58 protein-coding genes and 1 tRNA gene (1 of these 59 only partly in view) are annotated in these 50930 nt (G+C 38.9%); 13 read left to right on the forward strand and 46 right to left on the reverse strand.

What is annotated here, in order from left to right; translation table 11 throughout:
* Positions 1-433 carry the 3' portion of a gamma carbonic anhydrase family protein gene (locus tag ABES52_RS01630; RefSeq protein ID WP_429648265.1) on the forward strand. Its footprint begins 86 nt before the window's first position, so only the last 433 of its 519 coding nucleotides appear in the window; its start codon lies off the left edge, out of view; the stop codon is at positions 431-433.
* A gap of 54 nt (positions 434-487) precedes the next feature.
* Here ABES52_RS01630 and paaX read toward each other — a convergent pair whose 3' ends face one another.
* The 13 genes from paaX to ABES52_RS01695 form a co-directional block, all read right to left on the reverse strand.
* Positions 488-1363, reverse strand: a complete 876-nt coding sequence (gene paaX, locus ABES52_RS01635) for a phenylacetic acid degradation operon negative regulatory protein PaaX (protein WP_429648376.1) — start codon at positions 1361-1363, stop codon at positions 488-490.
* A 235-nt stretch (positions 1364-1598) separates the two neighbouring features.
* Entirely contained in the window at positions 1599-2807 is a 1209-nt protein-coding gene (locus ABES52_RS01640; protein ID WP_429648268.1) for a thiolase family protein, read from the reverse strand.
* Positions 2808-2848: 41 nt separating this feature from the next.
* Positions 2849-3709, reverse strand: a complete 861-nt coding sequence (locus ABES52_RS01645; protein ID WP_429648270.1) for a 3-hydroxyacyl-CoA dehydrogenase — start codon at positions 3707-3709, stop codon at positions 2849-2851.
* Between the two features lie 122 nt (positions 3710-3831).
* Positions 3832-5349 (reverse strand): aldehyde dehydrogenase family protein, encoded by a 1518-nt coding sequence (locus ABES52_RS01650; RefSeq protein WP_429648272.1) that lies wholly within the window; start codon positions 5347-5349, stop codon positions 3832-3834.
* A 20-nt stretch (positions 5350-5369) separates the two neighbouring features.
* On the reverse strand, positions 5370-6143 hold the full coding sequence (locus ABES52_RS01655; RefSeq protein WP_429648274.1) for an enoyl-CoA hydratase-related protein: 774 nt from the start codon (positions 6141-6143) through the stop codon (positions 5370-5372).
* A gap of 16 nt (positions 6144-6159) precedes the next feature.
* Positions 6160-6936: an enoyl-CoA hydratase/isomerase family protein gene (locus ABES52_RS01660; RefSeq protein WP_429648276.1), complete on the reverse strand. Its 777-nt coding sequence runs from the start codon at positions 6934-6936 to the stop codon at positions 6160-6162.
* Positions 6929-7240, reverse strand: a complete 312-nt coding sequence (locus tag ABES52_RS01665) for an EthD family reductase (RefSeq protein WP_429648278.1) — start codon at positions 7238-7240, stop codon at positions 6929-6931. The genes ABES52_RS01660 and ABES52_RS01665 overlap by 8 nt, the downstream gene beginning before the upstream one ends.
* A gap of 253 nt (positions 7241-7493) precedes the next feature.
* Positions 7494-7982 carry a 1,2-phenylacetyl-CoA epoxidase subunit PaaD gene (gene paaD / locus ABES52_RS01670; RefSeq protein ID WP_429648280.1) on the reverse strand — a complete coding sequence of 163 codons (489 nt, stop codon included), beginning with the start codon at positions 7980-7982 and terminating at the stop codon, positions 7494-7496.
* 32 nt (positions 7983-8014) lie between these two features.
* Positions 8015-8836 carry a 1,2-phenylacetyl-CoA epoxidase subunit PaaC gene (paaC, locus tag ABES52_RS01675; RefSeq protein ID WP_429648282.1) on the reverse strand — a complete coding sequence of 274 codons (822 nt, stop codon included), beginning with the start codon at positions 8834-8836 and terminating at the stop codon, positions 8015-8017.
* Entirely contained in the window at positions 8833-9183 is a 351-nt protein-coding gene (gene paaB, locus ABES52_RS01680) for a 1,2-phenylacetyl-CoA epoxidase subunit PaaB (RefSeq protein ID WP_429648284.1), read from the reverse strand. The genes paaC and paaB overlap by 4 nt, the downstream gene beginning before the upstream one ends.
* A 20-nt stretch (positions 9184-9203) precedes the next feature.
* Entirely contained in the window at positions 9204-10115 is a 912-nt protein-coding gene (gene paaA, locus ABES52_RS01685) for a 1,2-phenylacetyl-CoA epoxidase subunit PaaA (protein WP_429648378.1), read from the reverse strand.
* Between the two features lie 151 nt (positions 10116-10266).
* Positions 10267-11595, reverse strand: a complete 1329-nt coding sequence (gene paaK / locus ABES52_RS01690) for a phenylacetate--CoA ligase PaaK (protein ID WP_429648286.1) — start codon at positions 11593-11595, stop codon at positions 10267-10269.
* 246 nt (positions 11596-11841) lie between these two features.
* Positions 11842-13101, reverse strand: a complete 1260-nt coding sequence (locus tag ABES52_RS01695; RefSeq protein ID WP_429648288.1) for a sensor histidine kinase — start codon at positions 13099-13101, stop codon at positions 11842-11844.
* Positions 13102-13614: 513 nt separating this feature from the next.
* Here ABES52_RS01695 and ABES52_RS01700 point away from each other — a divergent pair.
* Entirely contained in the window at positions 13615-14799 is a 1185-nt protein-coding gene (locus tag ABES52_RS01700) for an ISL3 family transposase (RefSeq protein ID WP_429648290.1), read from the forward strand.
* A gap of 263 nt (positions 14800-15062) precedes the next feature.
* On the opposite strand, the gene ABES52_RS01705 is transcribed toward ABES52_RS01700, so the two are convergent.
* From ABES52_RS01705 to ABES52_RS01730, 6 genes are all read right to left on the reverse strand, one after another.
* A tRNA-Val gene (locus ABES52_RS01705) sits at positions 15063-15135 on the reverse strand.
* 108 nt (positions 15136-15243) lie between these two features.
* Entirely contained in the window at positions 15244-15879 is a 636-nt protein-coding gene (locus ABES52_RS01710; RefSeq protein WP_429648292.1) for a DsbA family oxidoreductase, read from the reverse strand.
* Between the two features lie 93 nt (positions 15880-15972).
* Complete coding sequence (locus ABES52_RS01715) at positions 15973-17931, reverse strand: TRAP transporter permease (RefSeq protein WP_429648295.1); 1959 nt, start codon at positions 17929-17931, stop codon at positions 15973-15975.
* The gene (locus ABES52_RS01720; RefSeq protein ID WP_429648297.1) at positions 17921-18442 is read right to left on the reverse strand and encodes a DUF1850 domain-containing protein; all 522 of its coding nucleotides are present in this window, start codon (positions 18440-18442) and stop codon (positions 17921-17923) included. Before ABES52_RS01720 ends, ABES52_RS01715 begins: the two co-directional genes overlap by 11 nt.
* A gap of 108 nt (positions 18443-18550) precedes the next feature.
* Complete coding sequence (locus ABES52_RS01725) at positions 18551-19528, reverse strand: TAXI family TRAP transporter solute-binding subunit (protein WP_429648299.1); 978 nt, start codon at positions 19526-19528, stop codon at positions 18551-18553.
* A gap of 241 nt (positions 19529-19769) precedes the next feature.
* The gene (locus ABES52_RS01730) at positions 19770-20315 is read right to left on the reverse strand and encodes a phosphatidylglycerophosphatase A family protein (RefSeq protein ID WP_429648301.1); all 546 of its coding nucleotides are present in this window, start codon (positions 20313-20315) and stop codon (positions 19770-19772) included.
* A gap of 128 nt (positions 20316-20443) precedes the next feature.
* Between ABES52_RS01730 and ABES52_RS01735 the strand changes: the two genes are divergently transcribed.
* The 4 genes from ABES52_RS01735 to ABES52_RS01750 all read left to right on the forward strand — a co-directional run bounded on the left by ABES52_RS01735 (position 20444) and on the right by ABES52_RS01750 (position 23066).
* The gene (locus tag ABES52_RS01735; protein ID WP_429648303.1) at positions 20444-21169 is read left to right on the forward strand and encodes an alpha/beta hydrolase; all 726 of its coding nucleotides are present in this window, start codon (positions 20444-20446) and stop codon (positions 21167-21169) included.
* A 161-nt stretch (positions 21170-21330) separates the two neighbouring features.
* Complete coding sequence (locus ABES52_RS01740) at positions 21331-21843, forward strand: YjcG family protein (RefSeq protein ID WP_429648305.1); 513 nt, start codon at positions 21331-21333, stop codon at positions 21841-21843.
* 6 nt (positions 21844-21849) lie between these two features.
* On the forward strand, positions 21850-22272 hold the full coding sequence (locus ABES52_RS01745) for a GNAT family N-acetyltransferase (RefSeq protein WP_429648307.1): 423 nt from the start codon (positions 21850-21852) through the stop codon (positions 22270-22272).
* A gap of 113 nt (positions 22273-22385) precedes the next feature.
* Entirely contained in the window at positions 22386-23066 is a 681-nt protein-coding gene (locus tag ABES52_RS01750; protein ID WP_429648309.1) for a DUF421 domain-containing protein, read from the forward strand.
* 11 nt (positions 23067-23077) lie between these two features.
* Here the strand turns inward: ABES52_RS01750 and ABES52_RS01755 are convergent, their stop codons facing one another.
* From ABES52_RS01755 to ABES52_RS01810, 12 genes are all read right to left on the reverse strand, one after another.
* Positions 23078-23350 (reverse strand): hypothetical protein, encoded by a 273-nt coding sequence (locus ABES52_RS01755; protein ID WP_429648311.1) that lies wholly within the window; start codon positions 23348-23350, stop codon positions 23078-23080.
* Positions 23351-23444: 94 nt separating this feature from the next.
* Positions 23445-23705 (reverse strand): sporulation-specific transcription regulator SpoVIF, encoded by a 261-nt coding sequence (spoVIF, locus tag ABES52_RS01760; RefSeq protein WP_429648313.1) that lies wholly within the window; start codon positions 23703-23705, stop codon positions 23445-23447.
* A gap of 122 nt (positions 23706-23827) precedes the next feature.
* Complete coding sequence (locus ABES52_RS01765; RefSeq protein ID WP_429648315.1) at positions 23828-23968, reverse strand: YjcZ family sporulation protein; 141 nt, start codon at positions 23966-23968, stop codon at positions 23828-23830.
* Between the two features lie 154 nt (positions 23969-24122).
* The gene (gene spoVAE, locus ABES52_RS01770; RefSeq protein WP_429648317.1) at positions 24123-24479 is read right to left on the reverse strand and encodes a stage V sporulation protein AE; all 357 of its coding nucleotides are present in this window, start codon (positions 24477-24479) and stop codon (positions 24123-24125) included.
* Positions 24480-24497: 18 nt separating this feature from the next.
* A complete protein-coding gene (gene spoVAD, locus ABES52_RS01775; RefSeq protein WP_429648319.1) occupies positions 24498-25514 on the reverse strand; it encodes a stage V sporulation protein AD in 1017 nt (338 codons plus the stop codon).
* Complete coding sequence (gene spoVAC / locus ABES52_RS01780; protein WP_429648321.1) at positions 25514-25978, reverse strand: stage V sporulation protein AC; 465 nt, start codon at positions 25976-25978, stop codon at positions 25514-25516. Before spoVAC ends, spoVAD begins: the two co-directional genes overlap by 1 nt.
* Positions 25979-25990: 12 nt before the next feature.
* A complete protein-coding gene (locus tag ABES52_RS01785; RefSeq protein ID WP_429648323.1) occupies positions 25991-26458 on the reverse strand; it encodes a YhcN/YlaJ family sporulation lipoprotein in 468 nt (155 codons plus the stop codon).
* Positions 26459-26553: 95 nt separating this feature from the next.
* A complete protein-coding gene (locus ABES52_RS01790) occupies positions 26554-26676 on the reverse strand; it encodes a hypothetical protein (RefSeq protein WP_429648325.1) in 123 nt (40 codons plus the stop codon).
* Between the two features lie 82 nt (positions 26677-26758).
* Entirely contained in the window at positions 26759-27112 is a 354-nt protein-coding gene (locus tag ABES52_RS01795) for a DUF1360 domain-containing protein (protein WP_429648327.1), read from the reverse strand.
* 254 nt (positions 27113-27366) lie between these two features.
* Positions 27367-27873: a CotO family spore coat protein gene (locus ABES52_RS01800; RefSeq protein ID WP_429648329.1), complete on the reverse strand. Its 507-nt coding sequence runs from the start codon at positions 27871-27873 to the stop codon at positions 27367-27369.
* A 214-nt stretch (positions 27874-28087) separates the two neighbouring features.
* The gene (gene fabI / locus ABES52_RS01805; RefSeq protein ID WP_429648330.1) at positions 28088-28864 is read right to left on the reverse strand and encodes an enoyl-ACP reductase FabI; all 777 of its coding nucleotides are present in this window, start codon (positions 28862-28864) and stop codon (positions 28088-28090) included.
* A gap of 174 nt (positions 28865-29038) precedes the next feature.
* Entirely contained in the window at positions 29039-30898 is a 1860-nt protein-coding gene (locus ABES52_RS01810; protein WP_429648332.1) for a monovalent cation:proton antiporter family protein, read from the reverse strand.
* A gap of 346 nt (positions 30899-31244) precedes the next feature.
* On the opposite strand from ABES52_RS01810, the gene prpE reads away from it, so the two are divergent.
* On the forward strand, positions 31245-31982 hold the full coding sequence (gene prpE / locus ABES52_RS01815; RefSeq protein ID WP_429648334.1) for a bis(5'-nucleosyl)-tetraphosphatase PrpE: 738 nt from the start codon (positions 31245-31247) through the stop codon (positions 31980-31982).
* Between the two features lie 33 nt (positions 31983-32015).
* Here prpE and ABES52_RS01820 read toward each other — a convergent pair whose 3' ends face one another.
* Genes ABES52_RS01820 through ABES52_RS01835 form a run of 4 tightly spaced genes read right to left on the reverse strand, consistent with a single transcriptional unit; the run spans position 32016 to position 34808 of the window.
* Positions 32016-32906, reverse strand: a complete 891-nt coding sequence (locus ABES52_RS01820) for an RluA family pseudouridine synthase (protein WP_429648335.1) — start codon at positions 32904-32906, stop codon at positions 32016-32018.
* Positions 32907-32927: 21 nt separating this feature from the next.
* Positions 32928-33725 (reverse strand): NAD kinase, encoded by a 798-nt coding sequence (locus tag ABES52_RS01825; protein WP_429648337.1) that lies wholly within the window; start codon positions 33723-33725, stop codon positions 32928-32930.
* A 34-nt stretch (positions 33726-33759) separates the two neighbouring features.
* On the reverse strand, positions 33760-34410 hold the full coding sequence (yjbM, locus tag ABES52_RS01830; protein WP_429648339.1) for a GTP diphosphokinase: 651 nt from the start codon (positions 34408-34410) through the stop codon (positions 33760-33762).
* Positions 34411-34433: 23 nt separating this feature from the next.
* Positions 34434-34808, reverse strand: coding sequence for a UPF0738 family protein (locus tag ABES52_RS01835; RefSeq protein ID WP_429648341.1), 375 nt, complete (start codon positions 34806-34808; stop codon positions 34434-34436).
* 129 nt (positions 34809-34937) lie between these two features.
* Between ABES52_RS01835 and ABES52_RS01840 the strand changes: the two genes are divergently transcribed.
* The 5 genes from ABES52_RS01840 to ABES52_RS01860 all read left to right on the forward strand — a co-directional run bounded on the left by ABES52_RS01840 (position 34938) and on the right by ABES52_RS01860 (position 37999).
* Positions 34938-35546, forward strand: coding sequence for a CYTH domain-containing protein (locus tag ABES52_RS01840; RefSeq protein ID WP_429648342.1), 609 nt, complete (start codon positions 34938-34940; stop codon positions 35544-35546).
* A 3-nt stretch (positions 35547-35549) separates the two neighbouring features.
* Complete coding sequence (locus ABES52_RS01845; protein WP_429648344.1) at positions 35550-36131, forward strand: lytic transglycosylase domain-containing protein; 582 nt, start codon at positions 35550-35552, stop codon at positions 36129-36131.
* Positions 36132-36291: 160 nt separating this feature from the next.
* The gene (locus ABES52_RS01850) at positions 36292-36690 is read left to right on the forward strand and encodes a globin domain-containing protein (RefSeq protein WP_429648346.1); all 399 of its coding nucleotides are present in this window, start codon (positions 36292-36294) and stop codon (positions 36688-36690) included.
* On the forward strand, positions 36687-37553 hold the full coding sequence (locus ABES52_RS01855; protein ID WP_429648348.1) for a ClpXP adapter SpxH family protein: 867 nt from the start codon (positions 36687-36689) through the stop codon (positions 37551-37553). The genes ABES52_RS01850 and ABES52_RS01855 overlap by 4 nt, the downstream gene beginning before the upstream one ends.
* A 269-nt stretch (positions 37554-37822) precedes the next feature.
* Entirely contained in the window at positions 37823-37999 is a 177-nt protein-coding gene (locus ABES52_RS01860; RefSeq protein ID WP_429648349.1) for a hypothetical protein, read from the forward strand.
* A gap of 56 nt (positions 38000-38055) precedes the next feature.
* Here the strand turns inward: ABES52_RS01860 and pepF are convergent, their stop codons facing one another.
* The 6 genes from pepF to ABES52_RS01890 form a co-directional block, all read right to left on the reverse strand.
* Positions 38056-39870: an oligoendopeptidase F gene (gene pepF / locus ABES52_RS01865; RefSeq protein WP_429648351.1), complete on the reverse strand. Its 1815-nt coding sequence runs from the start codon at positions 39868-39870 to the stop codon at positions 38056-38058.
* 101 nt (positions 39871-39971) lie between these two features.
* A complete protein-coding gene (locus ABES52_RS01870; RefSeq protein ID WP_429648353.1) occupies positions 39972-41165 on the reverse strand; it encodes a competence protein CoiA in 1194 nt (397 codons plus the stop codon).
* A gap of 43 nt (positions 41166-41208) precedes the next feature.
* Complete coding sequence (gene cls, locus ABES52_RS01875; protein ID WP_429648355.1) at positions 41209-42720, reverse strand: cardiolipin synthase; 1512 nt, start codon at positions 42718-42720, stop codon at positions 41209-41211.
* Between the two features lie 129 nt (positions 42721-42849).
* Entirely contained in the window at positions 42850-43506 is a 657-nt protein-coding gene (gene mecA, locus ABES52_RS01880) for an adaptor protein MecA (protein ID WP_429648357.1), read from the reverse strand.
* A 321-nt stretch (positions 43507-43827) separates the two neighbouring features.
* On the reverse strand, positions 43828-44223 hold the full coding sequence (gene spxA, locus ABES52_RS01885) for a transcriptional regulator SpxA (RefSeq protein ID WP_429648380.1): 396 nt from the start codon (positions 44221-44223) through the stop codon (positions 43828-43830).
* Between the two features lie 247 nt (positions 44224-44470).
* On the reverse strand, positions 44471-45043 hold the full coding sequence (locus ABES52_RS01890) for a GNAT family N-acetyltransferase (protein WP_429648358.1): 573 nt from the start codon (positions 45041-45043) through the stop codon (positions 44471-44473).
* 111 nt (positions 45044-45154) lie between these two features.
* Here ABES52_RS01890 and ABES52_RS01895 point away from each other — a divergent pair, with 111 nt between their 5' ends.
* Positions 45155-45337 (forward strand): hypothetical protein, encoded by a 183-nt coding sequence (locus ABES52_RS01895; RefSeq protein ID WP_429648360.1) that lies wholly within the window; start codon positions 45155-45157, stop codon positions 45335-45337.
* 69 nt (positions 45338-45406) lie between these two features.
* Here ABES52_RS01895 and ABES52_RS01900 read toward each other — a convergent pair whose 3' ends face one another.
* From ABES52_RS01900 to opp3b, 5 genes are all read right to left on the reverse strand, one after another.
* Positions 45407-46588, reverse strand: coding sequence for a putative glycoside hydrolase (locus ABES52_RS01900; RefSeq protein ID WP_429648382.1), 1182 nt, complete (start codon positions 46586-46588; stop codon positions 45407-45409).
* 263 nt (positions 46589-46851) lie between these two features.
* Complete coding sequence (locus ABES52_RS01905) at positions 46852-47793, reverse strand: ABC transporter ATP-binding protein (RefSeq protein WP_429648362.1); 942 nt, start codon at positions 47791-47793, stop codon at positions 46852-46854.
* A 3-nt stretch (positions 47794-47796) separates the two neighbouring features.
* Positions 47797-48855, reverse strand: coding sequence for an ABC transporter ATP-binding protein (locus ABES52_RS01910; protein ID WP_429648364.1), 1059 nt, complete (start codon positions 48853-48855; stop codon positions 47797-47799).
* 17 nt (positions 48856-48872) lie between these two features.
* Positions 48873-49892: an oligopeptide ABC transporter permease gene (gene opp3C / locus ABES52_RS01915; protein WP_429648366.1), complete on the reverse strand. Its 1020-nt coding sequence runs from the start codon at positions 49890-49892 to the stop codon at positions 48873-48875.
* Positions 49892-50821 (reverse strand): oligopeptide ABC transporter permease, encoded by a 930-nt coding sequence (gene opp3b / locus ABES52_RS01920; protein WP_429648368.1) that lies wholly within the window; start codon positions 50819-50821, stop codon positions 49892-49894. Before opp3b ends, opp3C begins: the two co-directional genes overlap by 1 nt.
* Positions 50822-50930 lie beyond the last annotated feature (109 nt).

Raw genomic sequence — 50930 nt, forward strand, 5'->3', positions numbered from 1 at the left:
GATCGGAAAGGAATCTACGATTTGGTTTAACGCGGTCATCCGTGGAGATGAAGCTCCGATCGTCATTGGGGATCGATGCAGCATCCAAGACAATTCAACTTGCCATTTGTATGAAGGATATCCTTTATTGATTGAAGACGAGGTAACCGTAGGACATAACGTCATTTTACATGGATGTACCATTCGGAAACGAACGATCATTGGTATGGGTTCAACCATTTTAGATGGGGCCGAAATCGGTGAAGAATGTATCATTGGGGCCAATACGCTAATACCACCAGGCAAAAAGATCCCTCCACGCTCACTCGTCGTAGGGTCTCCAGGACAAGTTGTCCGTGAAATGACGGAAAAAGATTTAGCGTTAATCCAGCTTTCAATAGATTCGTATGTCCAAAAAGGAAAAGAATATCTGCAACAGTTAGGAAAGAAATAAACGGTTCGAATTCGTTTGAAGCAAAAGAGCACTGCCTATTTTAGACAGTGCTCTCTATTCAATAATAAGTGGATGATCGAAAACGTTATAATCTTCATCCTTTTTTTCCAGCTCGTTTCCGTCCGTAAATACCTCTTCAAAAAAACGGCTTGCCGGTTTAGCTAATTCTTTGTAATATTCACTAAACAGTGATGCGGCATGGCTACCCATCCATTTGTTTGGAAGTAGTTCTTCAGGAAGTCCAGGATCAACAAATAAAAACTTTCGATATTCATGAACGAGCTTTGTCCGTTCGACAAAGCACTCAGCATCTGACATTTCGCCCCGTTGAATTTTATTTTTATCAATAATAAATTTTTGACTGTAAATGGAAATAAATTCTTCATACTTCTCGTTGATCGCCTCTAAGTCCCAGCATTTTTCCACCAGCTGAGTATTTTGATGCGGACCATCATATTGTGCAATAAAAAAATCAACATATGGTTCAATATCGTATTTTTCAATTAAATCATACACTTGCTTTTCCAAATTATTTGGTGAAATCCAACAGCTATTGGAGATTGTCCCAAAACCACTCCAAACTAATTCTTTACGCAATTCGTCACGCAAATTACGCTTTTCTTCCGGTATGGTATAGATAAGAATTCGCCATTTTCCATCCCATTTTTCAGGGTGTAATTTATAAATCCGTTTGGCTGCTTCCTCTATACGTTTTACCCCACGTTCAGTCAGGGAATAGTAACTCTTATTTCCTCTTTTTTCTGCCTGTACCCATCCTTGTTTGCTCATTCGAGAGATAGCTGCGCGCACCGCTTGGTCGTTATGTCCAAATTCTTTAAGGAGGCGTATTAAACTTCCTATCCATATTTGATTACCATAATGTCGAATGTAATCTCCATATATTGTAAAAACCATAGATCTTGTGTTCATACTCATGTTTGACACCCTTTTACCGACTAAAATAAATTTTCAGATTATTATAGTAGCAAATTTTTATAACAGATACAAGACGAACACTTGAAAAAATGTCAAATAATGTCGAATTTTTACATCACAGAAAACTATTATGATGTTATACGGTGAACAATAGAAAAGACTGACTCATATACAATCATCTCTTGAGCCAGTCCATTACTGCCTGAGATCAAATGTCCGCTTAACGTTCTTACTGGTGTTCCCAATTTTCAACGATTGTTGCAATTCCTTGTCCGACGCCAATACACATCGTTGCGAGCCCATATTGGACGTTTCGTTTTTTCATTTCATAAATTAGGGTTGTTAAAATGCGGGCACCGCTAGCTCCTAAAGGATGACCAAAGGCAATGGCTCCACCGTTTACGTTTACAATTTCTGGATTCAACTCCAGCTGCTTTATACAGGCAATGCATTGTGATGCAAAAGCTTCATTGAGTTCCACTAAACCGATTTCAGTAATCGATAAATCGGCACGTTTTAACGCTTTTTGAGTCGCATAGATCGGACCAAGGCCCATTACCGCTGGCTCTAACCCAGCGACCGCCGACGTTTTATATTTCACTAACGGTATCATCCTAAGTTCTTTTGCTTTTTCGACGCTCATGAGAAGCAAAGCGGATGCCCCGTCGTTAATACCAGACGCGTTTCCTGCTGTTACTGTACCGTTTTCAAACAATGGGGGCAGTTTAGAGAGTTTTTCCATCGTAGTATTCGGGCGAGGATGTTCGTCTTTATCAACGACGATAAGGTTTCCTTTGCGGTCGTGAAAACTAACAGCAACTAATTCTTCAGAAAAACGATTTTGTTCCAGCGCCCGTTTGGCCTTCATTTGGCTTTCATATGCAAATTGATCTTGCTCTTCCCTTGAAATACCATATCTTTTCGCCACATTTTCCGCCGTTTCCGGCATGCTATCGGTTCCATACATTTCTTTTAGCTTAGGATTAATGAAACGCCAACCGATTGTTGTATCATACATTTCCATGTTTCCACGAGGAAAATCATCGCTCGGTTTTGCCATGACATATGGTGCTCGTGTCATGCTTTCCGTTCCCCCGGCGATGACGATGTCGGCCTCATCTGACATAATCAAACGTGCGGCATAGTTCACTGCATCGAGACCAGACCCGCATAAGCGGTTAATCGTCGTGCCCGCCACTTCTACCGGTAATCCTGCTAAAAGCGCTGACATTCTGGCCACATTACGATTGTCTTCTCCGGCTTGATTGGCGTTCCCGAGAACCACTTCCTCAATTTGCTTTACAGGAACGTTTGGATTACGTTCGATTAACTTTTGTATGACAACTGCCCCTAAATCATCCGGACGAACATCTTTCAGTGCCCCTTTATATCTTCCAATCGGTGTTCGTACCGCATCAACAATCACTACTTCCCTCATCTTATTCTCCCATCCCTTTCTGTACTCAATGTCCTATTTACTTAATCGTTTTTGTTCGTATAATCGTACACACCTCTTCCGGTTTTGCGACCGAGGCGTCCGGCTTTTACATATTGCTCTAATAGTGGAGCTGGCCGATACTTTTCCCCTAATTTTTCATGTAAATATTTTAAGTTGTTCAAACGAGTATCCAGTCCAACCAGGTCTGCTAGTTCAAATGGACCCATCGGATAGTTTAAGCCAAGCTTGATCGCTTTATCGATTTCTTCCGGTGTTCCAATGCCTTCTTGTAACATATAAAACGCCTCATTTCCGACTAATGCGCTAATTCGACTTGTGACAAACCCTGGAAATTCATTTACAACGACTGTTTCTTTTCCCATTTGTTCAGCCACTTGTTGAATGACTTCCGCTGTTTCATCACTTGTCTCTAAACCACGAATAATTTCCACAAGCTTCATTTTATGAGCGGGGTTAAAAAAGTGCATCGCAATTACTTTCTCCGGACGGTTCGTAAAAGAAGCAATTTCAGTTGGACTCATCGTGGATGTATTCGTCGCAAAATAACAATCCTCTTTTGCATGTTTGTCGATTGTTTCAAAAACGTTTTTCTTAATTTCTAATTTTTCGGGTACGGCTTCAATGATTAAGTCGGCTTCTTTTGCCGCTTGTACTATATCAGTTGTATAAAGAAGTCGGCTCTCGGCTTCTGTTCGCAACGCTTCGGTCATTTTCCCTCGTGCCACGCCTTTTTCGAAGATCTTCGTAATTTCCTGTTTGGCACTTGATAACTGTTCCTCATTAATATCTACCAGTGTTGTATGAAATCCTCCAACCGTGCTGACATAGGCGATTCCCCTTCCCATGACGCCGGACCCAATCACCACGATATTTTTAATCATGTACTACTCCCCCTTGTTCACGACTGTTTTTTAACTCTTCTGTATGATTTGTCATGTTTTTAAATGATTTATAAAGAAATACGAGCACCCATCCGCAGATGAAAGTGCTCGTATGAAACTGTTTACAAGCCAAATGGATTGAGCGGACGGCTTCCATAATAAGAAATGATGCTTTTTGTCTCTGTATACAAGTCAAGCGTTTCAATGCATAGCTCTCGGCCGAACCCCGATTGCTTATAGCCACCAAATGGTGTTCCAGGGAACGCTGAGAATGGACTGTTAATCATGACGATGCCCGCTTGAATTTGTTTAGCGACACGAAGAGCCCGTCCGTGGTCTTTTGTCCAAATCGCTGAACCTAGCCCATACTGACTGTCGTTCGCTAGCTTAATCACTTCTTTTTCATCGCTAAATTTCATCACAACAACGACAGGCCCAAAAATTTCTTCTTTAACGACTTTCATGTTTTGGTTTACATCCGTAATAATGGTTGGTTCATACCAGTAACCGTTTTCAAACCCTTCGACCTTCGCTTCTTTTCCGCCTGTTACAATGGTCGCACCATCTTCAACAGCTGACTTGACATAACTGTCAATAACATCAAGCTGCTCGCGGCTAATAATGGCACCGACATGCGTGCTTTCTTCAAACGGATTACCAAGCTTTAATTTTTTTGTCTTTTCTACAAACTTTTCTAAAAATTGATCATAAATGTTCTCATGCACGTACAAACGAGAACGCGCTTCACACGACTGACCGGTATTGTAAAAAATACCAAACAATGAACCATCTACCGCTGCATCAAGGTCCGCATCTTCGAAAATAATGTTTGGAGATTTCCCGCCAAGTTCGAGGGTTACACGCTTTAACGTTGATGACGCTTTTTCCATAATATTTTTGCCAACTGGAGTGGATCCGGTAAATGCGACTTTATCAACAAGCGAATGTTCAACTAAATAATTTCCGACCTCAGAACCCGAACCAGTGACGACATTGACCACCCCTTCTGGTACACCTGCTTCATGACAAATTTCTGCAAGGACAATACACGTCAACGGAGTAAGAGAAGCAGGTTTCACGACAACGGAGCAGCCAACTGCAATCGCTGGGGCAATTTTCCACGCTGCCATCATTAATGGATAGTTCCATGGAATAATTTGGGCACATACACCGACAGGTTCCTTTTCCGTAAAGTTATGAAACGCCCCCGGCATAGGATTCACCGCCCCACGGTGACTGACAATCGCACTTGCATAAAACTCAAAATCTTCAATCGCTTGCATGACTTGTCCTTGAGCTGCCGTTAAGGACTTTCCTGTGTCTAAAATCTCTAATTCTACTAGTTCAATAAAACGGGAACGCATAATTGAGGCAATTTTGTTTAACACTCGAGCTCGTTTATTTACAGGGAAACGTCTCCATTTTCCATAATCAAAAGCAGTTCTGGCCGCTTGTACCGCCCGCTCTACATCTTCTTTTGTTCCTTTTGCCACTTTAGCGACAGGTTCTCCCGTTGCCGGATTTATCGTGACATACGTATCACCAGAGGAAGACTCCACACGCTCGCCGTTTATGATCAGATGATACATCTCTCGCTTCATTTCAAGCTTTTCCATTTTTTGATCTTTTACAGTGGCCATTAACAGACACTCCTTTTTCTTCATTTACCTAGAAATAAAGGCTTTCGCTTTTCAAAAAACGCACGAACTCCTTCTCGGTGGTCGTGTGTAAGTCCTGCAATCCGTTGTCTATACGCTTCTTTTTCCAGATACTCGTCAAACGATAAATGCCAGCTTTCTTTTAAAGCTCGTTTAATCAATCCAATTGCTTTTGTCGGCATTTGAGCAAGCTTTTCCGCAAATGAACGAACTTCTTCATTCCATGTTTCGGTTGAAATGATTTTTGTAACAAGTCCCAACTCTTTCGCTTCCTTTGCGGTTACTTTTTCACCAAACACCGCTAGCTCAAGCGCTTTGGCATGCCCAACTAAGCGCGGTAAATAATACAGATTTCCTGCATCCGGTATTAGCCCTACATGAATAAACGCTTCTATGAAGCTTGCTTTTTCTGACGCAAGGCGAAAATCACATGCAAGTGCAAGGCTCATACCGGCTCCAGCAGCCACACCATTAACAGCGGCAATCGTAGGTTTTTCGATACGATATAACTGTTTCATCATCGGCATATATCGCTTGCGAAGGACTTCACCGTGATCAAGCCCCTCATTCACACTTCCGAGGTCTTCCCCTGAACAAAAGGCTCTTCCAGCTCCCGTGATCACCAGACAACGCACTGATCCATCATGGTTTGCATCCTTAATGGCTTTCGTGATTTCTTTGTTCATTTGCTCAGTAAATGCATTTAACTTATCTGGACGGTTGAGCGTTAAGTAGGCCACACCATTTTGAACTTCAAAAAGGATTGTTTCGTACAATTGAGCTGTCCCCCCTTTACTTTCCTTGAAAGTTAGGTTTTCGTTTTTCTATAAATGCTTTCATGCCTTCCTTTTGATCCTCTGAAGAGAACAGCAAGTAGAAGTTCTTTCGTTCAAATTGCATCCCTTCATACAGAGGATAGTCAACGGCTTTATGTACAGCCTCTTTGATTAGACGAAGGGATAAAGGAGGCTGCTGAACTAGTTTTTTTGCAAATTTTATTGTTTCTTCTAATAAAAGTTCAGGGGCGACCACTCGATTGACAATGCCATATTCATACGCTTTTTTCGCTGACATTCGTTCACCTGTCCAAAGCCATTCAAGCGCTCTCGTTTTACCAATCAGTTTTGTCAATCGCTGTGTTCCACCTGCCCCTGGCATGACCCCAAGATTAACTTCTGGGAATCCGAACTCGGCAGTTTCAGATGCAAACAACACATCGCAACAAAGCGCAAGTTCAAAGCCGCCTCCTAAGGCAAATCCATGGACAGCACCAATGATTGGTTTTTTAATGAGAGACATGCGGTCCCATTCTGCAAATTGGTTCAATAACTCTAACGAAATGGAAGTGTCATTCGCCATTTCATCTATATCTGCACCAGCAGCAAATGCACGTCCACGTCCCGTTAAGACGATCACACTTACCTCATCACTTCGATCCAACGTCTCCATCGCCGTGAGAATTTCTGTCACCATTGAACGATTGAGTGCGTTTAAAACGTTTGGACGATTTAACTCAATGAGCGCAACTTTTTCTTCTACTTTTGTGTGGATATACTGAAACTCACTCATTTTCTACTTCCTCACCAATCATTAATGTCACTAAATCTCCTGCAAATGACATTAAGTCTTTTCCAGAAGCCTTTGCTTCACTTGTTTTCATCGCTTCCCTTAATGCTTCATGGCTGTCATAATACATTTCACATAGAAGGTAATAGTCACTTTCACCACCCATTGGTGTACCAACGATTTTCGTTACTTCCATTTTGCGAAGCCCTGGGATTTTCGCTGTAATTGGTGCGTGTGTGTTGAAATAATGTTCATCAAATTTCTCCTTATCTTTTGGCTGTTTGTAAAGAGCAATCATTTTTACCATGGTATCTTCTCCTTTTCTTTTTAATTGGCTCTAACCTAAAATTTCTGTGGATTACTTTTACTGTTATTTCATTCATCGATGTGCTAATGGCAATTTGTATTTCGCTTGTGGCGGACGCTTTCCGCGGGCAAGCCGCTTCCCCTCGCTACGCTCAAGTAACGGTCTTGCGGCTTCTTGTTCCCGCTGGAGTCGCCGTCTTTCGTTTCATGTGAATCACTTGCTAAAAATCAACATTGACATTTAACATAGCCTTTTAATTAAATGTAGAAACTGGTTTTAAAGCTTCAAATGGATTTTTACATTGCTTGCAATATAAAATGCTTCGACAGGCAGTTGGACCGAATAAGTTTTCCAATGTCGTATAAGTGGAACCGCAATAGGGACAGTCGACATACCATTCACCATTTGGTCCCCTTTGCTTCGGTGGAGGAGCGATTCCGAATTCCTTCAACCGCTCACGGCCCCGATCGGTAATACGGTCCGATGTCCATGGAGGATGGTATATAAATTCAACGGTGCAATGACAAATCCCGTCTATATTTATGACAGCATTTTCAACATTATTCCGAATAATATCAAGTGCTGGACAACCAATAAATGTCGGAAGGAGTTTGATTATAACTTCGTGATCATTCACAGTTACGTCTTCAACCATTCCTAAATCGACAATGCTAACCGAATCGATTTCAGGGTCTTTCACGGTGTCCAGCAATTCATAAACTTTCTGTTTAATAGAAGTCATAGACACCCTTCTTTCGCTGTAAGTTTCCAAGATTACCAGGTTGCTTGTGAATCTAAATGATATACTTCTGATAGCGTGGCAATCGCTGTATCTAAATCAGATGTATGCACACCATTTCGTCCGTTTCCACGCTTCATTCCAAAGTTAGGCGGTAAATTTAGCTTCGTTTGTTCAAAAATAGGTTGCATCTGTTGAATCCACCGGTGAGTTAATACTTCTTCACTGTCAATCAACCCAAATTCGACCATTTTGCTTCCTTGATCACCAAGAGTCAAAACCCCAGCAAAATCATCAAACACTTTTTGAATAGCCTTTTTCATTCGTTCACGTGCTTCTCCATTGGCATTCACAAGCTGGATAAACCATGTTTTCCAATGCAATAGATGATAATAAAGTTCCATTTCTACTTTGACAGCTACTTCTTGAAGGGGGACATACGAGCATTTTTTTAACGATTCCATCCGTACCTTTTTGGCTTCTGTGTAAAAGTAATTTCTTACAACCGCAAATGCCCAGTCGTAATACGGTTCTTCTAAGTAATGTCCAGGTCCATTTACTTCTTCAAGCAAAATCGCATTCCTACGCTCCGATGATTTTCGTCCGTGAGCTAACTCATCTGCAGTTCCAACACCGATTTCCTCAAGAAGCTGATAAAACATAGCCGCATGCCCCATCATATCTTGACTAATGGAGGAAAAAGCGACGTCTTCTTCGATATGTGGAGCTAATCCAAGCCATTCTGAACCTCGATAGGCAATGATAAAATCATCATCCGCCAGTTGAAAAAGTAATTCAATCAGTGTTGCTTTAAAATCTGGGTATTGATTTAACTCTTGTGCCGTATTCACTTTCATCGCTTAATCTCGCCCTTCCATGAGAGAATCTCTTTCTCATCTAGTATTTCTTGTTCGTATTGGCGCCATTTTTTCTTTAAATAGCCATATCCTTTCGTTGTACGGTAATCTTTGTTATCTAACCGTTGTAAGGCTACTTTTTCTTCCCGAGACATTTGACGAATATCCGAACGCTTCACCACCCAAATGTCGGATACTGGTTCGCGTCGCATAAAATTTTCTTGGGCCATAATTAAAGCAATGTCATGATTGGGAGCAAGTAAGCTAAATTGATGCTGAAGCGGAGCGGTATCTTTTTTTCGGCTAAATACTTCAAACACTTGATAAAAATCATCCGTACGTTTCAAAACGATCCCCTCCCTTCATATTACATCGCTACTTGTTTTTGACTTAACGCTTCCCGTACCCAAGCGTTATGTTTAAAAGATATTTCTCTTAAGCGGAGACGTTCTTTCGATTTTGGACCATTGTTTCGAATAATTTCCTTAAATTTACTCCAATCTGGCTGCTGATAAACCCATTTACCTTGTTCTTGGTCAAAATACATCGTCTCATCCGGAAGTTTTAACCCAAGCGCTAAAATTCGAGGAACATATTTCGTAAAAAAGTCTTGCCGCAATTCTTCATTGGTTTTTGTGCGAATTCGGTATTTAATCGTGATGTCTTGCTTGGATGTTCCGGTAGTTAAAGCGCTTTCAGGACCAAAAAACATAAGCAACGCCTCCCACCAACGGTTCAAAGCATCTTGGAGCATCGCTCGTTGTTTTTCCGTACCTTCAGCAAGTGCCAAAATAATTGATTCCCCATGCTGTGCATGAAATACTTCTTCTGCACATATACGTTTTAGCGCTCGCGCATACGGACCATAGGAAGCATCAAGCATATTCGTTTGGGTAATGATAGCAGCTCCATCGACGAGCCATCCAATTAATCCCGCATCTCCCCAAGTAGGTGCTGGCATATGGAACACGTTATGAAACTTCAAATCTCCTTTAAATAAATCTTGCATAAGATCCTCTCGATTTTTTCCAAGCGGTCTCATTAAATCCTCTGCCACCCGAAGTAGAAGCTGGCCATGGCCCATTTCGTCCTGAACTTTCGCCATAATACCTAACTTTCTTCGTAAAGACGGAGCTTTCGGAACCCATTCTTTTTCTGGAAGCGCTCCCATTATTTCGCTGATGGCATGCATGGAAATTAGCTTAATTAAGGCCATTCGATAATCGTCTGGCATCCAATCGTCCGCTTCAATTTTTTCTCCCGCTTGAATCCTTTCCATAAATCGCTCATACTTTTCATCATTTGATAACCGATCAAATGACACTGTCAATGTCAATTTCATCAACTCCATTTTATATAACGTTTATTTAACGTAATTATAAAATAACGTAATAAGTATTTCAATAATGAATATTTAGATAATTCAAAATTTATTGGTTTACTTTTAGTTGATTTCGTAGATCGACTACTCGGATCGCTTTTCCTTGTGAACGTGGGATCGACTTTGGTTCATGAACGTTCACATCAATCGATATGAAACAATAGGTTTTTAATAGATGTTGAATATTTTTTTTCAATTGATGGACACGCTCATCCTGTAAATTGCCATTAATTGCTGCAAAAAACGGTTCGTTCACCTCTACTTGTAACTGGACGGCGTCTAAACTTCCTTTACGAACCAAATGAATTTGATAATGCGGAGCCAACTCTTCCACCGTCAATAAATATTGTTCAATCTCAGAAGGAAACACATTGACGCCACGAATAATTAACATATCATCTACTCTACCTTTGACGCGTGACATTCTTGTGGTCGTCCGGCCGCATTGACATGGTTCTCTTGTGATCGAAGCAATGTCACCTGTTCGATATCGAATCACTGGAAACGCTTCTTTTGTTAAGCTAGTAAAAACTAATTCTCCTTCTTCTCCTTCAGGGACTGGTTCGAGCGTATTCGGATTAACAACTTCGACTAAGAAATGATCTTCTGCGATATGGAGACCGTCTTGTACTTCATGGCATTCCATAGCAACCCCTGGTCCAATGACCTCGCTTAAGCCATATATGTCACACGCTTTTATATCAAAGAGTTCTTCTAATGTCAGACGCATTTCTTCTGACCATGGCTCAGCACCAAAAATACCGTAGTTTATCGATGTGGATTTCGGATCTTTACCAAGTTCTCGCATTCTTTCTGCTATATTTAACATATACGAAGGGGTGCACGAGATAACTGTTGGCTTAAAATCTTCAATCATCATAATTTGTCGATCGGTATTTCCACCGGACATCGGTACGGTGACCATTCCTAGTCGTTCCCCACCGTAATGCAAACCAAGTCCTCCGGTAAATAAACCGTACCCATACGCATTATGAAGAATTTGTCCCGGCTCTCCACCGGCGATGGCAATGGCACGGGCCACCACTTCTGACCAATGGTCAATATCGTTTTTCGTATAAGCAACAACTGTCGGTTTGCCGCTTGTTCCACTTGAGGCGTGAATTCGAACACAATCTTTTAACGGTACGGCTAGAAGGTCAAATGGGTAGTGATTACGTAAATCTTTTTTTGTGGTGAAAGGGAGCCTTTGCAAGTCTTCAAGAGAGGAGATATCATCTGGAGTTATCTGTAGCTGGGTAAATTGCCTTTGGTAAAACGGAACATTCTCATATACGTGCTTAACCGTTTCCTGCAACCGTCGTAATTGCAGCTTCTCCATTTCTTCCCTTGAACTTGTTTCAATTTCGTGTAAAATCATTTCCCTCATCCCCCTAACTTTTTATGACGTTTTTTTAACGGTATAAAAATATCAATCATATTTATGTTTAAAATATATTTAATATTCAGAATTGTCAATGATTAATTATTATTATTTCCTTCTTTTTTCATTTACAAGACCTTTTCTCCTATATATTTCAAATAAAAAACACCCTCGAATATACGAGGATGTCATTCCAATTCAATTACCAGTTTATAAAAACATAAATCCGAAAATCCGTTAATTTTACTCTTCTTTCAAAGGAAGTGTAATCGTCAATGTCGTTCCTTTATTTACAGCACTATCAATTTCTAGCGTTCCATTCATCGTTTGAATGATTTTTAATGCGACCATTGTCCCTAATCCGGTTCCTTTTTCTTTCGTGCTAAAGTACGGTTCGCCGTAGCGGCTGATTTGTTCGGGTGTCATTCCAATACCGGTGTCTTTAATTTTTATAACGATGTGATCATCGATTAGGTATGATAAAATGGTTAGTTCACCGCCATTTGGCATCGCTTCGACCGCATTTTTAACTAAGTTTAAGAAACATTGCTGGAAATATTGGATACTGCCGATCGTACAACCTGAATGTACATCAGGAGAAATGGTAATGGAGTTCATATTCGCTAATGGCCGAACGATATCAACGACTTTTTTTAATTCTCGGTCAACATCAATTGTTTCAACCTTTTCCGGTGCTGGTTTGGCAAAAGTTAAGTAATCATCGATGATTAACTTGGCCCGGTTTAATTCTTCAAGCGCAATATGAATATATTGATCTTTTATTTCTTTCGATAAGTTGGGAGATTTAAGAAGCTGCATAAACCCTTGAACAACCGTTAATGGATTACGTACTTCATGCGAGATACTGGCAGCCAACTGACTGACAATTTCCATTTTCTCAACCTTTATTAATTTTGTACGCATCATCATTGCTTCACTTAACAATTCGATGATATAAATAAGAAATAAAATAGCAATGGTAGGAACAATGATAAAATCAATAATGTATGTATCGGTTACTTGAAAGTCTGAAATAACAACGGCAATGATTGTTGAGAGAATCGCAAGGAAAAAGGTAATCATCGGGGCCATGACAAGCTTCTGTGACCTGTTAAATTGATTAAATGTACGTGAATATATCGCACAAACGATCAACATTGTGATATAAATCACGACAGTAATATAGTTATACCCGTAAAAGACAAACCTCACAATCAATAAAATCATTAACAAAGGAAGCCCGACCGTCCATCCTCCGTAAAGGGTACCAATGATAAAAGGGAGTTGTCGTAAATCGTGAACACAATTAGGGGCAATATAAATTGGAAATCTCATACACAAGATGAGAGGGACACTTAAGCAAACGACCATCAGAAGCTGTCGATAATGTCTATATTTCTGAAACAAAGAAACATGATCTATTAAAAAATAATAAACAAAAATACTCACTAAAATATAAAACAGGTCATTGAGGACATTTTGATTAATGAAAATAAAATCCATAGCTTTTCCCTCGAAAGTTTTAACATAATGATTTAATTATACATGATTTACTTTCAAAAGTGTGTCCGTCCCTATTATTATTTTGAAATCATCTTGAATAAAAAGGCGGTTTGTTTTTCTTATGAAACCCATACCGTTTCTTGAGCGTACTTACTAATAAACTATTTGTTTAAGTTAACGGCTTTTTAGTTTCCCTTAAGATTTCATTCCTAAAATCGCAACGATTATTATTGATAATAAAACACTCAACAACAAAGATATAATCCAATGTCTCTTTCCCGTCATTTTAAAAAGTATATTTAAAACTGAACTAATACAAATCAAAATTATGAAAACAAATAAAATCATAACTAGTTCCATTTTTAAGTCCCCTTTATTTCCCTTTTCCTAAATATACCATTTTTATACACTTTTGGTTCTCTTTAATTAACCGTGCTTGACATTGAAAAAAGCAGAATCTTCCTCTATTGTTTAAAGTAACCACACCCAAAACAATAGAAGGAGAGATTCTGCTTGTATAAACAGTTTACTACAGATTTAGTGCATTTACCAAGTTTTGAATTAGGAGAGATCTATAAAATGAATGGAGTTTGGGAGATTCAATTAATTCCTAGACAACAATCTTTTATTTGTCCTTTATGCTTTCGAAAAAGTGTCAATCATGCTCGTCCAAAAGAGAGAGTTCTAAAACATTTGTTTATTCCGACCCATGGTCTTATCTATGTTCGGGTACCTGTTTACCGTCAACGCTGTGATGATTGTGGGATTTCATGGAGTGTGGAGTGGCCTGGAATTCCACAAAGAGGAAAAGTGACAAATCGTTTTAAAGAGATGGTTATTCAAGAATGCAAGGGGAATACGTTTCAATCTGTCTCTAAGAAGACAGGGATTTCTCCATCAACCATTACTCATTGGTTTTACCAAGAAGCAGAGAGACTTGTGGCTAAGCCTGAGAACCATTCCTCTCCTACAAAAGTTTGCATTGATGAATTTTCACTCAAAAAGGGACACAAATATAGTCTAGCCATCCAAGATGCAGAGACGGGCCATATATGGCAAGTTTCAGAAGGAAGGAGTCGTGCACAAATTCAGGAGGCGTTGAAACGGTATCCATTCATTGCACCAGTAGTAGCTGTCACCGATTTAGCTCCTGGAATGGCGAAAACCATACAAGAAGTGTGGCCTCATGTAGATATTGTCGCCGACAAATTTCACGTTATTCAACTTTTCACAGCTGCCTTAGAACGCGCCAGAAAATTGAGTTCAAAATATGCGACCAAACACCTCGAAATTCGTTATCAACGCCGACTATTAATGACAGATCCTAAGCTGTTAGATCCCCAAGAAAAAGACAAGCTATCTAAATGGTTAGATGAAGATACGAATCTATACCAGCAGTATCAAGCTCTCCAAGCTATACGTCGAGTTTATCAAAGTCATACATATCAAGAAGGAGAGCAGAGTTTACAAGCATGGATAGATTACTATTTATGGGATGGTGCATCTGCCACAAGGCGAATAGCAAAAACCCTCCTCCAATGGAAAACAGAAATTCTGAACTATTTCAAATATCGAATAACTAATGCCAAAATCGAAGGAACCAATAACTTGATCAAAACCATAAAACGCCGTAGTTTCGGTTGTCCAAATCAAGAGAAGTTTACCTTACGAATCAGATTAGAATGTCAACAACCTTGAAAAGTAGAGAAATTAAGCGATTAGAGGAAGAATCAAGCACGTTTTATTGAACAGAACCACACTTTTGGGATTTTTATAAAAAACTATATTAGCAAAATTCTTACCACACATCATCATAATGATGTTGCAGACATTTTTGAGAAGGCATAAAAAATCTTGTGACCAAAATGTGACCAAATGACAATATTATAAAAATCAAGTATCTGTACTAAATAAAGTAAAAAGCCTGTATCCCATTTGGGTTACAGGCTTTTGCTTCATAATGATTCCGACTGGGCTCGAACCAGCGACCTCCACCCTGTCAAGGTGGCGCTCTCCCAGCTGAGCTACGGAATCACGTTATGCTATTGTATCGGACAATTAATAATATACATGGTTTAGCCTGAACTGTCAACGGGTTTTTTTATTTTTTTTGAGTGAATAAAACAGCCTTATAAGACTGTTTTATTCACACGCGTCGATTCCACAGGCTTGGCCAGAATGATCGTCATGACCAGTGCTTTGTTCAGCGATGACTTGTTCAAGCACTTCCTTCGGTTGGACGCCTTGCAGTTTGCGGTTTCCGATGATGATCGTTGGAACAGCGGTAACGTTCGCTTCACGGTAGGCGTGTTGGAGCTCAACTTGATGTGCTTGAGCGTAATCTCCATTTTGTAACGCTTCAGTAAACTTTTCACGTTCAAGGCCCACTTCTTCAGCAATGGAAGCTAAGACGTCCACGTTTCCAATGTCCTTCCCTTCCTGCCAAAACGCTTGGAAGACGGCTTCAACGTATTCTTTGCCTTTTCCACGTTCTTTCGCAAACTGGAAGCCTTCATGCGTTTTTTGGGTACGTGGGTGCGGATCCATTTCCGGTAACATCATCTTAACTCCTAACCGATCTGCTAATGGCTCCACAGACATTTTCCAGCCTTGCTGAATGTATTGGCTTTTTGGTGATAGCGGTTGGGTTCCTTCTGGTCGTAATTCAAACGGTTTCCATTCGATTTCTACATCTTTATCTTTTACGGCTTCGTGTAACGTTTGTTTACCTAAAAAGCAAAACGGACAAACAAAATCAGAATAAACGGTAATTTTCATGCTTTTCACCTTCCAATGCTAACGTATCACGTCTTTTACTAAAACGCGAGAAATATGCTTAAAAAACAAATCGAGGGTTCTCCCCTCGATTTGTTACGCACGTGCGTTAACTTCTTTATTTTCACGTTTGAAGACAAATTGAAGCACGATCATGAGCACAAAAATGCCTAGACCAATCATATCAGTCATTCCTTCTGGGTAAATCAACATAAGCCCCCCAGCAATGGAGAGAAGACGTTCAGGAATCATAAGCTTACGATACCAGTAGCCAATCATCCCTGCACCAATGGCGATCATTCCTGAAATTGCTGTGAAAATGACCCATAGAAGGTGTGGAATCGTTGTATCAATCATTAATAACGCTGGATTATAGACAAACATGTACGGGATAATAAACGCGGCAATAGCGAGCTTCGCTGAGTTAAGCCCGGTACGAATTGGTTCTCCTCCCGATACACCAGCTGCGGCAAACGCGGCTAAGGCTACCGGTGGGGTAATGTCGGCGATAATACCGAAGTAGAAGACGAACAGGTGCGCCGCTAGTTCAGGTACCCCTAAAAGAATAATAGCTGGTGCCGCGATGGTTGAAGTAATGACGTAGTTCGCCGTTGTCGGAGAACCCATACCTAAAATAATCGCCGTAATCATCGTAAATAGCAATGTTAGGAATAATTTTTCGTCCGCTAAATCAACTAATCCGTTAGCGAGCTTTAATCCTAATCCTGTTTTTGTAACGACCCCTACGATAATACCGGCACATGCCGTTGCTGCAGCTACAGCAAGAGCTGTACGCGCTCCATCTACAAGGGCCTCAACCATTTGTTTAAACCCAATACGTGTTTCCTTACGAATCGCACTAACGGCGATCGTTACAACAATGGACCAAAGCGCCGCTCTCATTACACTCATACCGCTCATTAACAGCAAAATGACCGCTAAAATCGGAATGAGTAAGTAAATTTTCTTCAATACTTCTGTACGGCCTGGCAAATCTTCTTTGGAAAGACCTCTTAAACCGATACGCTTGGCTTCAAAATGCGTCATAATCCAAATACCAGAAAAATATAAAAGAGCTGGAATGGCGGCTGCTTTTGCAATTTCCCAATACGTAATGCCACCACCAATAAACTCCACCATTAAGAAGGCGGCAGCTCCCATAATCGGCGGCATTAATTGACCACCTGTTGACGCCGCTGCTTCAACGGCACCAGCAAATTCTTTGCGATATCCAAGTCGCTTCATCATTGGAATCGTAAAGGAACCGGAAGTAACCACGTTAGCTACCGAACTTCCGCTAATCGTTCCTTGAAGGGCACTGGAGAAAATCGCTACCTTTGCCGGACCACCAGTACGGCGACCAGCAAGCGCTACCGCTAAATCGTTAAAATATTGCCCAACACCTGTTTTCACAAGGAAAGCACCAAATAATAGGAACAAGAAAATAAATGTCGCCGATACATACAACGGCGTTCCTAAAATACCTTCAGACGTATAGAACATCGTTTTCACAAGGGTTTCAAGCTTCAACCCACGATGTGCTAAAAAGCCCGGCATGTATGGACCAAAGTAAGCATAAATTAAAAAGATGGACGCAATGATCGTAATCGGCAGTCCTACCGCTCGGCGTGTCGCTTCTAACACTAATAAAACTGCAATAAGACCAACAAAAAAGTCCGTTGTGGTTAAAAGACCAACACGATTGACTATTTGATCTAGCATGATCGGCCAGTACAATCCGACCACAATGGATAACAAGGATAGAATGACATCATACCAAGCAACTTTATGCTTTTTCCCGCTTCTTTTACGGGCAGGAAAAAGTAAAAAGATTAACGAAAGGGCAAATCCTAAATGGATGGACAATAAAATTTGTCGTGGAAAAATTTGCGTAATAGCTGACAACAATTGAAAAATCGAAAATGCTAACAAACCAAAAAAGGCAATCCACTTCGCAGCACCTGATAGTTTCCTAGTTGCGGATTCTGGATCATATTTTTCTAACAGCTGCTGTTGTTCTTCTGGCGATAACGTTTCGAACTTTTTATCGCTCAATGACATTCACTCCTTTCCAAAGCTCCCACAAGGTGAGGGTATCAACTTTAATCCGAATTGTCGTTCCTGGTTCGACAAAAGAGTGAAAAGGATAGACATGATTTTGATAAATCAGCCGATGGTTCGCTATCACTTGCCCTACACGAAGATCAAACGAGTAAAAGGTTCGCCTCATATTTTTAATATAATACTTCCCATCGATTTTTTCGAATACCTCTCCCTCACTCGCATCTTGGGGCATTCCAATGGCCATGTCTTCATACATTAATTCGACTAGTTGAAGTCGATCATCCTCTATTACTTGGTATGTTTCACGAACTTCAGACAAATGAATGGAATGGGTGTATTGAATTTGAAAGGTTTGTTTACCATCTAATGGAATATATGCGAGGAGTTGATGGTTGCTTGGCATTTCAAATATTACCGCTTTTTGAAAGGGGATACAAGTAAAAAATATAATCCCCCCTAATAGACTTAATAATAGAAAAACAAAAAATTTTCTATTAATCATCTGATTCACTTCTTTTCCATAATCCGTGCATATATATCCACACAAGAAAAGAATAGACCGAAAGACTTATTCGGTCTATTCTCCTCCTTACGTATGCATGAAAGCCTCTTATTGGGAAATTCCTTTTTCATCAAAGTATTTTTTCGCACCTGGGTGTAATTCCACACCTAAACCTTGAAGTGCATCTTCCGCTTTGATAAATTCCCCTTTTGCGTGTGTTTTCGCAATTTCTTCAGCGTTATCGAAGATCGCTTTTGTGATGTTATAAACAACATCTTCTGATAAATCTTCTCGAACAACAAGCATTGCTTGAACTGCTACAGTAGGTGCAGCTTCTTCAATGCCGTAAGTTCCAGCAGGTACTTCATCTTTTGCATAGTAAGGATACTTTTCAATGATTTCATTGATTTTGTCTTCCGCAATAGGCACGATGACGATATCTTCTGTTGCTGCTAAACCTTCAACGGCACCAGTTGGAGTACCAGCTGTAATAAACGCAGCATCAATCGTTCCGTCTTGAATACCAGTTGTAGAATCACCAAAATCTAAGTTACGAACTTGTAAATCATCAAATGTTAAACCGTGTACTTCAAGAATTTGCTCAGCATTTGCACGTGTACCTGAGCCTGCTTCACCAACAGAAACAACTTTTCCTTTTAAGTCTTCCACAGACTTAATACCAGATTTTTTTGTTGTTACAATTTGAATCGTTTCTGGATAAAGCGTACCGATAGCTTTTACGTTTTCTACTTTATTTCCTTCAAACATTAATTTTCCTTCAACCGCATATGTGGCAATGTCCGATTGTGTGAAAGCGATTTCTGCATCGCCTGCTTTTAACGTAGCCATGTTTTCAGCAGAAGCACCGGAAGTAACAGCGTTTGCTTCAATGTCCGTTTCATCTGAAATAAGCTTTGCAAAAATACCACCTAATGGATAATATGTACCACCCGTACCCCCTGTTACGATACTAATGAAGTCTACGTCTCCACCATTGGAAGAATCGTCGTTAGTACCACATGCTCCAAGCACCATGGACAGGGCAACGATCAACGCAGTGAAAAGAAAAAAGCTACGCTTCTTCATATTCTATTCCCCCTTTTATAAAATTACAGATTGCTGTATCATATTTTAACATAACCTATGACACAATTGTCAAATTTTTATTATTATTTGTGACATTATTTTTCGGTATGAAAGAATTTGTTGATGCTTTTAAAAAATATGAATCTACTAGATTCGGCAAATCCCTCCCAAAGTTTTTGCATAAAAAATGTATACAAACGCTTACAATAACTAACATTAAAAGACCCCCGTTTAAGGGTCTTCATCCAATTAATTCTTCATCATTTAATTCGCGACTAAGCCCTTCTTCGAGGTCACGGGAACGGTGAGCTAAACGCGATGCTGCATTAGCCGCAATACTTCCGACAATATCGTCTAGAAAGGTATGTACCCCTTTTCCTTTCTTCGTATCTAAGTCCCGAATAATTCCAACTTTATTCTTGTCTAAATGCCCAAATGTCGTAACAGCAATACTTCCATAACCAAGGGCCGCACCTAACGCGATCGTTTCATCGACACCAAACAGCCCTTCGTCCGTTTCTACAATGGTTTGTAAAGGCTCAGATAGCTTTTTTTGTTCCGCTAGCATATCAAGTTCAACACCGACTAAAATCGCATGTTGAATTTCTCGTTTTAACAACACTTTTTCCACACTTTCGATACATTCTTCCATTGTTAATTGTGGGTTGTATGGATATTGCATTTCATAGACAATTTCAGCGATCGCTTCAATCGTGACACCACGGTCTAGTAATCGTTGCCGTGCCGCTTTTGTTACTTCATCGGAATGAATTCGTTTTTGTGTCATTTTTCTCCCTCCCTAGCTGTCAGCTACTATTCATTATAACACGGAACGCTTTCTATTACTGTTTTGGGAATTTTCCTTAAGTTATGGTACAATGTAATCGCTTAACTAATTCAATTGGGGGAATCAGCATGACAGTTCCAAAAGGTCAAATTAAAGAAATGACGTTTCATAGTACATCCTTAAATGAAGATCTTCAGCTTTGGGTATATTTGCCGGCAACGTTTTCTCCCTTATATAAATACTCTCTTCTCATTGCTCAAGATGGAAAAGACTATTTCCAACTAGGAAGAATTGCACGCGTAGTCGACGAGCTTCTTCATAACCGGGAAATTGATAATTTAATTATTGTTGGAATTCCATATAAGAATGTTCAAGATCGCCGGGCGAAATATCATCCAAAAGGTGAGCAAAACGAAGCATACATCCGCTTTCTTGCACACGAACTTGTGCCGTTCTTAGACGATGAGTTTCCGACGTATCAAATGGGAATGGGACGAGCGCTGATTGGGGATTCTTTAGGAGCTACGGTTTCATTAATGACCGCTCTAAAATATCCACACACATTTGGAAAAGCCATTCTCCAATCCCCTTATGTCGATGAACACGTTCTAGACGCCGTAAAAAATCATCAACAATTACAACTATTATCGGTCTATCAAATTATTGGTAAAAATGAAACTGCAGTTGAAACGACAGATGGGCAAGTGAAAGATTTCTTAGAACCAAACCGTCAACTACATAAATTGTTTAACGAGAAAGGCTTCTCACATTTCTATGAAGAATTTGACGGGGACCATACGTGGAAATATTGGCAGCCAGATTTAAAACGGGCACTTACCCATATGTTTGGATAAAATATAACGTATGTTGATCGAAAGTTTGTTTAACGAGTAGGTTATTGAGAAGGGAAACCCCTTCTCTTTTCCTATACTAAAATTTCGGAAAATTTGATATAATAATATACATCATTTATTATTAATCAATTGGAAATATTTCCAATAAGGAGGTTACACATATGAAGTACGGAATTGCCATCTTCCCTTCAAAGAAGCTCCAAGATTTAGCCAACTCTTATCGAAAACGTTATGACCCTCATTACGCATTGATTCCTCCGCACCTTACATTAAAATACCCGTTTGAAGCAGATGAAGACGAAATAAAAAAAATCGCCGATACCCTGCATCAAATTGCCAAAAAATATGATCCTTTCCCGTTAAAAGTAACCAAAATTAGTTCCTTTCAACCAGTAAATAACGTGATTTATTTAAAGGTGGAGTCCACGGAAACGTTAAAAAATCTGCATAATGATTTACACTCCGGAGAATTAGGCGGGGAACCTGAATACATGTTTGTCCCTCATATTACAATTGGACAAAAGCTGTCAAATGGCGAATTAGCCGACGTATACAGTTCACTACGCATGCTGGACGTTACACATGAGGAAACCATCGACCGTTTCCATTTGTTGTATCAGTTAGAAAATGGTTCATGGACAGTTTATGAAACATTTAGATTAGGAAAGGAATAATGGTTCATGGAAGTTAAGGTCGTTGACACACCTGAGCAATTAGAAGATGCTTTTTTTGTTCGACATGAAGTATTTGTCAAAGAACAAAACGTTCCTCCTGAAGAAGAAATCGATGAACACGAAAATTCAGCAACCCATTTCGTATTATACGATGGAAAGGAACCAGTAGGCGCGGGACGTTTGCGGATTCTCAATGGGAAAGGAAAAATCGAACGAATTTGTGTACTCCCTGCTTATCGAAACAAAGGGGCAGGAAAACTTATTATGAAAGCGATTGAAGAAGAAGCTAGACGAAAGCAATTATCCAAAGTGGTGTTAAATGCGCAAACACACGCGATTCCTTTTTACGAACGGCTCCATTACAAAGTGATTTCTGATGAATTTATGGACGCTGGCATCCCTCATCAAACAATGGAAAAAATATTATAAACGCTTATTCTTTGCTCCTTGGGCAAAGAATAAGCGTTTTTTTATTTGTATGTATGATAACGTTTGAAACCGTCTACAATGAAAATGTATTTATATAGAGGGAGAATCGTTTTATGTATATACAAATTACAATTGAGCTTATTATTGGTTACTTCGCTTTATTGTTTTTAACGAAATTTTTAGGAAAAACACAAATTACCCAAATTACAGCGTTTGATTTTATCTCGGCCCTCATCCTCGGTGAGTTCGTAGGGAATGCGTTATTCGATCAAAATGTTTATATTCATCACATATTATTTGCGATCGGATTATGGGGGTTGTTAATATTTTTTACAGAAATCGCCACGCAAAAATCAAGAAAATTGCGGAATGTACTAGAAGGCACACCGTCCATTGTGATAAGAAAAGGGAAAATTATTTATGAAGAATTGAAAAAAAATCATTTAGATTTAAACCAACTTCAACATCTCCTTCGATCGAAAGGCATCTTTTCTATTCGGGAATGCGAATATGCTCTTTTGGAAACAGATGGGACGATCAGCACCTTAAAAAAACCCGAATATGAATCGGTAACAAAGAAGGATTTGGATCTCTCTTTATCCGCCCCTTCCTTACCTGTTGCCTTAATTATGGATGGAGAAATCATTCATCGTAACTTAGAGCTTGTTGGAAAAGATCAACAGTGGCTAGAATCAAAAGTAAAAAAAGAGGGATTTTCAACCATTCGCGAGGTGTTGTACGCCGAGTATGAAGAAGGGAAAGCCATGATTATACAAGGATATTCGTCTAAATAAGTATGCTTTCTTTAAATTCTTTCATTAAATAGCCGTCCTTTCCCGGTTATGTCTGCAATGAGCTGTTCATTGGTGGAATGAGAAGCTGCAGACTGGTTGCGGAAAAAGGAGGGTTTCTTTTCTTTCTTGGAAAAAGGGACATCCTTTCGCTGAAATCGTGAATCGATCGGTTGAAACATTGATTTATACGTGGCCGTTAACCGATACAGCTCCTTTTGTTCATTAATCAACCGGTGATGAAATTGTTCCCGTTCAAATGAAGAAAGGGGTAAGAGATAACCCATCCGACCACTCCTTTTTTCTTGTATTTACCATATTCATACGTTAGTTACTCTCATTTAATGACCGTAAAAAGAAAGACTTGTCTGATGACAAGTCTCATTTGTTATTTTTGTTAATCATATTGGAAATCGTACCAAAGTCTATTTTTTTGCCATCTTTAATAATTGATTGCACAATTTTATCTTCTAACTCTTTCGACACTGGTTTATTCGCAATTTGAGAAACTCGCTTAATGACTCCACGTATGGTTTTCTCATCATTAAAATTCGCATTTTGCAGCGAATTCGCTAATTCAAATACGTCTTTCATATTGACACCGGTTTTTTTCTCGATGTTCTTAAAAAATTGATTATCCATTTGTTCATTCCGCCCTCCCTTTTATCTACTGTTAACGTATGATACGACATCCTCATTGGTGATAAAAAAAACAAAATGGATGGAATCAACCATACGAGATCCCATCCTTCACCCTCAATCCATTAGCAGAAGCTTGCGCCTACAATAATTAACAAGATGAATAATACAACGATTAACACGAATGTTGATCCTCCGCCGTATCCGCCGTATCCGCCGTAACCACAACCACAGCCGTAGCCGCCGTAACCACCGTAACCAAACATGAACAGTCACCTCACTTTTTGTTAAGCTCACTATTAACATATGTCATTTCTCTACAAACGGTATAGGCACCATCCTAACTCCCCTCGTTTTCTTCCTTGCAAACAAATACCTTTACTTTAAAAAAATAAAAAAAACAGCTCATGAAAGCTGTTTTTAACCTTTTGGCTTAAATATAAGCGCACCGATAAACGCAAAAATAATGGCTGCTGAAATACCAGAACTTGTCACTTCAAACATTCCGGTTAATACACCGACAAGACCGTGTTTTTCCGCCTCTTGCATTGCTCCGTGAACAAGCGCATTACCAAAACTCGTAATCGGAATAGTGGCTCCTGCACCAGCAAAATCAATTAATGGTTCATACAAACCGAATCCTTCTAAAATTGCGCCAATAACAACTAATGTACTTAGCGTATGCCCTGGTGTAAACTTTACTACATCAAACAACAGTTGGCCGATGACACAAATAAGTCCACCAACGACAAACGCCCAAAAAAACATGGCCAGCATATTTCGAGTCACCCTCCTTTATATCCATTCGATAGCCACCGCATGCGCGATGCATGGAATGGATTCATTTTGTTGAAACGTTAATGGACTTAATAAAGCTCCTGTAGCAACTACTAATATTCGCTTATACGTTCCTCCCTTCATTTGGTTCAATAAGTGTCCGTACAAGACTGTTGCAGAACAGCCGGCACCACTTCCCCCAGCTTGCACCGGTTGGCCGTCTCTATAAATCATGAGTCCACAATCTTGGAACATCGATTTATCGATGGCGATTTTTCTTTGATCAAATAACTCTAATGCCACATTACGACCAATTGTTCCTAAATCTCCTGTGACAATGAGGTCATAGTAGGATGGTTCAATGTTTAAATCTTCCAGATGTTGGGTGATGGTTTCCACAGCAGCAGGCGCCATAGCTCCCCCCATATTAAACGGGTCTTTCAATCCTAAATCTAACACTTTTCCAATGGTGGCTGATATAATTCGTGGAGCAGGATTCACCTCCTGCTCTCTTGTCCCGATGAGCGCATATCCTGCTCCAGTGACCGTCCATTGTGCGGTTGGAGGTTTTTGACTGCCGTATTCTGTTGGGTATCGAAACTGCTTTTCTACTGCTGCATTATGGCTTGCTGCCCCAGTTACGACGTAATCAGCACCACCACCATTTATAATCATCGCAGATAACGCTAATCCTTCCATTGACGTGGAACATGCTCCGAAAAGGCCAATATACGGGATACCGATCGAACGAGCAGCAAAACTCGAAGGAGTGATTTGATTGATTAAATCCCCAGATAGGAAAAATTGCACTTGTTGGGGGGATATCTTTTTCTTTTGTAACGCGGTTTGAACAGCATCTTCAATCAGCACTCGATGCGCATTTTCGTACGATTTTTGTCCCATCCATAAATCGTTGTAAAAAAAATCAAAGTCATCTTTTAGTAACCCGTTTTTTTCAAAAGGTCCCCCCACTACCCCTGTCGTAAGGATGGTCGGCTGATTAGGAAATACCCAACTACCATTTCCTTTTTTCATTAAATAACCCCCCATTTAATGAGGATCGTTTTGATAATGGCTATAACAAACGCGGAAAATACACCGAATAAAATGACCGAGCCAGCAAGCTTAAACATATTCCCGCCAACACCTAGGACAAATCCTTCCGTCCGATGTTCGATCGCCGCTGAAATAACTGCATTACCAAAGCCTGTAACCGGTACCGCACTTCCAGCCCCACTAAATTGGCCAATACGGTCATATATACCGAATCCCGTCAACAACATAGAGAAAAATACCATTGTTGCCACGGTTGGGTTCCCAGCCGATTGTTCCGTAAAATTAAAGAAATAAATATAAAAATATGTAACGGCCTGTCCAATGAGACAAATCGTCCCTCCAACAAAGAAAGCTTTAATGCAATTTTTTAACAGTGGACGTTTTATCTCCAATTGCTTTTCTAACTGCTGATACTCTTGTTGAACTTGTTGTTGGTTTTTCATTCCAGAGACCTCCTATGTTTGTTTATCCTTCAATTTAATTAACTTTTTTAATTTTTTATTCGCTTCTTTTTTACTTATTTTTCCTTCATCTAGTTTTTCTTTTAATCGAACAGCTTCAAGAAAAACTTTGTAATCACTGGAGACAGAAAAGTTTTCACCTGGAAATTTCTTCTCTAACGTTTTTTTGAGATTCTTTTCAATTTTTTTCATACGAATACGATAAAGATGCTTCACTTTATAAGCCACTAAAATATCCTCTTCACCTACAATGACGGCCACATCGTATAGTTCTTTCATCTGTTGCACTTCTTTTTTGACTTGAGAAGCGACCGTTTCCTTCTCCTTATTTAGTTCTAACGGAGGGGGATTCGTGGTTTTCAGTAAAGAAAGCTGGCTATCCTTTATTTCATCATTTCCCCCTGCACATCCGAAAAGAAAAAGAACCAACGTAAATGTACTAACAATCCATTGTTTCTTCATCACCATTCTCCTTATGTTTTTTTCGTTATCATTAGTTTTTTCCGAAATTCAGATTTTATGTTTTATCACACGAAAAAACCCGGCATGAGCCGAGTTTAATATCGAAAGAAGCTACGGTATGTTTTTTTCTTTTTTCCGCAGCCACATCCACCTTTTTTTGTTTTCGGATGTTTAACGGTGGTACTATTTTTCTGTACTTTAACCGGTTTTTGTATCATTACCTTTCTCCTCTCTCATGTAAAAGACTGCTCTTTTCTACTATATGTTGCACACATACAGATATTGTTCTTTATGCATGACCTAATTGAACCAATGTTGCAATACAGACTCAATAAGAGCGGCTAAGCCAGCAATACAAAAAAGAAGAATGAACGGAAACGATATGGTTGGATACCACCAATAGGCAGCAAGAACAAAGCCCGTCACCCAAATTCCCATACACCAATAGCAACTTAGCAATTCACCGATAAATCCACGAATCCCCCCTTTTTTCGGCACAAGATACGTTTCCCATTCCCCGTTTTCATCTCTCTCTTTTATTTCTTCAAAAAAAGGGGCTCGGATAAATTCAGTTATACGGTCAAAAACGAGGAGCCGAGTCATCCGAAACACTGCAAAACTTAATATGAATAGGAACAACCAGGAAACATGCATAATTGCGCCCCTTTCTATTGTGCTCTACTTCGTGTATTAGCTCATTCACTAAAAGTCATAAGGTAGGTGAATTAGTAACTGAGAATGATGAATGATGCATTAATCTTGATAAAGAATCTAATGTAGTTGATTTCATAAAAATAAAATTACTGTTGATCGACGTTGCTTTTTGTACGATTCCTTGCGTGGCCGTTGTGTTTATGGACAATTACGAATAACGGAAGGAAACCAGCCAAATAAAATGTATCGGCTGGTTAATTTCTTTGCCCAATCATATGGATATTTTTTATTTGAGACAGCGGGATGTCTTTCGTTTCCCCGTTGAACATACGAATGATTATTTGATCGTTATTTCGACGATAGAGAATCCCTTTAACGGAACCATTCTTTGTTACAAATTCGCATGGCAATGGAGCAATTAAGCTCGGAAAACGAGATAAATAGTCGATTTTTTCTACAACTGATAGCTCTTTGAACGGTTTGACATGACGAACCCTGTAAAGTCCAAACCGATCCTCTCTTGGTTGTTCTACTTGTTCGTTTTCATCTTGTTTTTCCTTCGGCTCATCAAGAGTACCGACTAATGAGCTGACTTCCTTAGTTTGATCTGCTTGTTTTTTCTGCTTTTTTTTTGATTCTTTTACCGATTTTTCATTGGCTCTTGTTTTAAACATATCTTGCATTTTTGGTTTTACTAATTGTAAAGATGGTTGCTGAATATAAAGTAGCGGTTTTTTTGGCTCATTCGATTCTTTTCCCATTAATGTCACCTCCAAATAAAATTCCCTCATCTAAATGTATGCAAGGATAAAGCGGACGTTTCATAAATATTTAATTCGTGTATGGAGGAGCAAATTTTAAAAATAACTTTACAAAATATTGATTGATAATTTATTGATACTGTCATAGTCATGACCTACCTCCTTGAAATAACAAAGGCTGACTCGTTTTTTTATATTCGAGTCAGCCTTTGTTTTATCGTGCTAAAATATGGTAACCAGAGTCTACGTGAATCGTTTCCCCTGTAATTCCACGAGATAAATTACTGAATAAGAATAACGCTGTATCGCCAACTTCTTCTTGCGTAGTTGTACGACGAAGCGGAGCACGCTCTTCAATTTCTTTTAAAATGCTATTGAAATCACTTACCCCTTTCGCACTTAACGTACGAATCGGTCCAGCTGAAATCGCATTAACACGAATACCGTATTTCCCTAAATCGTTGGCTAAATATTTAACACTTGCCTCTAACGAAGCTTTCGCTACACCCATAACATTGTAGTTCGTTACGACACGCTCACCGCCAAGGTAAGTTAATGTCACGATGCTTCCGCCTTCTGACATTAACTCCTTCGCTGCTTTAGCAACAGCCGTTAAAGAGTACGAGCTAATATTATGAGCTAATAAGAAACCTTCTCTTGTTGTATTCATATACTCGCCTTGCAGTTCTTCCTTGTTCGCAAACGCAATACAATGAGCAATTCCATCAATTTTCCCTACGTGTTCTTTGATGGTGGCAAAGCATGCTGCAATTTCTTCATCATTCGTTACATCGCATGGTAATACAAGTGAGTCGTTTCCTTCTAACGTTTCAACTAAGTCACGAACACTTTTTTCGAGACGTTCACCTGCATACGTAAAAATTAATCGTGCTCCAGCATTATGTAAGGATCGGGCAATCCCCCAAGCAATACTACGTTTATTCGCTACACCCATAACAACAAACGTTTTTCCTTTTAACGATAGGGTCATAAAACTCCTCCTATTTTCATCTGTTATTAGTACCTAGTCATAATTTTAACCGAAATTAGGGGATTTGAAAAGAGAAGAACGAAAATCAATTGGTTTTATCCGGAAATCCAAGTAGGATATGTTCATTTACAAAGAAAAAGGCCTCTCCCTGTAACGGAGAGACCTCTTTCAATACTAACATTTCTCACAAAATTCGAGCTCGCGCTTCAGTTCATCGACATATTCTTTCGATCCTGTTACAATGAGTCGATCGCCCATATGAAGTTCCGTATCTCCGTGCGGAACAATGGAATCTTTCCCACGGAAAATGCGGACAAAGATGACATCGCCCGTAAACGGGAATTTTCGTAACGTCATGCCTTCAAACAAATGATTTCGCATATTTATTTCATATAGGCTTGTTTCTTGGTTCGTTAAAATATTGATTACACTTGGTGATTCAATAAGGGCACGTAATAACGCTTTCGTTGATAAAAAGACAGAGAATACTTCGACGTCCTGCTCACGCAATGACTCTTCTAAATCTGGGCTTTCAATGCGGGCAATGACACGTTCGACACCTTGTTCTTTAGCGGCTACGGCAAGGGTAGCGTTTCGTTCTTCGTCACCCGTAGAAATAACGACAATTTCGGCTTCAAAAATTCCTTCCTTTTGGAGCGTTTCAATTTCGTAATCATCAATTTCTTCAATATGAAATAATGAATCGGAGATGATTTGATTGGATTTATCTTGTTTAGTGTGATACAACATCGGTTCATATAACGACGATTTTAGTTCGCGATAAACCGGCATGGTCAATTGGTTCGCTCCAACAATGGCCACTTTGATTTTTGTCACCACTTCCTCTTCAAGTGGGAACAATTTTTTAAACATAATCGGTGTAATCACACATGCGATAACCGCAACTAAAATTAACGTTCCGCTTATTTCCGGTGTAATGACTCCCATCCGCTCAGCAATTTTTGCCGCTGCGATGACTAATGATAATGTGGAAGTTAATAAAAAGGCGGATGCGTGAACCACTTTCCAATCATACCATCTTCTTAAAATCAAGGCTGGAATCCATTTCGAAATAAAGAACGCAAGTAAAAGTAACGGAATCAACATGAGCATTTTTTTGTTACTTAACATTGACCATAAGTCTAACTCAACACCGACCATTACGAAGAATATCGGAATTAAAAATCCGTAGCCAAAAGAATCTAATTTATGCACCAAATCCGGGTTCGGTGATAAAAGCGAAACGAGAACACCAGCTAAAAAGGCTCCCAAAATGTTTTCCGCACCAACCGATTCGGATAAAGCAACGAATAACGTAATTAAGGCAAAAATGGCCCGTGTATCGATTTGAACGGTTCCAGCTGATAACTTCTCCATAAATTTTTTGTTTCGGAATCGTTTGGCAAAGATATAGAAGAAAACACACGCTCCAAACAAAAGAAGTAATAAAAACATATTACCGTGTCCAGTATCATTTAACGACACGAACAAAGCGAGTAAGATCATCGTCACTAAATCAGCAATCACCGCAATAAGCAAAATCGTTTGACCAATAGGTGACTTCATAATATGTGCTTCTTTTAACGTTGGTACGACCACACCAAGAGAAATGGTGGAAATAATTATGGTCATTAATAAGACGTTATCTATAAGACCTAACAGAACAAACACGTATGACAACGCTAATGACACAAGAAAAATTCCAATAAAGACGATCATTGAAACGAGAAAACGGTTCGGTTCTTCTTTTCCATTCGGTAATTTTTCTCGTTTTTTCCCGTTCGAAAAAGCCGAGAAATCAATTTCTAACCCACTTAAAAACATTAAAAAAATGAATCCGAGAGTAGATAATGTCTCTAGCCACATGTCAGGTTCGACAAGGTCAAATCCACTTTTTCCGATAAACAAACCCATAATAATTTCTGCAATCACGACAGGAATAGCGTTTAATTTTAATCGATGTAACAAAATGGGCGTGATGAAGGCCACTAAAATAACGATAACGAGTGATGTAACTGATGCATGTTGCTCCATCCCCATTCTCCTTTCCCTACTTCTTTTCCCATACTTTTTTGACAAACGATTTGTATTACTATATGCTGATTCTTTCCTCTCACATCTTTATGTTCGATGGGGATTGCAAAAGAACTTCTGTCGATTATACCATCTTTTTATAAAAAACATAATACTTTTTATTCCGTTTTCCTACACCAAAAAGGCTATACTTAAAATGGAAGACCTTTATATACTAACAAATCTCAACCAGTCCTTATATAAAATTCTACCTTTGACTTTGACACTTTATTTACCTTTTTAAAGGAAAAAGAAAGAAAACGCAAGAAAAATAGATGAATTTAACAAAACTTTTTAGGAGGACACCATGAAAGTCGATATTATTGGAGATATCCACGGTTGTTGGGATGAATTTTACGAACTGACAAAAATGCTCGGTTACGATTGGCAAAGCGGATATCCGATTCATCCTTTTGGGAGAAAATTAGCATTTGTAGGCGATTTAACGGATCGTGGCCCCCACTCATTAAAAGTGGTAAAAACGGTGTACAAGCTTTGGAAAAACAACCTCGCCTTCTATGCTCCTGGAAATCATTGCAACAAGCTTTATCGGTATTTTTTAGGAAGGAATGTCCAAATTACACATGGGTTAGAAACGACCGTCGCTGAATTTACCGCCCTACCGCCTGAAAAACAAAAGGAAATCAAAAAAAAATATATGGAGCTGTACGAACAATCTCCCCTTTATCATGTACTAGATGATCATAAACTGGTCATCGCTCACGCAGGCATAAAAGAAAAAGATATCGGTCGAACAAATAAGCGAATTCAAACGTTTGTCTTATACGGTGATATTACAGGGGAAACGCATCCTGATGGAACGCCCATCCGGAGAGATTGGGCTCAATCGTATCATGGAAAGGCACTTATTGTGTATGGTCATACACCCGTGAAAGAACCTCGATGGGTGAATCGAACGGTCAACATTGATACAGGCTGTGTATTTGGTGGGAAACTCACCGCTTTACGTTATCCTGAGTTAGAAACCGTAAGCGTCCTTTCTTCTATGCCGTATGTTCCAGAAAAATTTAAATCGATCGGATAACAAAAAAGGACGAACCGTTCATTTGGCTCGTCCTTATTCACATTCCTTCCACGCTGTAAGCATGTCTTCCGGAATGGGAGCGCGAAACGAAAGAATGTCTTCTTTTAACGGGTGATAAAAAGACAACTCACTACAATGGAGTGCTTGTCGATGAATATATTTCCGAGAACCTCCGTATAATTCATCTCCTAGCAATGGGTGTCCAAGATAAGACATGTGTACCCGAATTTGGTGCGTTCTCCCTGTTTCTAACCGAAGTTGAACATGAGAGGCGGTTCTTTTTTCCGCAATGACTTCGTAATGTGTGCATGCATATTGCCCATCTTCTCGTACTTCTCGTTCAATGATACTGGTGTCTTTTCTTCCAATCGGTGCTTCAATCGTTCCTTTTTTCGTTTTCAACGTTCCTTCGACAAATGCTTGATAAGTCCGTTTTACCTTTCCTCTTTGCTGCAATTGACTGAATAAATGATGAACATATCGATGTTTTGCCACTAACACTAACCCCGACGTATCCCGGTCAAGTCGCGTCACGACATGGACCGTTGCTTCGTATCCTATTTTTTCATAGTAACCTATAATTGCGTTAGCTAAACTCCCTGAAGGATGCTCCCGGGAAGGGATGGTATTCATGTGCGGAGGCTTATTGATTACCAGCACATCCCGATCTTCATAACAAATTTGGAGGGGAATGTCCTCCCCCTTGACCGTCGTTTGCTCATGGGGAAAGGTCACCGTTAATTGATCGCCTTCTTGCAATCGGTAGCGAACATTTTGTTCGATACCGTTGACCGTAATCTTTCCACCTTTAAATTTAATGGCAGTTAGAGTGGTTTTGGAAATATGGTGTTGTAGTAAAAAATCCCGTATCAATTGATTTTGTTCATTCTTACGTATGACCCACGATAAAGTAAAAGGACTCATTGACAACGACCTTTCATGTTATTATTCATCCGCTATGAAGGAATCGTGCACTCGTTTCCAAAAAGGGAACGGTCGAAATCTGGCAAACCGGATTTTTTCATCAGCCACCCGAAACTGAATTGATTTCACATCTTTATGTAATAACGTCAAATGGTCAATCGTAATGAGAAAATCCGGACCATAGACCGGTTTTAACATACACGTATGATGGGCAGGTAATATAAGCGGTGAACCTATTGTACGGAACACTTTATTATTAATGGAAGCCATTTCAGCAATTTGAATGGCTTGTAATGACGGGTGAATAATCGCTCCCCCGAGCGCTTTATTGTAGGCCGTACTTCCTGATGGGGTAGATATACACAGTCCGTCTCCGCGGAATCGCTCAAAGTGTTGCCCACGAATTTCTACGTCCATCACTAGGGTTCCTTCGACACTTTTGACTGTCGACTCGTTTAATGCTAAATACCGCGATTCTTTCCCCCCATGTTGGTATCTAATGATCACTTCTAGTAACGGATATTCAATGATTTGATACGGGGTTTTCGCAATCGCAATGACTAGTTTTTCGATTTCTTCAGGCACCCAATCTGCATAAAAGCCTAAATGGCCGGTATGCACCCCAACGAAAGCAGTTTTATCTAAGCGGGAGCTATACCGGTGAAACGCATATAAAAGTGTTCCGTCTCCACCTACAGAAATCACAATATCTGGTTGATCTTCATCATAAATTAAATCAAAATCTTGGAGATACGTTCGCATTTTATGCATCAACGTATTCGATTTAGAGTCTCCTTTGGATGTGATGGAAAATCTCATCGTACGCCACCCTTTTCATTAGATTGCTAGAAGATTAATCGTTACTTTTTAATTTGTCTTGTTCATTTTTTTCTTTTTTCTTTGTAAAAAATGCTTGTGCCTCTTGAATTTCTTCCCGAATTTGCGACATTTCTTCGTCCAATAGGAATGCGGCTTCCGCAGCTCGTTGCAATCTCGTTTTGATTTCTTCTGGGAATTGACCTTTATATTTATAATTTAACGAATGTTCAATCGTCGCCCAGAAATTCATTGCTAGCGTACGAATTTGAATTTCCGCCAAAATTTTTTTCTCCCCATAAATCGTCTGCACAGGATATTCAATGACGACATGATACGAACGATATCCGCTCGGCTTTTTATGAGAAATGTAATCGCGCTCTTCCACGATACGGAAATCATTTCGCATTCGAAGCAATTCTACAACTTTTTTAATATCGTCAACAAATTGACACATCATTCGTAGCCCAGCAATATCTTGCATTTCCGTTTCTAATTTATCTAACGGAATTCCTTTTTGATTCGCTTTATCTAAAATACTCGCAATCGGTTTGACTCTTCCTGTCACAAACTCGATCGGCGAATGGACGTTATTTAATTCGAATTGGGCACGCATTCCTTTTAATTTTACTTTTAATTCTTCGACCGCTTGTTTATACGGCGCCAAAAATAAATCCCAATGTTTCACCGATGACCACCTCAACAAATCCCCTATTTTCCAAGAAAAATATGTTCTACTTTTTCGACCATTTTTTCCCCATAATTGCCGTTTCCTTCGATATTGGCCACTAAGTACTGTAATTCTTCAACCGCATTTTCAAGCACGAGTTCTTCGTGATTACTTACGATTTTGACTTGAAGCTGTTGTTCCATCGCTTCTTTGAGCTGAGACCAAATCGTTTCGTGTAAATAAATATATGTATACTCATTTTGCTCCTTTACTAAATAAACGAACGCTAATTCGTCCGAATCAACAATCATTTGTCCAGAAGGCACCATATCATTCAATGAGACCGGTTCTGTTGGTTGTAATGTTAATGTTGAGTTTTCAATGGTTGCTGTTTGAATATGTACCTTTTTTCTCATGAAAATACCCCTTCCACTTTCATATCCTTATTTATTTTAACATACTCCCCCTTTATTCTTCTAAATATTGATGTTTTCTTTTTCAAAATAGATAATAAAGCTAGAAGAATAGAGAAAGGACGAATCGCGTTGACGAAAGAAGTAGAAATCGAATTTAAAAATATGCTAACAAAAGTGGAGTTTGATCGACTCGTTGATTTTTTTCAAGTTCCTCCCTCTGCTTTTATCACTCAGCATAATCATTATTTTGACACCCCTTCATTTGACTTGAAAGAGAAAGGGGCTGCTTTACGTATTCGCGAAAAAAACGGAGCATTTGAATTGACGTTAAAACAGCCGCATCCAAATGGACTTTTAGAAACTAATGAACCGCTGACAAAAGATGCAGCTGAAGCGATGCTTACTGAAGGAAAATTTATGGCTGGAGAAGTTGCGCATGAATTAGAAAAAATGAACATATCCTTATCTACGATCAAGCATTTTGGAACGTTAAGTACAGATCGAGCGGAGCTTACATATAAAAACGGGCTACTTGTCCTAGACCATAGCTACTATTTATCGAAGGAAGATTTTGAGATAGAATACGAAGTGACAGATCCTGTAAGCGGAAAACAAGCTTTTGACAAATTACTGCAACAATTGGCGATTCCTACTCGTCCACCGAAAAACAAAGTAAGACGATTCTACGAGGAGAAATATCGTCAGCTTCAAGCTGACCGAACGGAGGAAAGGAAGTAGACGATGAATATTCAACAGCTTCAAGCACTTCTACAAATTCAAGCAATACGTAGCTTTCGGTCCGCTCCAATCGAAAACAGTTATGCAACGGACAGCTTTGCTTCCGTCTTTGCAGAATGGCTAAAAAATGATGAACCAACCACTCCGGCAATGACAAAAAGGAAGAGACCGCTTCCTGTCATGCCGACTAATAAATGGATCATTTTACATAAAAATGTCGAAACGCTGATTCAAAAAGCTGCCCAAACGTATAATGTACCTAAAAAATTAATAAAGGCCATTATTCAACATGAATCGAATTTTAATCCAATGGCCGTAAGCCGTGCGGGGGCATCTGGATACATGCAGCTCATGCCGTCTACCGCTAAAGCGCTCGGAGTAACCAACATCTTTGATCCTGAACAAAATATAATGGCTGGTACAAAATACTTACGTCAGCTATTAGACCAATTTAATGGAGATTTAGATTTAGCATTAGCGGCATACAACGCTGGTCCTGGAAATGTGAAAAAACATGGAGGAATTCCTCCGTTTAAAGAAACGATCGCATATGTGCAAAAAGTAAAAGAAGCATTTTTAGCCTAGAGATGAAACGTCAATTTAAGCGTGTCTTAAATTGACGTTTTTCTTTTACATGTTGTCTCAGTATAATGGGAGTTGCCCTTCAATTAAGCATTATGTTTGAGATATAAAATGGGCATTGCTAAAATAGGACATACAAAATTGACTAAAAGGAGTTTTTTAAATGGTCGAGAAAGTAGACACGCCGTATCAGTTAATCGGTGAACAAAAACTCTCGATGCTCGTTGATGCCTTCTATCGTCGAGTCAAAGCTCATCCGGACTTATCGCCTATTTTCCCGGACGACTTAACGAATACAGCCCAAAAACAAAAATTGTTTTTAACCCAATTTTTAGGTGGACCGCCGCTTTATTCTGAGCGATATGGTCATCCGATGCTTCGGGCGCGCCATTTACCTTTCCCAATTACGCCAAAACGTGCGAATGCCTGGCTAGCTTGCATGAATGAGGCGTTAGACGAAGTGGAAATTTCGGGTCCATTAAAGGAGTATTTAATGCAACGGTTTACATTAACCGCTCATCATATGGTGAATCAACCTGAACATGAAGGTGAGCCACATTGAGCCATTTGACTTTTTGTACAAATTCTGATAACAAGCCAATCGAGATTTATTTCTTTATAGATCCTCTTTGCCCGGAATGTTGGGCATTGGAACCATACATTAAAAAACTCCATATTGAATATGGACAATACTTTCGCCTAAAACACGTGTTGAGCGGAAATTTAGCTAGGTTGAACATAACAGCTCGCAAGCATCATGAAAATATCGCTGAAATTTGGGAACGAACGGCTAGCCGTTCCGGAATGTCCTGTGATGGAAGCTTATGGTTGGAAAATCCAATTGAGTCACCGTTTATTGCGTCCATTGCAATTAAGGCAGCAGAGCTGCAAGGACGTAAGTATGGATTGAAATTTCAACGTATTCTTCAAGAATATGTCTTTTTAGGTAAGCAAAACATTTCTGATATCAATATTTTAGTGGAAGTGGCAACAAAAGCTGGTCTGGATGTTACGGAATTTAAAAAGGACCTTCATTCAGAAAGTGCAGCCAAAGCCTTTCAATGTGACTTAAAAATCACCTCGGAAATGGAAGTAGACGAAATTCCAACACTCGTCTTTTTTAATGAAAACATTGAGGATGAGGGTTTAAAAATTTCAGGCATTTATCCGTATGATATATACGTCACGATATTAGAGGAAATGTTAGGGAAAAAGCTAGAACCACTACCAAAACCACCGTTGGAAATGTTTTTACAACACTTTAAACTTGTTGCAACAAAAGAAATTTCAGTCGTCTACGATCTTTCCATGGCAGAGGCCGAACGAGAAATGAAAAAATGGGTCCTTCAGAATAAAGTCGAACGAATACCTGCGAAGTACGGCACATTTTGGCGTTATAATGGGGACAAACAAAACGAGTACTAGTATTCGAAAAAAATGATATGAAAATAATAAATAGAAACACCCTAGCCTTTGAGGCTAGGGTGTTTCTTTCTACGAACAAAGGGGATGGGAGAAATTTTTCACGGTCAAACAAAGGGGTATATGTTTGCTTGTGATCAACCTCACGAATAAAATATAACATATCTCGACAAATTTTTGCAACACTTTGTTTTTTATTTCACAATATTGTCATATTTTTATTTCCGACACATATATTAATACTCCTAACATCCTAATGGAGGACGGTTTTCATGAAAAAAATCATGCTTAGTTTCATGATCTTATTGATCGTTTTTTCATTTGGATTACACATCCTCGGCTTATTAAATTTAATTCCTATTTATCTCACTTCACCACTATTGCTTCTTTCATTTTTACTATTCTTCTATTATTTTAATGAGCGGAAACGGTTTAGAGGATTTCGTTAAAAAAGGAGAACACTTATACCTTCGTGTTCTCCTTTTTCACGTTAGTATCATTTCATTTAAGATAACAAGCTTTCTAATTCATTTAGCCGTTGCTCAAATACTTGACATGCTTCCTCAATCGGTTGGGACGTTGTCATGTCCACCCCAGCTTTTTTCAACACTTCGATTGGATAATCAGAGCATCCAGCCTTTAAGAAATCAATATATCGGGTAACAGCTGGCTCACCTTCTTCTAAAATTTGTTTGCTAAGAGCGGTTGCGGCACTAAAACCTGTCGCGTATTGATAAACGTAGAAATTGTAATAGAAGTGTGGAATACGGGCCCACTCCAAGCCAATTTCTTCGTCAACGACCATATCAGGACCGAAATATTTTTTATTTAATTCGTAATATTCTTTTGTCAGTAACTCGGCGGTTAACGCCTCTCCACGTTGCGCTTTCTCATGAATCAATTGTTCGAATTCGGCAAACATTGTTTGACGGAAGACGGTTGCTCGGAAATCGTCTAAATAATGGTTTAATAAGTATAAGCGGTGCTTTTCATTCGTTACAGTCTTTAATAAGTAATCATTTAATAAGTTTTCGTTACAAGTAGAAGCAACTTCAGCGACAAAAATCGAATAATGTCCGTACGTGTACGGTTGATACTTTCTCGTTAAATAGCTATGGACACTATGTCCAAATTCGTGAACTAACGTAAATAGATTATTCATATCGTCCTGCCAGTTCATTAAAATATACGGATTCGTTCCATACGTTCCGGATGAATACGCCCCACTGCGTTTCCCGACGTTTTCAACTACATCGACCCAGCGATTTTCTAGTCCTTCTTTTACGATATTTATATATTCTTCGCCTAATGGGGCAAGTCCCTTCAACAGATACTCTTTTGCTTCTTCATATGTAACTTTCATTTTCGATTCTTTCACAAGCGGTGTATACACATCGTACATATGAAGTTCATCGACACCAAGCACTTTTTTGCGTAATGAAATGTACCGGTGTAATAACGGAAGATGCTTATTAATGGTTTCGACTAAATTGTCATATACTTTTTCCGGAATGTTATTTTCTGAAAGAGCAGCTTGACGTGCGGACTCATAATTGCGTACTTTCGCATAAAAATTATCTTTTTTCACTGCCCCGCTTAGCGTGCTAGCAAACGTATTTTTAAACTTGCCGTACGTGTCATACATTGCTTTAAACGCATCTTGACGAACCCGTCGATCCTCGCTTTGCATAAACTGAATAAATCGTCCGTGGGAAAGTTGAACTTCTTCTCCGTTTTCATCCTTAATAGTCGGAAATTCCAAATCTGCGTTATTGAGCATACCAAACGTTTGACTTGATGCATTGAGTGCTTGGGATGCTTCTGCAAGCATTTCTTCTTGCTCAGCAGATAATACATGTGGCCGCTTGCGTGTAATTTCTTCTAATGCATGCTCGTATAGCTTCAAATCTTCATTTTGGGCAATAAATTGTTTTAAGCGTTCTTCCGGGATCGATAAAATTTCAGGAACCATAAACGATAACGCACTGGAAAGTTGGCTATATAAATATTTCGCACGGTCATCTAAACCTTGATAGAACGTATTCGTTGTATCTTGATCGTAACGCATATGGGCATACACGTACAATTTCCCTGTTCTTTCAGAAATCTTGTCTTGAAATTGAAGAGCTTCGAGTAGCCGCTCCGCACTTTCGATTAGAGTTCCTTTAAATTGTTCTGCTTTTTGAATTTCGTTAGCCACACTCTGATATTCTTTTTCCCATTCCTCGTCGCTTGCAAAAATATCTTCTAGTCTCCATGTTAAATCTTCAGGGACTTCATGTCGCTTTGGTAATTGTTTTACTTTGGTTTCGTTTGCCATAGACACCCTCCATTGGAAAATTATTCTGTCTTTAAACAATTCTTGATATTTTCACAAAATCCTTTCATCTTTTACTATTATTTCGTTCCAATCTACTAATGTCAAAAAGGATGCGTGATGCGTTTGGACAAGCGATGAGCAATATCTTTTTCTAGTTTCTCCAATTCCAAAAGGGTATACGGTATTTTTGGTTTGTCAATGATTCGATAGACCTCTTTCGTCTCCCTTTTTAAAACATGTAAATGAGTGAGCACATTGAAATAGGAAACGACTGCTTTGTTCAATGAGTACGAAACAAGCGGCATGGAACGTTGATGTAACCATTTTCTCTTTAAACACATTTGCAGTACCTTTGTACCCTCTTGAACGAAACATACTTCTCCTTTTTTTCTTTGATGTATGAGGGAAAAATAAAGATATCCTTGCCAATCGAGCACAGATGGCGTAAACATCAAATTTTCACGTAAAGGAAGTCCAACGACGAGAGGTAATGTCCATACGGTCGTTTGCTTTTTAGATAAAAATTGTAAGAAGGAATCGGTTCGGTGTGGATAACGAATACGTTCTTGCAGCATGTAACGCCTTTCTTGAAACCAGTGATCATATAATGCGGATAGAGACGGAAGACTTGAAGGCGGATGAATAGGAAAGGTCGCCCTTGTAAGGGGAACCGTCATCTTTTTTGTAAACACTTTGTGAGAGGTAATAGAAAGTAAATGGGTATAAAAAATAAAGGATTGCGTGTCTGGGGAAAACGTACATAACCAAAATCCTGCGTACTCATCGTATTGGACAAACAGGGACTGAAATCGATTCAAACGAACCATTTCGGGAAAACGTGCGATTTCTGTTAAAGGATGCCCATAAATCCAAACCGGGCAAATGCCTAGTTGGTTATATTGATTCGTACGAGTGATAAAAATAGAAATAGGAATGGTCGCACATTGATATTCAATAGCATACGAAGAATGGGAGGAAATGAAAAGATCGGGGCGTTGTCTTGTCTGTCCAATGGCCTTCTCTAAATAGACATGATCGTTTTGGGATTGAAGCCATTGATAAAGAAGCCATTTTCCTTGCAAATGCTGGTCAGTTTCTCCTTCACTCCAACAATCACACCTTTTTCTTACGTGAGCAAAATGAGGACTTTTCACTTGACCTATTTTTAACATAACTGGCTCGTGGCACCCTGGACAATAAAAGGAATACTTCTTTCTTAAGCGGAATAACTTGTCTCGTTTCATCCCAGGATGAACGGTAATACTTGTACCATCATTCGTCTTAGCAGTAATCAATCAATCGCCTCCTTTAATCTAAAAAAAGGGAATCCCCTCTTTATTATAAAAGAGGGGACAGCAAACGGGAAGTTGATTCGACAATTCGATGAAAAAGCGATCGTTTTTTAAACTGTTCGTAATCAATTTCATCAGCATTTTGTAAGTCATTTAAAAAGTCGTTCACTAATGTTTGCGTACTATTGGTACGATATAAAAAGGCATTTACCTCAAAATTTAAATGGAAGCTTCGCATATCCATATTAGATGTACCAATCGATGCTAATTCTTCATCAACAATCATAATTTTACTATGCAAAAATCCTTTATTATATTCGTATATTTTTACACCGGCTTCAAGCATTTCCGGAAAATACGACCTCGATGCGTAAAATACAATTCGTTTATCAGGACGCTTCGGGACTAACAACCGGACGTCAATCCCGCTTAACGCCGCAATTTTTAACGCAGAAAAAATATCTTCATCTGGAATAAAGTATGGAGAAGCAATCCAAACGGACTTTTCTGCTGATGTGATCATAGAAAAGAAAATATTTTTCAAAACACTCCATTCGTTATCCGGCCCTCCTGCAATTAACTGAACTCCCCCACTGTCTTGAACAGGGACTGGATTAGGAGACAAATAACCTGGTGAAAAGAAGCTATCGTTCGTCATGTAATACCAATCTTGTAAAAAGATGAGCTGCAGGGTGCGAACGGCTTCCCCCTTCACCATTAAATGCGTATCTCGCCAAAAGCCAAAATGTTCATTTAACCCTAAATACTCGTCACCGATATTCAAGCCACCGACAAAACCAATATTGCCGTCAATAACAATAATTTTACGGTGATTGCGGAAATTAAACTTATTATTTAAAAATGGTAACTTAACAGGACCAAACGGTACCATTTCGACCCCAGCATCCCGTAATTCTTGAATATAAGCAGAAGAAAGTTTCCACGAACCGACGGCGTCATATAAAAAACGAACGGTCACTCCCGAACGAGCTTTTCTAATCAAAATGTCTTTAATTTTGGTTCCAATGCCATCGTGGCGAACAATATAATATTCTAAATGGATGTGATGTCTCGCTTTTTCTAGCTCTTGTAAAATGTGATCAAACGTTTCTTGACCGTTTGTTAAAACTTTCGTTTCCGTTGCAAATGAAATTGGGCTATTTCCTAAACGATGGGCAAGACGGAACAGTTTTTGTTGATGTTTTCCTAATTGATGAATTTTTTCTTCCGCTCGTTCATCGATTCGTTCATATTTACTATACGCTTCTTGGTCTAAAATGTATTTTTTTCGAAAAATCCGTTCTTTCCGATAGTTGCGCCCAAACAAAAGGTAAAAAATAAAGCCAACTAGCGGAAAGCTCCCTAACACCACCAGCCAAGTTAATGTTTGGGCGGGATGACGATTTTCTAAGAAAATTAAAAAACTAATAAACAAAACGGAAAAAGAAATAAACAAACTAAAATATTTTAGTAATTCAGATGGAAATTGATTTTGAAAAATCAAATAAATGCCGATTAATAATAATAAGAAGATGATCACCCGTACCGTGTTTCTCATATAAACACCTGCCCAACCAAAATCAACATGTCTTCCTTTTAGAAATATACCTTATTTTCATAAAAATTGGGAGAAAAACGTAAGTAGTATGTACAAAGAAAAAAGGTTGTCACATGCCAAGACAACCTTTTATGAAGAGAAATAGTTATTTAATTGTTCGAATACATTTTCAGAAATAATCACTTTCCCGTATTCTTCTAAACGATGAACAGTTACTGGTGATTCTTGTCCGTATTCGAGTAAAATACTTAAAATGTCGTCAATTTCATCTTCTTCGAACGTACCCTCTGGAAACTCGACTTGAAGAAAGTATTTATTTTCAAACGAGAATAGCTTCGTTTTTAATTGCTCAAGACGGGGGCGTTTTGCTAAAGCTAACACGTGCTCAAAATCTTGAAACATTAACGTAAAATCTAACGTTTCATCATCTGTTTCAGATTCGATATGGAAATGTTCATCCAAAAACTGCTCAATGCGCTCGTCAACAGGAAAGTCTCGCAGTTTATCTTCAGGAATCGGAAGTTCAAATCGCTGACCATCTTTCGAAATTTGTGCTTTGGTCACTACCACTTCTAGTCCTTTTTCCAACGCTTGCACTTGAATCCATAGTGGACCTTCAAACGTAAAATCTTCTTCTTGATGAATTTCATCCATCATTTCCCAGAATAGTTCTTCGCTCCGTTCCCGATTATACCAAATCTCTTCACGGTCAAAGCCGCGCTCTTCTATATCAACGTATGAAATGTAAAACTTAACGGTGTTTTCGTTAATGCGTTCGATTTCCATTGTACACCTCTCCCTTCCGTTAGAAAGTAATGAAGGGATTGAACACCCCAATTAAGAACGGAAACTGTGAGACTTGAGCACTATTGATGTTGGTAATTCTATTTTATGATAAAAATTAATGAAATGGAAACAAAATATCTTCCCATTTCTAAAATCAACGTCTGCCTATCACTAGTATTGTCACATCATTTTAACGAAAAATAAGTGCAAATTCAAGCCAGAAATTTATAAATATTACGTATATTTTCTTCTGAAGTTCGTGGATGTATGCTTTTAATGTAAAAAAAGAGCTGACACTTTAACTGTCAGCTCAAACGGGACTTAGTTTACCATTTTTTGTGCTTCGAGTAACTGGAACGTACGTACTTTTCTTGGTAAGAAACGACGAATTTCATCTTCATTATATCCCACTTGTAAACGCTTTTCATCCATAATAATCGGACGGCGCAATAAACCTGGATTATTTTGAATTAATTCAAATAAGTCTTGTAGTGGAAGTGTATCTAAATCGATGTTTAGCTTTTGAAACGCCTTGGAACGTGTGGAAATAATTTCGTCCGTTCCATCCTCCGTCATACGTAAAATTTCCTTAATTTCATCGATCGTTAATGGCTCAGAAAAAATGTTACGTTCTTTGTAAGGAATTCCATGTTCTTCAAGCCATGCTTTTGCTTTACGACATGATGTGCAACTTGGTGTTGTGTACAATGTTACCATCATGCATCACTCTCCTTAAAAGAAAATATATGTGAATCGACTGAACGAAGATGTCAAAATCATTTTTTATTTATAATTACTATAAATAAAAAATCTATATAGTTTATTATATACTATTTAGCGAACTAAAGATATAGTTTTAATAAAAATTTCACATTTCCTTTTATGCAATTCCACCCTACAACAAACACATTTTTCATTCTATTAAGTTATACGAAATATAATGCAAAAAGGTTTCATTTTTTATTTAAATTTCCTCTAAAATATCCTTTTGGCGGTTTTCCTCAAATGTCAATACTTCTTCTACAGGTTGGTATGATTCTCCATATAAGTCCTCATCTTTATAGGTATGAATCATTTCGTACGTTTTTTTCATCGCTTCATAAACAAGCTCTTCCGGTTCATTATTCGGTGCCCAATATAAAATTTCCATTTCGTTAATTTTGTTTGTTGCAAGCGATCGACGACGATATCCAATGCTGGACGCGTGCTCAAAACCTTCACGTTTATAAAAACGTAACCGTTTTTCGGTATCGGAATCTTCATAGTCTAAAGGCTCAACTTCTAAGATAATCGGTTTTCCTTTCTTTTTTAATTTTTCAATCAATTGGTGTCCTAATCCTTGACCACGAGCATTTTTAGAAACAAATAAATAATCAATAAAAATAAAATCATCTAATTCTGCATACATCAAAACATGATTTGGCCCTTCGTCTTTATGATAAATTTCGCCTCTTTCCTTTAGTAAAGTTTCCATATGTTCCCTCGACTTCATTTCTTCAATCGGGAAATATTGACTTAATTTTTCATACCAATGCATACACTCAACTCCCTTTTCTTCCATTTGATTATTATTTTTCCCTCGCTAGCATTTCATTCTGTACAACCTTCATACAAATAAAATGAACAAGAAAAATGGAGGGGGTATTACGTGGGCATCGTCATTGAATTACTTTTATTAACGATTTTTATTGTAGGGATTACAGCTTTTTTAGGTGTAATAACGAACTCTTTAGGAGAATGGTTGTTCAGCCGTTCTTCATCAAGAGAGTTCATCGTGCAAACAAAAAGAACGCAACAAAATTGGAACAAAATTCATCGCTTACGTAAATGACATTCATGTTATACCCGTTTTTTTCGGAAATAAACAACAAATCTCCCATTCAAGGGAGATTTGTTGCATTTAAGGCGTATAATCGACTCCTGGTGTATAATGGTTACCTGCATTCCAAATTAAAAACTCTTGTATACCATGATCATGTAACGCACGTATTTGGGCTTCCACTTCTTCTTTTCCATACACTTGATAATTACCTTTCCCTAACCAAGAGGCGGTAAAATCTTGAATCCATGGACGCGAGATTGGCGGGGATTCGAGTTGACTTAATTTTTCATTCTCTACTTTTGCATACTCGCTTACTAGTCGATATGGCTCTAAGTCAGGTTTACTAATGCCAAAATACGAAGTCCAATGACTTGGATAAATCATCGAAGAAATCACATCAACATGTTCTGATATTTTGGAGAAATTTTGTCCAATGCCAGGCGCTTCTGGTAGAGTAGCCGTATATCCGAAAATATCGACGGAAACCTTTACACCATAAGGTTCTAGCTGTTTTTTTGCATAGGCCACAAAATCGGTGACCGCTTTTACTCGTTTTTGAACATTATCTAGCTCGATTTGTTCATAGTCACCCATACTGTATGTCAAAATTTTATCACGTTTTTCAAATCCTTCTGGGAACCGTACGTAATCAAATTGAATTTCTTGAAATCCCATTTTTGCTGCTTCTATAGCAATTTGTACGTTATAATTCCAAACATCTTTGACGAATGGATTTACAAACGACTCCCCACGCCCATTTTTCCATACTTGATTTTGATTGACAAAGGACCACTCCGGCTTTTTACGTGATAATACCGAATCTTTAAAGACGACGATACGGGCGATCGGATAAATTTGTTTTTCTTCTAACGTTTTTAATAATGCTTTTGGATCTTTTATATAATTTTGTCCAATGTCATAAAAAGGAGAATTCTCACTTGGAACATATGTTAAATTGCCCCAATCGTCTTTAATATCAATTACCATGGCATTTAAATCACTTGATTCAATAAGCTGAATGAGTTCTTGAAAACGGTTGCCCCCGGCTGAATGTCCCGTTACATAAATTCCTCGGACGGCATCTGGATATTGAAACGTCAATCCCGAATCATACACAAACCGTTTTAAAGGTTGTTCCCATTGTTTCGTCAACGGGCCATGTTTTCTTTCAGTGTGGATGAGGTTCGTTTGTGTCCCGAAAACAGGTGTAGAAAGGGACAGAATAAGCACGATGACGAGAAAAAAGGTTAATCGTTTGATGGTAACCACCTATGAATCTCCTCTCAGACGTATATTTTGTCAGTATTTACTATTATTCTATCAGTAATTACAGATGAGAAAAATGAAGTTATTAAATTTTTGTCGAATTTCCGAGGAAATTGCTTACAACCGTTCACCTCCTTTTAATAAATGTATTCACTTATTGTTCATACCTTAACTATTTCTAAAAAGAAAAGTCATTGTAGCAAAATGATACACTCGAAAAAAAGAATAAAGCGATCCCCATATGAGGGAGATCGCTATTATTGACCGTATTTACGTTTATACATTTCAAATTCTGATTCTGAACAGTAGACGAAGTGACCTGGTTTCACTTCACGCATTTTCACTTCTTCGCCTTCTTTGTAGTTATGAATGCTTGGATCATAAATTTTCCGTTTACGGGAGCGCTCGTATTCTGGATCTGGTAACGGAATGGCTGATAACAATGCTTGAGTATATGGATGAATTGGATTGTTGTACAGCTCATCACTTGGTGCTAACTCTACTAATTTACCAAAATACATTACCCCAATACGGTCACTAATATATTTTACCATCGATAAATCGTGAGCAATGAATAAATAGGTTAACCCTTTTTCTTTTTGGAGTTTTTTCATTAAGTTAACGACTTGGGCCTGGATGGATACGTCAAGGGCAGATATTGGCTCGTCCGCAATAATGAATTCAGGTTCAACCGCTAATGCGCGGGCAATTCCGATCCGTTGCCGTTGACCGCCAGAGAATTCGTGTGGGTAACGGTTGGCGTGCTCACGGTTCAATCCAACTGTTTCTAACAGTTGATAAACTTTTTCCATCCGTTCTTCTTTCGATTTCGCTAGCCCATGAATATCAATACCCTCGGCAATAATATCAGCCACCTTCATCCGTGGGTTTAACGATGCGTAAGGGTCTTGGAAAATCATCTGCATCTTACGGTTAAATTCTTTCAATTCCGCACGAGATTTTTTACCATGTACGTTTTTTCCTTTGAATAGAACTTCTCCATCTGTCGCATCATACAGACGAATAATCGTACGCCCAGTCGTTGATTTTCCACAACCGGACTCACCAACGAGTCCTAATGTTTCTCCTTTATAAATATCAAAGGAAATGTCGTCAACCGCCCGTACTTCGTTTGGTTTTCCCACGTTAAAATATTGCTTTAAATTTTTAATTTCGAGTAACTTTTCTCTTTGCTCCATCAGTTAGTTCCCCTCCTTTTTGGGAGATGTGCTGTTTGCTTTAAACTGTTGCATCCGCTTCTTCACCGCTTCTGGCGGTTCCACTTTTGGTGCATCTGGATGTAGTAACCATGTGGCTGCATAATGAGTATCCGACACTTTGAACATTGGCGGCTGTTTTTCTAAATCAATTTTTAACGCATATTCATTTCGCGGAGCAAACGCATCCCCTTTCGGAGGTTCAAGTAAGTCAGGTGGTGAACCTGGAATAGCATATAGTTCATCATCTTTTGTATCTAAGCTTGGCATGGAGCTAATGAGTCCCCATGTGTAAGGATGTTTCGGATTATAGAAAATTTCATCTACTGTTCCAATTTCAACAATACGTCCGCCGTACATAACAGCTACACGATCAGCAACGTTCGCTACAACCCCTAAGTCGTGGGTGATAAAAATAATGGACGTATCAATTTTCTTTTGTAAGTCTTTCATCAGATCAAGAATTTGCGCTTGAATCGTTACGTCAAGAGCCGTAGTTGGTTCATCGGCAATTAATATTTTTGGATTACAAGCTAGCGCAATCGCAATCACAACACGTTGTCTCATTCCACCAGAGAATTGGTGTGGATATTGTTTAAACCGAATTTCTGGTTTCGGAATGCCGACAAGCTTTAACAATTCAATCGCCCGTTGTTTTGCTTCCGCTTTACTTAATTTTTGGTGTTTTAACAGTGGTTCCATAATTTGTTTACCAACTGTCATCGTTGGGTTCAGTGATGTCATTGGGTCTTGGAAAATCATTGAAATGTCTTTTCCGCGAATTTTTTGCATCTCTTTTTCCGATGCTTTTGCTAAATCTTTTCCTTCAAATAAAATTTGTCCGCCTTTAATTTCCGAGTTATGCTCAGGTAACAGACGCATAATCGATTTCGTTGTTACCGATTTACCGGAACCTGATTCCCCTACAATCGCTAACGTTTCGCCTTTGTATAAATCAAAGTTAACTCCACGAATGGCCTTTACTTCGCCGGCAAACGTATGGAAAGAAATGTGTAAATCTTTCACTTCTAAAATTTTTTCCACGTCAATCACCTGCCTTTTTAATCGCGCATTTTCGGATCAAACGCATCGCGTAATCCATCTGCTAATAAGTTAAATGCAATCAATAATAAACTGAGGACTAATGCCGGGAAGAACAATGCGTGTGGTAAAAATTGCATTGTCTTGTACCCATCATCAATTAGCGTACCTAAAGATGCTAACGGAGGTTGTAAACCAAGTCCGATAAAGCTTAAAAAGGCTTCAAAGAAAATGGCACTTGGAATCGTAAACATCGTGTTAATGATGATAATACCCGCTAAGTTTGGAATTAGGTGTTTAAAAATAATTTTCGCGTCACTGGCTCCAAGTGTTTTGGACGCTAATACGAACTCTTGATTTTTCAGTTTTAATACTTGTCCCCGTACGACACGAGCCATTCCTATCCAGCCAGTTAAAGCTAAAGCAAGTATAATCGAAGTAATTCCCGGCTCTAAAACGAGAATCATTAAAATGACGATGACTAAGTTTGGAATTCCCGCAAGAATTTCAAGAATTCGCTGCATAATATTGTCGACACGTCCGCCGTAATATGCCGAAATTCCTCCGTAAGCTACACCGATGAATACGTCAATTAATGTCGCAACAACTGCAATATAAAGGGAAACTTGAGTCCCTTTCCATAAACGGGTAAAAATATCACGACCAAGGCTATCAGTACCAAACCAATAGTAATCTTCAATTCCTTTAAGCTCATACATATTAAACGTTTGGCCGTTACGCTCTGATGTCCCATCTAAAATACCGAAATTCTCTAACACTGGTACACGTGGAGGTAAGTTCGCATGGGCCAAGTTTTGTTCATCAAAAGTGTAATCGTTCATATACGGTCCTACAAAGGCCATAAACGTTAAAAAGATTAACACAACCAAGGCTATAATGGCCCCTTTATTTTTACGAACACGTAACCATGAATCTTGCCAAAAGTTTAAACTTGGTTTCGCAATTTTTTCATTATTTAATTGGTTAATTTGAGCGGGTTCAAATAATTCTTTCGGAATTCTTTCTTCAGTCGCTTTCATTACTTCTTACCTCCCGCTAAACGAATTCGAGGGTCAATGACGCCGTATAAAATATCGACAATTAATATAATAAGGATTAATAAGAACGCGAACAAAAGCGTTGTTCCCATAATAACAGGGAAGTCAAGTACCATAATGGACTTAACGAATTGTTCCCCAAGACCTGGAATTGAGAAAATTTTCTCAATAACAAGTGAACCCGTTAAAAGACCAACAGCTAGTGGTCCTAAAACTGTAATCAATGGAATTAAGGCGTTACGAAATGCGTGTTTAAAGGCAATTTCGAAACCGTTTGCCCCTTTCGCACGTGCTAACAAGATGTAATCTGAGCTTAAAACTTCAATCATCTCTGTACGCATAAAACGTGCTGCAATGGATAACGGAAAGATGGATAACGCAATCGTTGGCATGATCGTGTGTTTAAATTCGCCCCAGAAGGCTACTGGTAACCAACCGGCTTTAACCCCAATCCAATATTGAAGAAGGGCCGCAAATACGAAGGATGGAATCGATTTACCTAGTACCGCTAAAAACGTACTACCATAATCCAACCATGTATTTTGTTTTATAGCGGCAACTACCCCAAAAATAACACCTAAAATCGTACCTACAATCATCGCTTGGAGACCAAGTAAGGCGGAAGGACCAATTCGATCTATAAGTAAATCAGTGACACTGCGGTTATCAAATTGGAAGGATGTACCTAGGTCTCCCTTCAATAAGTTCAACATGTAATTGGCATATTGAACAGGAAGAGGATCATTTAATCCATATTTTTCGTTCAAAATTTCGAGTTGGGCCTCAGTCAATTTTTCCTGTGCAGTGAAGGGAGTCCCAGGCATAAATTTCATGAGGAAAAAGGTGGCGGAAGCAATAAGAAAGAGCGTTATGAACATGTATATTAAACGCTGGATAATATACTTCGCCATGTTTTGCACCTCCTACAAAGTTATTTCAAAAAATTCTGGCTCTCTGTCAATTGTGGTGGTGCAAATATTTCCAATACTCTCTCTTTGGAAGGAATGTAGGTTAACCTAC

The sequence above is a fragment of the Aeribacillus pallidus genome (assembly GCF_050478865.1).
Classification (GTDB): domain Bacteria; phylum Bacillota; class Bacilli; order Bacillales; family JACDOC01; genus JACDOC01.

Coding starts and splice junctions, on each gene's coding strand:
- paaC (WP_429648282.1), bottom strand. CDS start 8,836: ATGAAAGTGAATACGGCACAAGAGTTAAATCAATACCCAGATTTTAAA.
- cls (WP_429648355.1), bottom strand. CDS start 42,720: ATGAGAAACACGGTACGGGTGATCATCTTCTTATTATTATTAATCGGC.
- ABES52_RS01710 (WP_429648292.1), bottom strand. CDS start 15,879: ATGAAAATTACCGTTTATTCTGATTTTGTTTGTCCGTTTTGCTTTTTA.
- ABES52_RS01730 (WP_429648301.1), bottom strand. CDS start 20,315: ATGACACAAAAACGAATTCATTCCGATGAAGTAACAAAAGCGGCACGG.
- ABES52_RS01850 (WP_429648346.1), top strand. CDS start 36,292: ATGGTCGAGAAAGTAGACACGCCGTATCAGTTAATCGGTGAACAAAAA.
- fabI (WP_429648330.1), bottom strand. CDS start 28,864: ATGACCCTATCGTTAAAAGGAAAAACGTTTGTTGTTATGGGTGTAGCG.
- ABES52_RS01695 (WP_429648288.1), bottom strand. CDS start 13,101: ATGGATTTTATTTTCATTAATCAAAATGTCCTCAATGACCTGTTTTAT.
- paaA (WP_429648378.1), bottom strand. CDS start 10,115: ATGGAAAGGATTCAAGCGGGAGAAAAAATTGAAGCGGACGATTGGATG.
- ABES52_RS01905 (WP_429648362.1), bottom strand. CDS start 47,793: ATGGAGCAAAGAGAAAAGTTACTCGAAATTAAAAATTTAAAGCAATAT.
- ABES52_RS01835 (WP_429648341.1), bottom strand. CDS start 34,808: ATGAGAAAAAAGGTACATATTCAAACAGCAACCATTGAAAACTCAACA.
- opp3b (WP_429648368.1), bottom strand. CDS start 50,821: ATGGCGAAGTATATTATCCAGCGTTTAATATACATGTTCATAACGCTC.
- paaK (WP_429648286.1), bottom strand. CDS start 11,595: ATGATTTTACACGAAATTGAAACAAGTTCAAGGGAAGAAATGGAGAAG.
- ABES52_RS01755 (WP_429648311.1), bottom strand. CDS start 23,350: ATGGGTTATCTCTTACCCCTTTCTTCATTTGAACGGGAACAATTTCAT.
- ABES52_RS01725 (WP_429648299.1), bottom strand. CDS start 19,528: ATGAAGAAGCGTAGCTTTTTTCTTTTCACTGCGTTGATCGTTGCCCTG.
- ABES52_RS01810 (WP_429648332.1), bottom strand. CDS start 30,898: ATGGAGCAACATGCATCAGTTACATCACTCGTTATCGTTATTTTAGTG.
- spoVAC (WP_429648321.1), bottom strand. CDS start 25,978: ATGAAAAACCAACAACAAGTTCAACAAGAGTATCAGCAGTTAGAAAAG.
- ABES52_RS01820 (WP_429648335.1), bottom strand. CDS start 32,906: ATGAGTCCTTTTACTTTATCGTGGGTCATACGTAAGAATGAACAAAAT.
- ABES52_RS01735 (WP_429648303.1), top strand. CDS start 20,444: ATGACAGTTCCAAAAGGTCAAATTAAAGAAATGACGTTTCATAGTACA.
- ABES52_RS01660 (WP_429648276.1), bottom strand. CDS start 6,936: ATGAGTGAGTTTCAGTATATCCACACAAAAGTAGAAGAAAAAGTTGCG.
- mecA (WP_429648357.1), bottom strand. CDS start 43,506: ATGGAAATCGAACGCATTAACGAAAACACCGTTAAGTTTTACATTTCA.
- pepF (WP_429648351.1), bottom strand. CDS start 39,870: ATGGCAAACGAAACCAAAGTAAAACAATTACCAAAGCGACATGAAGTC.
- ABES52_RS01825 (WP_429648337.1), bottom strand. CDS start 33,725: ATGAGATTTTCCATCACATCCAAAGGAGACTCTAAATCGAATACGTTG.
- ABES52_RS01890 (WP_429648358.1), bottom strand. CDS start 45,043: ATGCATTGGTATGAAAAATTAAGTCAATATTTCCCGATTGAAGAAATG.
- ABES52_RS01750 (WP_429648309.1), top strand. CDS start 22,386: ATGTATATACAAATTACAATTGAGCTTATTATTGGTTACTTCGCTTTA.
- ABES52_RS01765 (WP_429648315.1), bottom strand. CDS start 23,968: ATGTTTGGTTACGGTGGTTACGGCGGCTACGGCTGTGGTTGTGGTTAC.
- ABES52_RS01745 (WP_429648307.1), top strand. CDS start 21,850: ATGGAAGTTAAGGTCGTTGACACACCTGAGCAATTAGAAGATGCTTTT.
- paaX (WP_429648376.1), bottom strand. CDS start 1,363: ATGAACACAAGATCTATGGTTTTTACAATATATGGAGATTACATTCGA.
- paaD (WP_429648280.1), bottom strand. CDS start 7,982: ATGACTTCTATTAAACAGAAAGTTTATGAATTGCTGGACACCGTGAAA.
- ABES52_RS01665 (WP_429648278.1), bottom strand. CDS start 7,240: ATGGTAAAAATGATTGCTCTTTACAAACAGCCAAAAGATAAGGAGAAA.
- spoVIF (WP_429648313.1), bottom strand. CDS start 23,705: ATGGATAATCAATTTTTTAAGAACATCGAGAAAAAAACCGGTGTCAAT.
- ABES52_RS01795 (WP_429648327.1), bottom strand. CDS start 27,112: ATGCATGTTTCCTGGTTGTTCCTATTCATATTAAGTTTTGCAGTGTTT.
- spoVAE (WP_429648317.1), bottom strand. CDS start 24,479: ATGCTGGCCATGTTTTTTTGGGCGTTTGTCGTTGGTGGACTTATTTGT.
- spxA (WP_429648380.1), bottom strand. CDS start 44,223: ATGGTAACATTGTACACAACACCAAGTTGCACATCATGTCGTAAAGCA.
- ABES52_RS01650 (WP_429648272.1), bottom strand. CDS start 5,349: ATGGCCACTGTAAAAGATCAAAAAATGGAAAAGCTTGAAATGAAGCGA.
- opp3C (WP_429648366.1), bottom strand. CDS start 49,892: ATGAAAGCGACTGAAGAAAGAATTCCGAAAGAATTATTTGAACCCGCT.
- ABES52_RS01645 (WP_429648270.1), bottom strand. CDS start 3,709: ATGATTAAAAATATCGTGGTGATTGGGTCCGGCGTCATGGGAAGGGGA.
- ABES52_RS01640 (WP_429648268.1), bottom strand. CDS start 2,807: ATGAGGGAAGTAGTGATTGTTGATGCGGTACGAACACCGATTGGAAGA.
- ABES52_RS01800 (WP_429648329.1), bottom strand. CDS start 27,873: ATGGGAAAAGAATCGAATGAGCCAAAAAAACCGCTACTTTATATTCAG.
- ABES52_RS01785 (WP_429648323.1), bottom strand. CDS start 26,458: ATGAAGAAACAATGGATTGTTAGTACATTTACGTTGGTTCTTTTTCTT.
- ABES52_RS01845 (WP_429648344.1), top strand. CDS start 35,550: ATGAATATTCAACAGCTTCAAGCACTTCTACAAATTCAAGCAATACGT.
- ABES52_RS01860 (WP_429648349.1), top strand. CDS start 37,823: ATGAAAAAAATCATGCTTAGTTTCATGATCTTATTGATCGTTTTTTCA.
- ABES52_RS01790 (WP_429648325.1), bottom strand. CDS start 26,676: ATGATACAAAAACCGGTTAAAGTACAGAAAAATAGTACCACCGTTAAA.
- ABES52_RS01740 (WP_429648305.1), top strand. CDS start 21,331: ATGAAGTACGGAATTGCCATCTTCCCTTCAAAGAAGCTCCAAGATTTA.
- ABES52_RS01720 (WP_429648297.1), bottom strand. CDS start 18,442: ATGATTAATAGAAAATTTTTTGTTTTTCTATTATTAAGTCTATTAGGG.
- spoVAD (WP_429648319.1), bottom strand. CDS start 25,514: ATGAAAAAAGGAAATGGTAGTTGGGTATTTCCTAATCAGCCGACCATC.
- prpE (WP_429648334.1), top strand. CDS start 31,245: ATGAAAGTCGATATTATTGGAGATATCCACGGTTGTTGGGATGAATTT.